Annotated in this window: 58 protein-coding genes, 2 tRNA genes and 1 pseudogene (1 of these 61 running past the window's edge); 32 read left to right on the top strand and 29 right to left on the bottom strand. The window is 58.0% G+C overall.

Annotation, left to right across the window (positions count from 1 at the left end; genetic code table 11):
* The first annotated feature begins 239 nt into the window (after window positions 1–239).
* Window positions 240–485, top strand: coding sequence for a hypothetical protein (locus BLT54_RS04590; RefSeq protein ID WP_074641721.1), 246 nt, complete (start codon window positions 240–242; stop codon window positions 483–485).
* Window positions 472–1,557 carry a tyrosine-type recombinase/integrase gene (locus BLT54_RS04595; protein WP_245707948.1) on the top strand — a complete coding sequence of 362 codons (1,086 nt, stop codon included), beginning with the start codon at window positions 472–474 and terminating at the stop codon, window positions 1,555–1,557. The genes BLT54_RS04590 and BLT54_RS04595 overlap by 14 nt, the downstream gene beginning before the upstream one ends.
* Window positions 1,558–1,619: 62 nt before the next feature.
* On the opposite strand, the gene BLT54_RS04600 is transcribed toward BLT54_RS04595, so the two are convergent.
* Window positions 1,620–1,693: transfer RNA gene (locus BLT54_RS04600), tRNA-Cys, on the bottom strand.
* A gap of 174 nt (window positions 1,694–1,867) precedes the next feature.
* Between BLT54_RS04600 and BLT54_RS04605 the strand changes: the two genes are divergently transcribed.
* From BLT54_RS04605 to BLT54_RS04615, 3 genes are all read left to right on the top strand, one after another.
* Window positions 1,868–2,521, top strand: coding sequence for a protein-L-isoaspartate O-methyltransferase family protein (locus BLT54_RS04605; protein ID WP_074641724.1), 654 nt, complete (start codon window positions 1,868–1,870; stop codon window positions 2,519–2,521).
* 64 nt (window positions 2,522–2,585) lie between these two features.
* A complete protein-coding gene (locus BLT54_RS04610) occupies window positions 2,586–3,980 on the top strand; it encodes a TolC family outer membrane protein (protein WP_074641726.1) in 1,395 nt (464 codons plus the stop codon).
* A gap of 146 nt (window positions 3,981–4,126) precedes the next feature.
* Window positions 4,127–5,203, top strand: coding sequence for a hypothetical protein (locus BLT54_RS04615; protein ID WP_074641729.1), 1,077 nt, complete (start codon window positions 4,127–4,129; stop codon window positions 5,201–5,203).
* Here the strand turns inward: BLT54_RS04615 and BLT54_RS04620 are convergent, their stop codons facing one another.
* From BLT54_RS04620 to BLT54_RS04630, 3 genes are all read right to left on the bottom strand, one after another.
* Complete coding sequence (locus BLT54_RS04620) at window positions 5,204–6,667, bottom strand: cobyric acid synthase (protein WP_074641731.1); 1,464 nt, start codon at window positions 6,665–6,667, stop codon at window positions 5,204–5,206. It abuts the gene before it with no gap.
* A gap of 76 nt (window positions 6,668–6,743) precedes the next feature.
* Complete coding sequence (locus tag BLT54_RS04625) at window positions 6,744–7,238, bottom strand: cupin domain-containing protein (RefSeq protein WP_074641733.1); 495 nt, start codon at window positions 7,236–7,238, stop codon at window positions 6,744–6,746.
* Window positions 7,239–7,361: 123 nt separating this feature from the next.
* Complete coding sequence (locus BLT54_RS04630; RefSeq protein WP_009571018.1) at window positions 7,362–7,676, bottom strand: DUF6280 family protein; 315 nt, start codon at window positions 7,674–7,676, stop codon at window positions 7,362–7,364.
* A 245-nt stretch (window positions 7,677–7,921) separates the two neighbouring features.
* Here BLT54_RS04630 and efp point away from each other — a divergent pair, with 245 nt between their 5' ends.
* Together efp and BLT54_RS04640 are read left to right on the top strand one after the other, a co-directional pair.
* The gene (gene efp / locus BLT54_RS04635) at window positions 7,922–8,485 is read left to right on the top strand and encodes an elongation factor P (protein WP_009571017.1); all 564 of its coding nucleotides are present in this window, start codon (window positions 7,922–7,924) and stop codon (window positions 8,483–8,485) included.
* A gap of 139 nt (window positions 8,486–8,624) precedes the next feature.
* On the top strand, window positions 8,625–8,936 hold the full coding sequence (locus tag BLT54_RS04640) for a hypothetical protein (RefSeq protein ID WP_074641735.1): 312 nt from the start codon (window positions 8,625–8,627) through the stop codon (window positions 8,934–8,936).
* 37 nt (window positions 8,937–8,973) lie between these two features.
* On the opposite strand, the gene BLT54_RS04645 is transcribed toward BLT54_RS04640, so the two are convergent.
* Together BLT54_RS04645 and ygfZ are read right to left on the bottom strand one after the other, a co-directional pair.
* Window positions 8,974–9,807: a 3-oxoadipate:acetyl-CoA acetyltransferase gene (locus tag BLT54_RS04645; protein ID WP_074642409.1), complete on the bottom strand. Its 834-nt coding sequence runs from the start codon at window positions 9,805–9,807 to the stop codon at window positions 8,974–8,976.
* A 112-nt stretch (window positions 9,808–9,919) separates the two neighbouring features.
* Window positions 9,920–10,657, bottom strand: a complete 738-nt coding sequence (gene ygfZ / locus BLT54_RS04650; protein ID WP_074641737.1) for a CAF17-like 4Fe-4S cluster assembly/insertion protein YgfZ — start codon at window positions 10,655–10,657, stop codon at window positions 9,920–9,922.
* Between the two features lie 63 nt (window positions 10,658–10,720).
* Between ygfZ and BLT54_RS04655 the strand changes: the two are divergent.
* Window positions 10,721–11,338: pseudogene (locus tag BLT54_RS04655) on the top strand (glycosyltransferase); the annotation flags it as partial.
* On the opposite strand, the gene BLT54_RS04660 reads toward BLT54_RS04655, so the two are convergent.
* Together BLT54_RS04660 and BLT54_RS04665 are read right to left on the bottom strand one after the other, a co-directional pair.
* On the bottom strand, window positions 11,265–13,178 hold the full coding sequence (locus tag BLT54_RS04660) for an ABC transporter ATP-binding protein (protein ID WP_074641741.1): 1,914 nt from the start codon (window positions 13,176–13,178) through the stop codon (window positions 11,265–11,267). The pseudogene BLT54_RS04655 and the gene BLT54_RS04660 overlap by 74 nt on opposite strands.
* A 12-nt stretch (window positions 13,179–13,190) precedes the next feature.
* The gene (locus BLT54_RS04665; protein ID WP_074641743.1) at window positions 13,191–13,880 is read right to left on the bottom strand and encodes a phosphatase domain-containing protein; all 690 of its coding nucleotides are present in this window, start codon (window positions 13,878–13,880) and stop codon (window positions 13,191–13,193) included.
* 191 nt (window positions 13,881–14,071) lie between these two features.
* On the opposite strand from BLT54_RS04665, the gene BLT54_RS04670 reads away from it, so the two are divergent.
* On the top strand, window positions 14,072–15,265 hold the full coding sequence (locus tag BLT54_RS04670; RefSeq protein WP_074641745.1) for a pyridoxal-phosphate-dependent aminotransferase family protein: 1,194 nt from the start codon (window positions 14,072–14,074) through the stop codon (window positions 15,263–15,265).
* Between the two features lie 5 nt (window positions 15,266–15,270).
* Here BLT54_RS04670 and BLT54_RS04675 read toward each other — a convergent pair whose 3' ends face one another.
* Window positions 15,271–16,386, bottom strand: a complete 1,116-nt coding sequence (locus tag BLT54_RS04675) for a pyridoxal phosphate-dependent aminotransferase (protein ID WP_074642413.1) — start codon at window positions 16,384–16,386, stop codon at window positions 15,271–15,273.
* Between the two features lie 113 nt (window positions 16,387–16,499).
* On the opposite strand from BLT54_RS04675, the gene BLT54_RS04680 reads away from it, so the two are divergent.
* Window positions 16,500–17,297, top strand: coding sequence for a crotonase/enoyl-CoA hydratase family protein (locus tag BLT54_RS04680; RefSeq protein ID WP_074641747.1), 798 nt, complete (start codon window positions 16,500–16,502; stop codon window positions 17,295–17,297).
* A 90-nt stretch (window positions 17,298–17,387) separates the two neighbouring features.
* On the opposite strand, the gene BLT54_RS04685 is transcribed toward BLT54_RS04680, so the two are convergent.
* Window positions 17,388–20,513 carry a valine--tRNA ligase gene (locus tag BLT54_RS04685; RefSeq protein WP_074641749.1) on the bottom strand — a complete coding sequence of 1,042 codons (3,126 nt, stop codon included), beginning with the start codon at window positions 20,511–20,513 and terminating at the stop codon, window positions 17,388–17,390.
* A 180-nt stretch (window positions 20,514–20,693) separates the two neighbouring features.
* Between BLT54_RS04685 and BLT54_RS04690 the strand changes: the two genes are divergently transcribed.
* Complete coding sequence (locus BLT54_RS04690; RefSeq protein ID WP_074641751.1) at window positions 20,694–21,839, top strand: serine hydrolase domain-containing protein; 1,146 nt, start codon at window positions 20,694–20,696, stop codon at window positions 21,837–21,839.
* A gap of 16 nt (window positions 21,840–21,855) precedes the next feature.
* On the opposite strand, the gene BLT54_RS04695 is transcribed toward BLT54_RS04690, so the two are convergent.
* The gene (locus BLT54_RS04695; RefSeq protein ID WP_245707949.1) at window positions 21,856–22,398 is read right to left on the bottom strand and encodes an Lrp/AsnC family transcriptional regulator; all 543 of its coding nucleotides are present in this window, start codon (window positions 22,396–22,398) and stop codon (window positions 21,856–21,858) included.
* A 192-nt stretch (window positions 22,399–22,590) separates the two neighbouring features.
* Between BLT54_RS04695 and BLT54_RS04700 the strand changes: the two genes are divergently transcribed.
* Together BLT54_RS04700 and BLT54_RS04705 are read left to right on the top strand one after the other, a co-directional pair.
* Window positions 22,591–23,733, top strand: coding sequence for a type III PLP-dependent enzyme (locus BLT54_RS04700; protein ID WP_074641753.1), 1,143 nt, complete (start codon window positions 22,591–22,593; stop codon window positions 23,731–23,733).
* Window positions 23,734–23,818: 85 nt separating this feature from the next.
* Window positions 23,819–24,853, top strand: coding sequence for a DUF2235 domain-containing protein (locus BLT54_RS04705; RefSeq protein WP_074641755.1), 1,035 nt, complete (start codon window positions 23,819–23,821; stop codon window positions 24,851–24,853).
* Here BLT54_RS04705 and metF read toward each other — a convergent pair.
* Entirely contained in the window at window positions 24,850–25,686 is an 837-nt protein-coding gene (gene metF / locus BLT54_RS04710; protein ID WP_074641756.1) for a methylenetetrahydrofolate reductase [NAD(P)H], read from the bottom strand. The genes BLT54_RS04705 and metF overlap by 4 nt on opposite strands.
* A 93-nt stretch (window positions 25,687–25,779) precedes the next feature.
* On the opposite strand from metF, the gene BLT54_RS04715 reads away from it, so the two are divergent.
* Window positions 25,780–26,685 (top strand): LysR family transcriptional regulator, encoded by a 906-nt coding sequence (locus BLT54_RS04715; protein ID WP_074641757.1) that lies wholly within the window; start codon window positions 25,780–25,782, stop codon window positions 26,683–26,685.
* On the opposite strand, the gene BLT54_RS04720 is transcribed toward BLT54_RS04715, so the two are convergent.
* Window positions 26,686–27,036, bottom strand: coding sequence for a DUF1428 domain-containing protein (locus BLT54_RS04720; RefSeq protein ID WP_009571000.1), 351 nt, complete (start codon window positions 27,034–27,036; stop codon window positions 26,686–26,688).
* Window positions 27,037–27,199: 163 nt separating this feature from the next.
* Between BLT54_RS04720 and BLT54_RS04725 the strand changes: the two genes are divergently transcribed.
* Window positions 27,200–27,988 (top strand): inositol monophosphatase family protein, encoded by a 789-nt coding sequence (locus BLT54_RS04725; RefSeq protein WP_074641759.1) that lies wholly within the window; start codon window positions 27,200–27,202, stop codon window positions 27,986–27,988.
* 194 nt (window positions 27,989–28,182) lie between these two features.
* Window positions 28,183–28,380: a hypothetical protein gene (locus BLT54_RS22120; protein WP_009570998.1), complete on the top strand. Its 198-nt coding sequence runs from the start codon at window positions 28,183–28,185 to the stop codon at window positions 28,378–28,380.
* Between the two features lie 44 nt (window positions 28,381–28,424).
* On the opposite strand, the gene BLT54_RS04735 is transcribed toward BLT54_RS22120, so the two are convergent.
* Entirely contained in the window at window positions 28,425–28,802 is a 378-nt protein-coding gene (locus tag BLT54_RS04735; RefSeq protein ID WP_074641761.1) for a GFA family protein, read from the bottom strand.
* On the bottom strand, window positions 28,799–29,542 hold the full coding sequence (locus tag BLT54_RS04740) for a rhomboid family intramembrane serine protease (RefSeq protein WP_074642418.1): 744 nt from the start codon (window positions 29,540–29,542) through the stop codon (window positions 28,799–28,801). The genes BLT54_RS04735 and BLT54_RS04740 overlap by 4 nt, the downstream gene beginning before the upstream one ends.
* Window positions 29,543–29,748: 206 nt before the next feature.
* Here BLT54_RS04740 and BLT54_RS04745 point away from each other — a divergent pair.
* A tRNA-Leu gene (locus tag BLT54_RS04745) sits at window positions 29,749–29,834 on the top strand.
* A 52-nt stretch (window positions 29,835–29,886) separates the two neighbouring features.
* Complete coding sequence (locus tag BLT54_RS04750; RefSeq protein WP_074641763.1) at window positions 29,887–30,699, top strand: hypothetical protein; 813 nt, start codon at window positions 29,887–29,889, stop codon at window positions 30,697–30,699.
* On the opposite strand, the gene BLT54_RS04755 is transcribed toward BLT54_RS04750, so the two are convergent.
* Both BLT54_RS04755 and metG read right to left on the bottom strand, forming a co-directional pair.
* Entirely contained in the window at window positions 30,696–31,634 is a 939-nt protein-coding gene (locus BLT54_RS04755; RefSeq protein ID WP_074641765.1) for a glycosyltransferase family protein, read from the bottom strand. The genes BLT54_RS04750 and BLT54_RS04755 overlap by 4 nt on opposite strands.
* Window positions 31,635–31,789: 155 nt before the next feature.
* Complete coding sequence (metG, locus tag BLT54_RS04760) at window positions 31,790–33,508, bottom strand: methionine--tRNA ligase (protein WP_074641767.1); 1,719 nt, start codon at window positions 33,506–33,508, stop codon at window positions 31,790–31,792.
* 281 nt (window positions 33,509–33,789) lie between these two features.
* Between metG and BLT54_RS04765 the strand changes: the two genes are divergently transcribed.
* The 5 genes from BLT54_RS04765 (at window position 33,790) to BLT54_RS04785 (ending at window position 38,112) form a co-directional block, all read left to right on the top strand.
* Window positions 33,790–34,830 (top strand): aldo/keto reductase, encoded by a 1,041-nt coding sequence (locus BLT54_RS04765; RefSeq protein ID WP_074641769.1) that lies wholly within the window; start codon window positions 33,790–33,792, stop codon window positions 34,828–34,830.
* Between the two features lie 25 nt (window positions 34,831–34,855).
* Window positions 34,856–35,206 carry a hypothetical protein gene (locus BLT54_RS04770; protein ID WP_074641771.1) on the top strand — a complete coding sequence of 117 codons (351 nt, stop codon included), beginning with the start codon at window positions 34,856–34,858 and terminating at the stop codon, window positions 35,204–35,206.
* Window positions 35,194–35,754, top strand: coding sequence for a lipocalin family protein (locus tag BLT54_RS04775; protein ID WP_074641773.1), 561 nt, complete (start codon window positions 35,194–35,196; stop codon window positions 35,752–35,754). Before BLT54_RS04770 ends, BLT54_RS04775 begins: the two co-directional genes overlap by 13 nt.
* A gap of 33 nt (window positions 35,755–35,787) precedes the next feature.
* Window positions 35,788–36,678 (top strand): NAD-dependent epimerase/dehydratase family protein, encoded by an 891-nt coding sequence (locus BLT54_RS04780; RefSeq protein ID WP_074641775.1) that lies wholly within the window; start codon window positions 35,788–35,790, stop codon window positions 36,676–36,678.
* 75 nt (window positions 36,679–36,753) lie between these two features.
* Window positions 36,754–38,112 (top strand): MATE family efflux transporter, encoded by a 1,359-nt coding sequence (locus tag BLT54_RS04785; RefSeq protein WP_074642421.1) that lies wholly within the window; start codon window positions 36,754–36,756, stop codon window positions 38,110–38,112.
* Between the two features lie 15 nt (window positions 38,113–38,127).
* On the opposite strand, the gene BLT54_RS04790 is transcribed toward BLT54_RS04785, so the two are convergent.
* Together BLT54_RS04790 and BLT54_RS04795 are read right to left on the bottom strand one after the other, a co-directional pair.
* Window positions 38,128–38,541, bottom strand: a complete 414-nt coding sequence (locus BLT54_RS04790) for a hypothetical protein (protein WP_074641777.1) — start codon at window positions 38,539–38,541, stop codon at window positions 38,128–38,130.
* The gene (locus BLT54_RS04795) at window positions 38,538–39,740 is read right to left on the bottom strand and encodes a pyridoxal phosphate-dependent aminotransferase (RefSeq protein WP_074641779.1); all 1,203 of its coding nucleotides are present in this window, start codon (window positions 39,738–39,740) and stop codon (window positions 38,538–38,540) included. The genes BLT54_RS04790 and BLT54_RS04795 overlap by 4 nt, the downstream gene beginning before the upstream one ends.
* Window positions 39,741–39,883: 143 nt before the next feature.
* Between BLT54_RS04795 and BLT54_RS04800 the strand changes: the two genes are divergently transcribed.
* The gene (locus BLT54_RS04800) at window positions 39,884–40,198 is read left to right on the top strand and encodes an FAD assembly factor SdhE (protein WP_074642424.1); all 315 of its coding nucleotides are present in this window, start codon (window positions 39,884–39,886) and stop codon (window positions 40,196–40,198) included.
* 148 nt (window positions 40,199–40,346) lie between these two features.
* Window positions 40,347–40,844 carry a MarR family winged helix-turn-helix transcriptional regulator gene (locus BLT54_RS04805; protein ID WP_074641781.1) on the top strand — a complete coding sequence of 166 codons (498 nt, stop codon included), beginning with the start codon at window positions 40,347–40,349 and terminating at the stop codon, window positions 40,842–40,844.
* 65 nt (window positions 40,845–40,909) lie between these two features.
* Here the strand turns inward: BLT54_RS04805 and BLT54_RS04810 are convergent, their stop codons facing one another.
* The gene (locus BLT54_RS04810) at window positions 40,910–41,662 is read right to left on the bottom strand and encodes a DUF1194 domain-containing protein (RefSeq protein WP_245707950.1); all 753 of its coding nucleotides are present in this window, start codon (window positions 41,660–41,662) and stop codon (window positions 40,910–40,912) included.
* Window positions 41,656–42,078, bottom strand: a complete 423-nt coding sequence (locus BLT54_RS04815) for a VOC family protein (RefSeq protein WP_074641783.1) — start codon at window positions 42,076–42,078, stop codon at window positions 41,656–41,658. Before BLT54_RS04815 ends, BLT54_RS04810 begins: the two co-directional genes overlap by 7 nt.
* 147 nt (window positions 42,079–42,225) lie before the next feature.
* Here BLT54_RS04815 and BLT54_RS04820 point away from each other — a divergent pair, with 147 nt between their 5' ends.
* The 3 genes from BLT54_RS04820 to BLT54_RS04830 all read left to right on the top strand — a co-directional run bounded on the left by BLT54_RS04820 (window position 42,226) and on the right by BLT54_RS04830 (window position 43,972).
* Entirely contained in the window at window positions 42,226–43,020 is a 795-nt protein-coding gene (locus BLT54_RS04820; protein WP_074641785.1) for a thymidylate synthase, read from the top strand.
* 11 nt (window positions 43,021–43,031) lie between these two features.
* Entirely contained in the window at window positions 43,032–43,505 is a 474-nt protein-coding gene (locus tag BLT54_RS04825) for a dihydrofolate reductase (RefSeq protein WP_074641787.1), read from the top strand.
* A 155-nt stretch (window positions 43,506–43,660) separates the two neighbouring features.
* A complete protein-coding gene (locus BLT54_RS04830) occupies window positions 43,661–43,972 on the top strand; it encodes a hypothetical protein (protein WP_074641789.1) in 312 nt (103 codons plus the stop codon).
* 57 nt (window positions 43,973–44,029) lie between these two features.
* Here the strand turns inward: BLT54_RS04830 and BLT54_RS04835 are convergent, their stop codons facing one another.
* A complete protein-coding gene (locus BLT54_RS04835; protein WP_083351718.1) occupies window positions 44,030–44,677 on the bottom strand; it encodes a GDSL-type esterase/lipase family protein in 648 nt (215 codons plus the stop codon).
* Between the two features lie 75 nt (window positions 44,678–44,752).
* Complete coding sequence (locus BLT54_RS04840; RefSeq protein ID WP_009570975.1) at window positions 44,753–44,959, bottom strand: cold-shock protein; 207 nt, start codon at window positions 44,957–44,959, stop codon at window positions 44,753–44,755.
* A 241-nt stretch (window positions 44,960–45,200) separates the two neighbouring features.
* Here BLT54_RS04840 and BLT54_RS04845 point away from each other — a divergent pair, with 241 nt between their 5' ends.
* Window positions 45,201–45,515: an arsenate reductase family protein gene (locus BLT54_RS04845; protein WP_074641793.1), complete on the top strand. Its 315-nt coding sequence runs from the start codon at window positions 45,201–45,203 to the stop codon at window positions 45,513–45,515.
* Here the strand turns inward: BLT54_RS04845 and BLT54_RS04850 are convergent.
* From BLT54_RS04850 to thrS, 5 genes are all read right to left on the bottom strand, one after another.
* A complete protein-coding gene (locus BLT54_RS04850; protein ID WP_074641795.1) occupies window positions 45,494–46,033 on the bottom strand; it encodes a DoxX family protein in 540 nt (179 codons plus the stop codon). The genes BLT54_RS04845 and BLT54_RS04850 overlap by 22 nt on opposite strands.
* A complete protein-coding gene (locus tag BLT54_RS04855; RefSeq protein ID WP_074641797.1) occupies window positions 46,026–46,757 on the bottom strand; it encodes an HvfC/BufC N-terminal domain-containing protein in 732 nt (243 codons plus the stop codon). The genes BLT54_RS04850 and BLT54_RS04855 overlap by 8 nt, the downstream gene beginning before the upstream one ends.
* Window positions 46,754–47,638 (bottom strand): MNIO family bufferin maturase, encoded by an 885-nt coding sequence (bufB, locus tag BLT54_RS04860; protein WP_074641799.1) that lies wholly within the window; start codon window positions 47,636–47,638, stop codon window positions 46,754–46,756. The genes BLT54_RS04855 and bufB overlap by 4 nt, the downstream gene beginning before the upstream one ends.
* A gap of 68 nt (window positions 47,639–47,706) precedes the next feature.
* The gene (locus tag BLT54_RS04865; RefSeq protein ID WP_074641801.1) at window positions 47,707–48,018 is read right to left on the bottom strand and encodes a BufA1 family periplasmic bufferin-type metallophore; all 312 of its coding nucleotides are present in this window, start codon (window positions 48,016–48,018) and stop codon (window positions 47,707–47,709) included.
* 325 nt (window positions 48,019–48,343) lie between these two features.
* Window positions 48,344–50,293 (bottom strand): threonine--tRNA ligase, encoded by a 1,950-nt coding sequence (gene thrS / locus BLT54_RS04870; RefSeq protein ID WP_074641803.1) that lies wholly within the window; start codon window positions 50,291–50,293, stop codon window positions 48,344–48,346.
* 343 nt (window positions 50,294–50,636) lie between these two features.
* Here thrS and BLT54_RS04875 point away from each other — a divergent pair, with 343 nt between their 5' ends.
* Both BLT54_RS04875 and BLT54_RS04880 read left to right on the top strand, forming a co-directional pair.
* Window positions 50,637–51,380: an alpha/beta hydrolase gene (locus BLT54_RS04875; RefSeq protein ID WP_074641805.1), complete on the top strand. Its 744-nt coding sequence runs from the start codon at window positions 50,637–50,639 to the stop codon at window positions 51,378–51,380.
* Window positions 51,381–51,431: 51 nt separating this feature from the next.
* The gene (locus BLT54_RS04880; protein ID WP_074642428.1) at window positions 51,432–52,145 is read left to right on the top strand and encodes an alpha/beta fold hydrolase; all 714 of its coding nucleotides are present in this window, start codon (window positions 51,432–51,434) and stop codon (window positions 52,143–52,145) included.
* Between the two features lie 86 nt (window positions 52,146–52,231).
* Here BLT54_RS04880 and phaZ read toward each other — a convergent pair whose 3' ends face one another.
* On the bottom strand, window positions 52,232–53,536 hold the full coding sequence (gene phaZ / locus BLT54_RS04885; protein WP_074641808.1) for a polyhydroxyalkanoate depolymerase: 1,305 nt from the start codon (window positions 53,534–53,536) through the stop codon (window positions 52,232–52,234).
* Between the two features lie 146 nt (window positions 53,537–53,682).
* Between phaZ and phaC the strand changes: the two genes are divergently transcribed.
* On the top strand, window positions 53,683–54,523 hold the 5' end (the start) of the coding sequence (phaC, locus tag BLT54_RS04890) for a class I poly(R)-hydroxyalkanoic acid synthase (RefSeq protein WP_074641811.1). It continues 965 nt past the right edge of the window; only the first 841 of its 1,806 coding nucleotides appear in the window; it begins with the start codon at window positions 53,683–53,685; its stop codon lies off the right edge, out of view.

The following is a 54,523-nucleotide window of genomic DNA, read 5'->3' on the forward strand; positions in this document are numbered from 1 at the left end:
AGTCAGCGTTCCCCGCCCACGCGGGGATCAACCGATGTCTGACATCACGCCACAATCCCTGACCCAGCGTTCCCCGCCCACGCGGGGATCAACCGCATTGCTCATGGGCAATATTTCTCGATCGGGAACGCGATGATCATTACACCTGATCAGATGGATGAAATCCTGTTGCGGGAAGCATCGGGTCATCCAGCCCCCGTGGACTTTGACGGGCTGTCTGGCCGGAGAGGAACGGCGAAATGATCCGGCTCGTGAGTTCCAATGAACTGGCGCAATCGCTTGGATATTCGGCGGCGAATGATGCGTTTCGCTCATGGTGTGCCAAGTTGCGTATCACGCCAGTTCCGGGGCGTCGAGGTTACTACGATGAGGTGTTGGTCCGCCGCCGTCTGGATGAAGCGCAGGGGTTGTTAACGAAAGGGGCTGGTGAGGATAATGCTACGTCCTTTGTCGAAATGAGAAGGGCGCGCCGTGGAAAGAATTGAGTTGACAGGGGTTCATCGGGTTAAACGTAAGCTGGCGAACGGGCGCTATCGGGAGCGGCATTATGCACGGCGTGGCGGGCCTTGTTTTTGGTCCGATGACACGGCTTTCCCGAAATATAGCCCCGAATATTTTGCAGCTTTCGCGGCTTGTTCAACCCGACCGGTTGAGCAGAGTATCCTGACGAAGACGGTCGCAGACCAGTTTCTGGATTCAGCCGAATTCTTGAAGACGAAGCCCCGCACACAAAGCGACTACAAGAAATGGATCCTGCGGTTTCAGAAAGAATTCGCGGGAGACCCGTTTGCCATGTTCGCCGAGCCAGAATCACGCGGCGAAGTGTCTGAGTGGCGGCAACAGTGGGCATACTCGCCCAAGCAGTTCGACTATTGCGGTACGGTTGTCACGCGTTTCCTGAACTGGGCCGAGGACAACGGCAAGATCAGCCGCCATTTCTGCCACAAGTTGCCAAAGGTCTACGAGGCGGATCGGGCCGAGATCGTCTGGACACCAGCCGACGTTGATCTCTTTTGCCAAGCCGCCCCGGAATACGCTCGACGCATATTGATTTGCGCCTGTGAAACGGGGTTGCGCCCCGGCGATCTGGCGGGCCTCAACCGTGGACACATTCAGGCAACGAGGCATGGCCGTAGGCTGCGGGTGTGCACAAACAAGCGTAGCACGATCGCGACAATTCCGGTGTCCCGGAAGTTTGGGGCGTTGCTAGATGCGACGCCACGTGACCGGATGCTGATCCTCGTGGGCGACAAGGGGCAAAAGCTCGATGCAGAGAGCGCCTCGAAGGCGGTGAGCCGATGGCGCAATCGCATTCCAGAGCTGACCCCGGAGACCAAAGGCTTTGATCTTCGGCTCTACGACGCGCGCGGCACGGCGGCAACGCGGCTGCTGGGGGCTGGGTTGGGGCTGAACAACATTGCTTCGTACATGGGGTGGAGCATTCGCTACGCCAGCCAAGTGATCGAGCATTATGCGGTGATTTCCGAAGACGAAACCGACCGTGTGAAACGGGCGCAGGAAGCCGCCCAGAAGACCAAAAGTGGAACGAAACTGTAAACCGGCCTGTAAACGGTCGCACTCTCAAGGAGGCTATGATGACGCAAGTGCTTGAAAGGATATGGAGGCGAGTACCAGAATCGAACTGGTGTACACGGATTTGCAATCCGCTGCGTAACCACTCCGCCAACTCGCCGAAATGGTGAGGCGCTGTCTACAGCAAGGATAATTTCTGTGCAAGACGCCATTTGACAGGATTTTGCACAGGGGTGTGTGCGGTTGCATCCGTTTGGATGTGCATTGACGTGTTGCTCAGGCGGGCGGCTTGTGGCAAAACACGGTCAAAGACAATGAACGAAAGAGTTCAGCCATGCCAGACTTTGCCCAACTCCGTACAACGATGGTCGACACACAGGTGCGTCCGTCTGATGTGACCAAATTCCCGATCATCGAAGCGATGCTCACCACGCCGCGCGAAAATTTCGTGCCTGCGTCCAAACGTGATGGCGCCTATGTTGGCGAGCATGTGGATCTCGGGGGCGGGCGCGTTGTGTTGGATCCGCGGGTTTTGGCCAAGATGCTTGATGCGCTTAACATTCAAAACGATGAGCTGGTGCTCGATCTGGGCTGTGGCTTGGGCTATTCCTCGGCCGTGATGGCGCGGATGGCACAGGCGGTCGTGGCCGTTGAAGAAGACGAAGACATGGCCAAAGAGGCGGCCAGCGCGCTGTCCGACAATGGATCGGACAATGTGATCGTCGAAACCGGCCCGATCAGCGCGGGTGCGCCGCAGCACGGACCCTATGATGTGATAATCTTGCAAGGCGGTGTTGAAGAATTGCCGAGTGGCATTTTGGCCCAGTTGAAGGAAAAAGGGCGTATCTGCGCGATTTTTCTCGACGGAGCTCTTGGTATCGTTCGTATCGGATACAAATTAGAGGGTGAGATAACATGGCGCATGGTGTTCAACGCCACGGCACCTGTACTGTCCGGATTTGAAAAACACGCAGAGTTCGCGCTTTGACGCAGAACGTTCGATAGGCCGGGTCGGCCCCGGCGTTCGTAAGATAACAAAGGGGCTGAGGCCAATGAGCAAAACCACGGGATTCAAAAAGGTACTTTTTTCTGGCGCGGCGGTGCTGAGTCTGATGTCGGTGCCTTTTGCGGCGGCTGCTGAGACGCTTGGCGATGCTTTGGCGTCTGCCTATAAAAACTCCGGTCTTCTGGAGCAAAATCGCGCCACTTTGCGCGCCGCGGACGAGGGGGTGGCCGGTGCGTTGTCCAATCTGCGTCCGACCATCGCTTACAACTATTCGGGTTCAAAATCGTTTGGGTCCGATGGCAATGTCCTAAAAGATTGGTCTGAGACGCTCAGCTTTATCGCGTCGATGGAAATCTACACGTTTGGCCGCAACAAACTTTCTGTCGATCTGCAAAAAGAGGTGGTTTTGGCGACGCGCGCGGGCCTCGTGAATGTGGAACAACAGGTTTTGGCCAATGCGGTTTCCGCCTACCAAGATGTGCGCGAAGCTCAGGCGTTGGTGAACCTGCGCCAAAGTGCGGTGCGGTTGAACCAGCAAAACCTCAAAGCCTCGCAAGATCGGTTTGAGGTGGGTGAAATTACCCGTACACAAGTGTCGCAATATGAGGCGCAACTGGCCTCCGCCCGTGCAAGCCTTGCCGCCTCTCAGGGCAGCCTGTCTGCCGCGCGCGAGACCTATAAGGTCGCGATCGGCCATTATCCGAGCAACCTGTCAAATCCGCCCAGCATCCCGCTTCCGGCGAAAACGCTTGAGACGGCTGTGACGGTTGCCAAGCAAACCCACCCAGGGATCATTGCGTTGCAACACCAAGCGGCGGCGCAGGATATTGCGGTGGACATCGCGGAACGCAATCTGTTTCCCACAGTCGAGGGGCAGATCGCCCACTCCTACACCGACAGCTTGGATGCCAATGATGGCGTCACGAGTTTGAGCCTTGGTGTCTCTGGGCCGATCTATTCCGGCGGGGCCGTGTCTTCGGCGATCCGTGAAAGCATCGCCAACCGTGACGCCTCTCGGGCCGAGCTGTTACAAACCGCACGCGAAGTGGAACAGGGTGTGCGCACCAATTGGGCAATGTTGTCGGTTTATGCCGCCTCTGAGGAAGCCTCCAACGCTTATGTTCGTGCTCAACGCGTGGCCTATGATGGCGTCAAAGAAGAGGCCGATCTTGGCGCTTCGACCACTTTGGATGTGTTGAGCGCGGAACAAGACTTGCTCGATGCGCAGGTCTCCGCCATTCAGGCGCGCATTGCCCGCGAATCGCAATCCTATGCGGTGCTGCAATCGCTTGGCATGCTCACTGTGGATCAGTTGAAACTCAACGTCCCGGTCTATGATCCCGCCGCCTATTACAATGCGGTGAAAAACGCACCGACCCGTTATGTCAGCCCGCAAGGCGATAAATTGGATCGTGTGCTCGAAGGTTTGATGCGCAAATAAACGCAGCTTTTGCGGTGGCCCCCGTCTGACGGTTTTGCGGCGTCTTGCCCAGATCACCGTTTGGCGGGGGTTTTCTGCTTTCTGCGATCTCTTGTGTGTAACGCCGAAGCTGGCTACCATAAGCTGTAGTGAGTGAGGGAGTCGGGATGTCTGATCCGATGACGAATATGGATGCGGAGGACGTGCTTGCGTCGATCCGGCGTTTGGTGGCTGAGACCCATAGTCATCATGGTGGTCCCTCTGGTGGCTCCCAATCTGCAGCGCAGGTTGAGGCGCCTGTTCGCTCTCAGGGACCGGCCGCTTTGATCCTGACGCCAGATTTTCGCGTTGCCCAAGACCCCGTTCAGCCGCAGGATATAGGGCCCTCCGAGGGCGAGGTCGCCGCAGAGGCCGTGGCGCAGCCCAAGACAGACACGCAGCCGTTGATCCTTTCGATGGATCAGGCGGTTTCGCTGCCCGGAGATGCGCAAAAGACCCCCGAGGAAAATTTGACAGAGGCGCAAGCGCCGCATCTTTTGACAGAGGCGCAAGCGCCGAACTTGGAGCTTGAAACTCTGGTCGCACAAGAGATCGCTGACGAGATCGAAGATGCAGCGCAGGAGGCGGATTGGGCCGCCCGGTTCGACGACACCCCAGATGTCGAGGCCGCGGCCCATGTGTCGCGGCTGACTTTGGAACAGCGGATTGCCGAACTTGAAACGGCTGTGGGGGCGCAGTCCTATGAGTGGGAGCCGGATGGGTCTGAGGATCTTGAGGCGGAAATTCCGCGGTCCATGCCGCGTGCCTTTGCCGAACCCGGAGCCCGCGTGCTTCATTTCCGTGTCCCGCAGGAGGATGACCCCGCGATGAGCCCGTCTGACCAAGGCCACGATCACCACGATCACCACGATCACATTGACGATGCCGAAGTGATCGAGGAAACCCCCGCCGCGCCCACGGCCGCCGCGATTGATGATTTTCCACCGACGCAAGAGGCGGAGATCGAAGACATGGCTGCGGCTGAAGAGGTGGCAGCCGATCCCGATCCGAGCCTTGAGGAAGAGCTGGCTTTGGCCGGTTATGCCGACGAAGACATGATGGATGAGGAGGCCCTGCGCGAATTGGTGGCGCAGGTGATCCGCGAGGAATTGCAAGGTGCGATGGGCGAACGCATCACGCGCAACGTCCGCCGTCTGGTGCGCCGCGAGGTGCAGCGTGCGCTGACCCTGCGTGAATTCGAATAATTATATCTCTGAACTGAGGGCGTAGAGCGTATCGAGGTCCAAATGGGCCTCGATGTGATCTGCGAGCGCCTCAAGGGTCGCGTCGACGCCGCCGTCGAAATCTGACATTCCATCGCTCAGGCCAAACCGCGCCAGATAGCCGTTGCGGAACCTGTCGCTGGCAAACAGCCCGTGCAAATAACAGCCCATGATCCGCCCATCCGCCGACATCGCGCCCTCGGACCGCGCGCCGTCTTGGTCGTGCAACAACAGCCACGCCCGCGCGCAATCGGCCCCCTCCGTGCGACCGATGTGGATTTCATAGGCGGTCACGCGCGCGCCGGTGGCACGCTCGGTTGCGGTGACCTCAGCCAGGCGTTTGTTGCCTGACATCACCGTCTCCACCTGCAATAGCCCAAGTCCGGGATGTCGCCCGGCGTGGCCTTCGATCCCGTCCGGGTCGTCAATCCATTGGCCAAGCATCTGATACCCGCCGCAAATTCCCATCACATGGCCGCCACGACGGACATGAGCCAATAGGTCGATGTCCCAGCCTTGGGCGCGGAAAAATGCCAAATCGCCGATGGTTGATTTTGATCCGGGGATCAGAACAAGATCGGCATCCCCCGGCAGGGCGTGGCCGGGTTCGATGATCTGAACAGTCACATTCGGCTCAGCGGCCAGCGGGTCGAGGTCGTCGAAATTGGCGATGCGCGACAGTTTTGGCACGGCGATTTTGATCACGCCAGAACCGCGTGAGGTGATGTCCATCACGTCCTCTGCGGGCAGGCGATGGGCCTGATCGAACCATGGCAAGGTGCCCAGATCGGCCCATCCTGTGGCCTCGATAATGGCGCGCGTCCCGCCCGCAAACAGGCTGACATCGCCGCGAAACTTGTTGATGGCAAAGGCTTTGATCCGGTCACGGTCGGCCTTTGGCAGGACCGTGTAGGTGCCGACGAGCTGCGCAATGACACCACCGCGATCAATATCGCCGATCAGTACCACGGGCACATTCGCCGCCTCGGCAAACCCCATATTGGCAATGTCGCCGGCGCGCAGGTTGATCTCCGCCGGGCTGCCCGCGCCTTCGATCACGACGAGATCGACGCCTTTGGCAAGGCGGTGAAAACTCTCCATGACTGCGGGCATCAATGTGGCTTTCATTGAGCCGTAATCGCGGGCTTTGAGGGTGTCGATCCGTTGCCCCTGAACCACGATCTGCGCGCCGACATCGGTTTCGGGTTTGAGTAAAACGGGGTTCATGTCGGAGTGCGGTCGCAGACCACAGGCGCGGGCCTGAAGCGCCTGCGCCCGGCCAATTTCGCCGCCATCTTCGGTGACAGCGGCGTTGTTGGACATGTTTTGCGGCTTGAACGGCGCGACTTTAAGCCCTCTGCGGGTCATGGCGCGCGCGATGCCCGCGACCAACATGGATTTGCCCACATTCGAGCCCGCGCCTTGGATCATGATCGCTTTGGTCACGCCGCTGTCCCTCTTCTTTTGGTTTTAAGAGGAGTATTTGAACTGCGTTGAAGACGAAAGCCAAATGCGCAAAGCCTCAGTCGTCATCGGGGCCGCGGCGTTTGAGATCGGGGTAGGGGGTGCCGTCGAGGTGGTGGTAGAACGTGTCTGAGGCGGTGTCCGCCATCAGGTCCAGCCCCGGATAAAAGGCGCGTTCGCCGGCGATGCGTGACCCGACCTCTAACACGATCACGTCGCTATCGCTGCGGTTTTGCAGGCAATGGCCGATCTCTTCACCCGCCTTGAAACCGGCGCAATCGCCGGGGGAGAGTTGTTCTTCGGTGTCGCCATAGACCAGGGTCGGATGGCCAGAGATGATATAGATGAACTCGTCTTCTTTTTCATGCCAATGGGGCAGGGCGGACCATGTGCCGGGGGGCAGGGTCGTCATGTTGACGCCAAATTGCGTCAGCCCGGCCGTGTCACCCAGCGCGCGTTTGACACGGGCACGGGTGTTGGTGTGGTGGGGTGGGGGATAAAGCGTACCGGTTTTGGCGGCGATTGAGGGGATGTCGATTTTCTTGTGAGACATGCGCGAACTCCATCAGGTTTAACCATGGGTGCGGGCAGTATGACGGCATGACGGCAAAAGAAAAGACGCGCCAGCGAGCAGCATGGCGCGTCTTCTTCAGAAATAGCAGCGGGATCGGAGCGCTTAGGCAGCTTCCGCCTGTGCGTTGCGGCGTTCGCTTTCTTCGCGTGACAGCGCGACAGAGGTACGAATGCCTTTCGACACAAATTCCATCAGGCCGGAGACCACGCGTTCACACGGGTCGATCCCGGCACAGGACAAAACTTCGCGCCCATCACGGGAGCGTGCCCAACGGGCGATTTGTTCCGGGCCGTTGCCGTATTTCTTATCATCGGCGATCGCATCATCGAGTGCAGCCAACACAACAGCCGCAAAAAGTTTGCGGGCGCGTTGTCCTTGCTCATAGTTGAATGCGGTGCCATCAACGAACTCAGCCATGGTTTTTCCTTGTTTTATTGCTCTTGTCTTTCTGGCGTGCGGGCCCTTATGACAGGTTTGTGTCGATTCGGATACGACGCATTTGCATGGCGCCTATGCGTTTTATGCATAAGTTCAGGCGCTAACATTTTCGCAAACGGATCGAATCTTGCGCAGGTGCCGCCAGAGGACTGCCTTGTCAGCCTGCCCTTGGACGGATATAGGGTGCGAAACTCATTCTTCAACCAACGGCCACGGTTAGACATATGCCCAAAATCAACGGTAACGAAATCCGCCCCGGCAACGTGCTGGAACATGACGGGGGCCTGTGGGCCGCTGTAAAAGTCGATCACGTCAAACCCGGCAAGGGCGGCGCCTTTGCTCAGGTCGAGATGAAGAACCTGCGGGACGGGCGCAAGCTCAACGAACGGTTCCGCTCCGCCGATAAGGTCGAGCGCGTGCGTTTGGAGCAAAAGGACATGCAATTCCTCTATGAGAGCGACGGCATGTTGACGATCATGGACATGGAAACCTACGATCAGGTTGAAATGCCCGCCGATATTCTGGGCGATCGCCGTCCGTTTTTGCAAGATGGCATGACCATCGTGGTGGAATTCCATGACTCTGAGGCGCTGAACGCGACGCTGCCGCAAAAGGTGATCTGCAAGATTGTGGAAACCGAGCCGGTGGTCAAAGGACAGACCGCTGCGAATTCGTTTAAGCCTGCGATCTTGGACAATGGTGTGCGTGTGATGGTGCCGCCGTTCGTTGGCCAAGACGAGGACATTGTGGTCAACACCGAGACGATGGAATATTCTGAACGCGCCTAAGCGATCCAGCAAAGGCAGACAGACAAAAGGCGGCTCCCGGCGGGCCGCTTTTTTATGTGCGATTCTTTGCACAGGCTCAGATCAATGCAGCCATGTTGCAACGGGGGGAAACTTTGCTCAGTTGCCACAGGAGGATGTTATGACAGAAGCCAGTCTCGCGAAAAGCCGTCTTATCTACACTCTGACCGCCATCAACCCGGACACGGGGCAGGGGTTGCGCGCGCGCATCGACAACCCAACGGAGATCACCATCCTGTTTGCCGATGATGACGAAGAGGTCGCGCGGGTTACGATGGGGCCGGAGGGTGTGCCTGATTTGACGATTTTGGACCCGAAATTGCGCACGCCCGAACATGCGGCCAACTGCCTTAAGGAATGTGCGCGCGGCTGCAATGGCGATATGTTGTGCGTGGCAGGGTGCGCCTTGGAATGTGCGACGATCATCATCTGAGCGTCGCGGTGTTTTAACGCGCTGACGGAGTAAACGATTAGCCCTTTCGCAATCCAAGGATGGCGCGCGCTTGCGCAGGCGTCGCGATGGGGCGTTTGTGACGCTGGGCGGCAAGGACAGCCAGTTCGACCAAGGCGGCATTGGACGGGGCCAATGTGTCGCGATCAAGACGGATGTTGTCCTCAAGCCCGGTGCGCAGGTGGCCCCCGGCGGCGGCGGCCCATTCGTTGAGCTCAAGTTGATGACGCCCGACACCGGCGGCACACCACGGGGTGTTTTCGCCAAACAGGTGTTTCACCGTCTCGACGTAGAAATCAAACACGCGCTTGTCGGCGGGCATGGCGTTTTTGACGCCCATGACGAATTGCACATAGGGCGTGCCTTTGATCTGGCCGCGATCTGCCATCAGTTTGGCCTGATAGATGTGTGAAAGATCAAAGGCTTCAATTTCAGGTTTGACACCGTAGGTGATCATTTCAGAGGCCAGCCAATCGACAAGGTCGGGCGGATTTTCATAGACGCGAGTCGGGAAATTGTTCGAGCCAACGGAGAGGGAGGCCATCGGTGGGCGCAGGGACAACATGCCGCCACGGGTTTTGCCCGCCCCGGATCGACCGCCGGTCGACAGTTGCACAATCATGCCGGGACAATGGGTTTGAATGCCCTCTTTGAGCCGCGCGAACCGGTCCGGGTCCGAGGTCGGTTTGCCGTCGTCATCGCGGACATGGCAATGGGCGATGCTGGCCCCGGCCTCATAGGCCTCATGGGTGGATTCGATTTGCTCCGCCACGGTGATTGGCACCGCCGGATTGTCGGCCTTGGTCGGCAAAGAGCCGGTGATCGCAACGCAAATGATACAGGGCGTGGTCATCGGCTGCCCCACCGTTTGAAAAAAATGGCCCGCACGTTTGTCCTCCCTGACATCATATATGATGATCATGCCTGAGCAGGGTAGATTTGAAAAGTTAAGACTTTGCTGTCGCTTAAGCGGAAATTTCCGCATCCCCGGCGCGCAGCGGGCCCGTTGCACGATCAAAGCGCAGATAGGCGATGGCGTGGCCACCGGATTGGGTGAACAAAACGCCCGCAGATTTTCCATCCACAGTGGTGATCTCGGTGCCGACGGGGGCGGAGCCGGTGATCGTCACACGCGCAAGGCCTTTGCGCAGGTCGGTTTTGTGTTTCATCCGGGCGGTGATCTCTTGGCCGACATAACAGCCCTTTTTGAAATCGACACCGTTCAGGCGCTCAAATCCGGCCTCTAAAATAAAGGTGTTGGGGGTCAGTTCGATCCCGGTCTCGGGCACGCAATGTGCCACCCGCACCGCGTCCCAATCGACCTCTTGCGAGGGTCGGCCATCATAGGCGCGCCATCCCATGTCAGGGGTGCGCGGGTCGGTGACAGCGCCTTCGGGCGTGTCCCCGAGGCCCCGAGACACCTTGCGCCCGGTCAATGTCAAAGTCACTTTGGAGCGCAGTTTGTACATGGTCAGGCGTTTCAAAAGCGCCTCGGCCTCGGATTGCACCACATCCAAAAGCACGGTCTCGCCTTCGGGGATCAAAAAGAAATCGACGATGAATTTGCCCTGTGGTGACAAAAGCGCGGCATAGACTGGCCCATGGTCCAGATGGCGCAGATCGTTGGACACAAGCCCTTGCAGAAAATGGATGCGGTCCTCGCCGGTGATCTCAATGACGCTGCGTGCGGATGTGTCTGTCATGCTCATTCCCCTTTTTCTTCTCTTCATATAGGAAGGAAAAGAGCCACGAAAAGCGGGAAACACATGCGCGCGCCGATCTCTGTCATTATCCCGACCCTGAATGCCACACCAAAGCTGCGCGACACCATGCTCTCTTTGATGGAGGGTTTGGATGCGGGCTTGGTCCGGGAATTGATCCTGACTGATGGTGGCTCGACCGATGGGGTTGAGAAAATGGCCGATTTTGTTGGCGCCGAGTTGATCATCGGCGCTCCGTCGCGCGGTGGGCAACTCAAACGCGGGGCACAGGCGGCTCAGGGCGATTGGTTGTTGTTCCTGCATGCCGACACATGGTTGTCCGAAGGTTGGGCCGAGGCGACGGTGGTCCATCTGGCGCATGGCTATGACAAGGCTATGGTGTATTCTCTGGGGTTTCGCGAGGCCAAGGGGATAGGGGCGAAATGGACCGCAGGCTGGGCCAATCTGCGGACCAGATGGTTTGATCTGCCTTATGGCGATCAGGCGCTTTTGATCTCGCGCGACATGTATGATGAGATCGGTGGCTTTGACGACATTCCACTGATGGAAGACGTGGCCATGGCGCGCAAACTCAAGGGCCGGATCGCGCTTAGTCCTTTGCGCGTCCAAACAGACCCAGTACGTTACCAAACACACGGCTGGTTGCGGCAAGGAGGCCGGAACCTTGTCCGTCTTCTGCGCTACCGGCTGGGCGCGACCCCTTCAAAGCTCGCCCAGTCCTACCGTCGCTGACGGTGCGGCCATCGGCATATTGCAGGCGATAGAGATCGGCATAAAGCCCGCCACGCGCCAAGAGTTCGTCATGGGTGCCCTCGTCCACGACCTGGCCCTTGTCCATCACCACAATCTTATGCGCATTGCGAATGGTCGAGAGCCGGTGGGCGATGACCAAAGTGGTGCGGTCCTTGGACAGGGTCTCAAGCGCGGTTTGAACCACCTTTTCCGATTGCGCATCAAGGGCAGAGGTCGCTTCATCGAGCAACAACACCGGACGGTTGCGCAGCACGGCACGGGCAATCGCCACCCGTTGCCGTTGTCCACCCGAAAGCCCCGATCCGCGCGGGCCGACCTGGGTGTCGAGGCCATCGTCGAGTTTGGGGATGAAATCATCAACATGGGCGGCTTTGAGGGCGGCGTTGAGTTTGGTCTCATCCGCTTTCGCCCCCATCAAGACATTGTCGCGCAGGCTTTCGTCAAACAACAGCGCGTCTTGCGAGACCACCGAATAGAGGCCGCGCAGATCGGGCAGGGACAGATCCGTTGTGGCGACCCCGCCGATGGAAATGGTGCCGGCCTGTGGGTCCGCGAGCCGTGTCATCAGGTTGAACACGGTGGATTTCCCGGCCCCGGAGGCCCCGACCAAAGCGGTGGTTTTCCCGGCCTCTGCGGTGAAGGTCGTGCCGTTCAACACGGGGGCGTCAGCATAGGCAAAACGCACGTTTTCAAACCGGATGTCGGCGTCTTTGGCGGCGATGGGCAGGGCTTTGGGCGTTGGTGGTGACGTGATTTCGGGCCGCTCGGCAAAGATCGCATGAATGCGCTCCAACGACGCCCGCGCCGCCTGCCAGACGCCCGAGACATTGCCCAAACGCCGCAACGGTTCAAACACCAAGGCCATGGCGGTGAAAAACGACATGAATTCGCCGACGGTTTTGGTGCCGTCGATGATCTGATGGCCGCCGTAAAGCAACACGCCGAAAAAGCCAAAGCCCGCGACGATGTCCATCAGCGCCGGAATGCCCGCTTGTCCCGCTTCGGATTTGATTTGCGAGGCGACGAAGTGATTGATTTCGTCGTGAAAGCGATCTGCCTCGCGGGTTTCCGTGCCCGAGAGTTTGATCGTGGTCGCGCCGTGGAAAATCTCGTCCAACCGGGTCGACACGCGGGCCGAGGCCTGACGCGCGCTGCGCGTGGTGCGGCGCACGAGGTTTTGCAAAACCGTCACCGGAACGGCCAACAGGGGTGCCCCCGCCACAGCGATCAACGTCCAGCGCCAATCGACCAAAACCGCCACGGTCAGCAGCGACAAGAGCGAAATGAGATCCCGGCCCAAGGCCGCAAGCACTGTGCCCCAGACGCCTGAGACGGCGGCGCTGTCGCCGCGGGTGCGTTCGATCAGGGTGCCGGGAGGGTGGTCCTGGAAAAAGCGACCATCGAGGGTCAGCATATGCGCGACAAGCCGGGCCTGTAGGGTCGCGGACACTTTTTGGCCGACCACGGCCATGATGACCCGGTGACTGAAGGACGCGATCGCACGGGCGGTGAAGACGCCAAAAACGGCAAGCGCCACCCAAATAATGGCATCGCCGTTTTGCGCCACCAAGACCCGGTCGAACATCGGTTTGATCAGATAGGACAGCGCCCCCAACATCGCGCCTTCGAGGGCCATAAACACCAAAGCCACCGCCACCAACACCACATAACGGCGCAAATAATCGCGCCAAAGCCACACGATCAAGATGCGTGAACTGGTGTCCGGGATGATGGGGGCGGGCGTGCTCATCGGGGCGCTTTCTTAGGGGAAGGACCGCATGGTTTTGAAGGTGCGAGCCTTTTCAATGTCATAACGGGTCTCAAACCAGTCCCGGATCGGGATCGGGCCATGGGCTTTGAGATCGGCCTCATAGAGATCAAGGATATGATCCAAAATGCCGGTTTTCGTGCTTTTGAGATGCATGAACCGCAGGCTCAACATCTTTTTGGCCTCTTTGATCGAGGCGCCCTCACAGTGCAACAGATAGAGCGCCGAGGCCAGCCCCGCCCGGTCTGCGCCGGATTTGCAATGGATCAAGAACGGTTTCGGGATCGAGGCCAAAAGGTCGATCAATGCGACGTAGTCTTTGCCCGACAGGGCTCCGCGCGCGGCGGCTTTGTTGGTGGTGATCAATGTGATCCCATGTTCGGCACAGGCTTGTTTTTCCAGCAACATGAACGACAGGTCCTTGTCGCCGCGCAGGCTCAGGATGGTTTTGATCCCCATCTGGGCATAGCGTTTGATCCGCGCAGGCGAGGGCTGATTGGATCGCCACACGCCGGGCGCGATCTCGTACAGGTTGGTCCAGATCCCGCGCAGAAACGCATGGTCAAACAGGTGAAAATGCCACATCGCAAGCCTGCGGGTGCGTGGTGTGGACACGTCATTGCCAAACTGGCCGACCTCACCGCGCTCGAGCCTTTTGAACCCTCTTTTTAGCGTCTTGAACATCAGGGCTCCGATTGAAAAATCATCGCGCCTCTTTATCGTCCTTTGCCCGCCGGGGCAAGCAAGGCGGGCGCATGGGTCATCAAGGGTGGGGTTCCTCAAATCCTGCGCACCCCTCTGTGACATGAGCGACAATTGACGGGACCGCTTTGGGGCGATACCGCTTGGGCCTGATATGAGTTTGAGGACAGCCCATGACACTTGCCAACGGTCGCCATTACCTTGCCATTCCCGGCCCTTCTGTGATCCCCGATCCGGTGCTTCAGGCCATGCATCGCCCGGCGCCGAATATTTATACTGGCGAGTTGGTCGATCTGACCCATAGTCTCGTGCCCGATCTCAACAAGATCGCGGGCACAGCACACAACATGGCGTTTTATATCTCCAACGGCCATGGGCTTTGGGAAGCCTCGCTCACCAATATGATCTCGCGCGGGGACAAGGTTTTGGTCTGTGCGACGGGCAATTTTGGTCATGGCTGGGCCGATGTTGCGGCCCGTTTGGGGGCCAAGGTTGAAGTGATCGAATTTGGCAAACAGGCCCCGATTGATCCCGCCCGTTTGGAAGCCGCCCTGCGGGCCGACACGGCGCATGAGATCAAAGCGGTTTTGGTCACCCATGTCGACACCGCCACCTCGGTGCGCAATGATATCGGTCTGGCACGCCAAGCGATTGATGCCGCCGGCCACCCGGCGATTTATGCCGTTGATGCGATTGCCTCGCTGGGCTGTGAGCGGTTTGAGATGGACGCCTGGGGCGTCGATGTGATGATCGCCGCCTCGCAAAAGGGGCTGATGACCCCTCCGGGTCTGGGCTTTGTCTGGTTCTCAGATAAGGCGCTTGAGGCGGGGCGCAATGTCGATCTGCGCACGCCATATTGGGCTTGGGAAACCCGCGCCAATCCGGTGCATCTCTATGAATATTTCGACGGCACACCGCCGACCCATCATCTCTATGGTCTGCGCCAAGCCGTTGATATGATTTTGGAAGAGGGCTTGGACAACGTATATGCCCGCCATGAAATCCTGGCGCGCGCCTATTGGGCGGCGGTGGATCATTGGGGCGCACCGTTGCATTTCAACATCGCGGACCCTGCGGCGCGCTCCCATGCGGTCACGACCTTGGGCCTCGCAGCCCCCGCGGCCACGCAATTGCGCACTTGGCTGACCGAACATCTCGGCATCACGCTGGGGATTTCCTTGGGCTTTGGCGACATTGGCTCGGCCGAATCTGATGGCTATTTCCGCATTGGCCACATGGGCCACATCAACGCCCATATGGTGCTTGGCATCATCGGCGCGATCGAAACCGCCTTTGTCGCGCTCAACATCCCGCATCACGACGGCGGGTCGGTGGCTGCGGCTAAACTTTTGGCTTCGCGGGTATAACCCGCTTAGGCCACAGCCGCGCGCGCGTCCGCCAAAGCCAACGGCAGGCGTGCGGCCAGCACCTCAAGCTCCTCTGGACGGCCCGTTGAGATGCGGATGCAGCGGTCCAGCGGGGCGATCCCCGGCATCCGCACAAACACGCCGCGCGCCGCCAAAGCGGTCAAAACCGCGCGGGCAAAGGCCCCGTCTTGGCCGCAATCGACGGCGACAAAATTGGTGGCGGAGGGCAGGGGCGTCAAATCGTTGTCTTGCGCGATTTGTGTAATTTTAACGCGGCCCTGCGCGACCTTTTCAAGGGTTTCAGACAGGTAATCCCGATCCTCAAACGCCGCCAAAGCCCCGGCCTGTGCCATGCGATTGACGCCAAAATGATTGCGGATTTTGTCAAAGGCGGTGGCCACAACCGGATGCGCAATGCCATAGCCAATTCGCGCACCTGCCATGCCATAGGCCTTTGAAAAGGTACGGAATCGAATGACGCGCTTATCAGTGACATCAATCGCGGGTCGGGTGCTTTCGGGGGCAAATTCGCTATAGGCTTCGTCCAGGATCATCAAACATCCCTCGGGCACGGCCTTGATCATATCCTGCACGGTTTGCGCCGCATGCACCGATCCCATCGGATTGTTTGGATTGGACAAGTATATGAGCTTCGCCCCCACCTCGCGTGCCTTGGAAATCAACGCCTCCGGGTCTTCATGATCATTCTTATAGGGCACAGTATGTAGCGCGCCACCAAACCCCGCGACATGGTAATTGAACGTCGGATATGAGCCCGCCGAGGTCACAACCGTCTCGCCGGGGCCGACATAAAGCCGCACGAGATTGCCCAGAAGCCCGTCGATGCCTTCGCCAACGGTGACGCTTTCTGGCACAATGCCGTGACGCGCGGCAATCGCCAGACGCAGATCGCGGTTCTCCGGCTCGCCGTATTTCCACACGCCGCTCAGGCTTTGCGCCATGGCGTCCAGTGCTTTCGGCGAAGGACCAAAGGACAATTCATTTGCGCCCAACCGGGCATCAAACGGCGCTCCGCGCAGTTCCTCCATCCGTTCCGGGGCCACAAAGGGCACGGTGGCGGGCAGGGTTTGGGCGCGCGCTGTTTGGCGTGGATCTGTCATATCTGTCATGGCGCTTTTCCTGCCTCAACTTGATGCCTTGCGCAAGCGTCGCAACGTCAGACCTGACCTGATGCCATCTCCTTGATAGCGTTGTGGCAACAGGAGGAGCCAACATGTCCGCAACCCCCAAGACTGTGACGCTTGAGATCAAAGATCACATTGCCCATCTGACGCTCAATCGCCCGGATAAAATGAACGCAGTGTCCGAGGCTTTGGTCACTGACCTTTTGTGTGCCGTGGCCGAGATCAAAGCCTCTGAGGCGCGTGTGGTACTGCTTTCGGGGGCGGGCAAGGCGTTTTGTGCCGGGCTTGATACCTCGAATTTCCAACGCTTCATGTCAGAGGATTTGGACGATCTGGTGATGCGGCGCACCCATGGCGATGGCAACGCGTTTCAGGCCTTTTCTCTGGCGCTTTATGATCTGCCGATTCCGGTGATTGCCGCCATCCACGGCCCGTGTTTTGGCGCGGGTCTGCAATTGGCCATTGCCGCAGATATTCGCATTGCCGCCTTTGACGCGCAGCTGTCGATCATGGAGATGAAATGGGGGCTTGTGCCCGATATGGGCGGGATGGTGCTGTTTCCGCGCCTGTTGCGATCGGATGTGGTGCGGCTTTTGACCTACACTCATGAGGTGGTCCCGGCAGATCGCGCCTTGGCTTACGGGCTTGTGACCGAAATCGCCGAGGAGGCCCACGCCCGCGCGCTTGACATTGCTACGGTGATTGCGGGCAAAAGCCCCTCTGCTATTCAGGCGGCCAAGCGGTTGATTGATATTGCCGAAAGCCCAAATGAGCGGGCGCATGTCCTGATGGAAGAGAGCCGCGCACAGCGCGCCTTGATCGGCACCAAGGATCAAATGGAAAGTGTCATGGCGCAGATGCAAAAACGCGCCGCTCAGTACGATTAAAGTCGGTACGACTAACCCTTCATTGCAGCCCAAATACTCAAAACAAAAGGCCCGCCAAAGAGCGGGCCTTTTTTAAACTGTATCAGAGGTTTATCCGATCTCGGACAGGCGGGCGAGGGCGGCTTTGATCTTGCCCTCTTCCTCTTCGCGTGCGGCCAGGTTTTCTTGTGCCTCGGCCACGACCTCTTCGGGGGCGGAGGCCACGAAATTCGGGTTTTTCAACCGTCCGCGCAGACCGCCAAGCTCCTTGGACAATTTCCCCAGAACCTTTTCAAGCCGGGCTTTTTCTTCGGCAATGTCGATCACCCCTTCGAGTGGCAGGGCAAATGTACCGCCGCCAACCGTGATGGTGATCGCGCCTTTCGGCATCGGGCCGGGGGTCAGGCTGTCGAGGCGCGCGAGTTTCATGATCAGCGCTTCGTTGTTGGCCCAAGCGGTTTTGCCCGCCTCGTCCAACTCGACCTGAACCATCGGGATTTTCAGCCCCGCAGGCACATGCACTTCGGCGCGCGAGGAGCGGATCGATTCAATCAGATCAATCACCCAGTTCATTTCGCGGTCGGCGTCCGCGTCGACCAGATCAAGCGACAATTCCGGCCAATCTGAGATCGCCAACAATCTGCGGCCCGGTTTGACCGTGCCCCAAAGTTCTTCGGTGATGAACGGCATGATCGGGTGCAACAGGGTCAATGCCTGATCCAAGACCCAGCCCATGGTTTGACGGGTTTCGGCCAAGGTGGCGGCATCGCCATCGTAAAACAGCGGTTTTGAGAGCTCGACATACCAGTCGCAGAATTTGCCCCAGACAAAGCCATAAAGCGCATTGGCCCCGTCGTTGAACCGATACTCGGCAAAGGCGGTGTCGACCTCGGCCAGCACTTTCGCGGTCTCGCCGATGATCCATTTGTTGACCGTAGCATTCGGCGTCGGGATCACGGCAGGATCGTAATTTTCAAACACCTCATTCATCTCGGCAAAGCGTGCGGCGTTCCAGATTTTGGTGCCAAAGTTGCGGTAGCCTTTGATCCGGTCCACAGAGAGTTTCAACACGCCGCCGATAGAGGCCATCGAGGCATTGGTGAACCGCAACGCATCCGCGCCGTATTCATCAATGATTTCAAGTGGGTCGATGACGTTGCCGGTGGTTTTCGACATCTTTTTGCCCTTCTCGTCGCGGACGAGTTGGTGCAGATAGATGGTGTGGAACGGAACCTCGTCGACCACGGCGAGTTGCATCATCATCATCCGAGCGACCCAGAAGAACAGGATGTCTTGGCCGGTGACCAAAACATCGGTCGGGAAATATTTCGACGTGCTCTCATCCCACTCGGGCCAGCCCAGCGTCCCAATCGGCCAAAGGCCCGACGAGAACCATGTGTCGAGCACATCCGGGTCGCGCCAAACCGGGTAGACCAATTTGGTCGGGTCTTGGCTAACATTATAGGCGGCAAGGCTTTCGGCGAAGCGTTCAATCGCGGCTTGGCGGTTGTCGACTTCGACGATACGCGCATGGTTGATCGGCGTGGGCACATCCGCCAACTCGCCCTCAAACGCCGCGATCACACCGTCAAATTCGGCGGCGCAATGGTGGACATCGCCAAGGTGCAACATGCCGCCCTGGGTCAACAGGCGGAACAGTTCCACCTCATCCAGGGCTCCGTCGCCCTCGTCGTCCTTGAAATTCGGTGCGGAGAGGTCCAGCCCGTACCAGACCGGGATCTGATGTCCCCACCAAAGCTGACGCGAGATGCACCAAGGTTCGATGTTTTCAAGCCAGTGGAAATACACTTTCTCACCGGATTCGGGCATGATTTTGGTCCGCCCCTCGCGCACCGCATTCAGCGCCGGGCCAACGATTTTTTCGGCGTCCACATACCATTGATCGGTCAGCATCGGCTCGATGACGACCTTGGAGCGGTCGCCAAAGGGCTGCATGATCGGTTTGTCTTCGACGTAAGGCACGGTCTCGGTGATTTCGGACTCGACGCCTTCGTCGTCTTTGACTTTGCGCGTGACACGGGTCATCACGGCGAGGCCTTCGGCGTTGATCTCGTCGACCACGGCTTTGCGCGCCTCGAACCGGTCCAATCCGCGCAGGTGATCGGGCACAAGGTTGACCGCATCCACTTCGGTCTCGGTGAACGGTTTGCCGGCCAAAATCTCAGCCGCCAAAAGCGCGCTGTCCGCATAGGACAGGCCATCGTCGCGCATCGCGCCACGGGTGTCCATCAGGCGGTACATCGGCAAGCCGCCGCGTTTGGCGACTTGGTAGTCGTTGAAATCATGCGCGCCGGTGATTTTCACCGCCCCCGATCCGAAATTCATGTCCGGGTAGTCGTCGGTGATGATCGGGATCAGGCGGCGGTGTTCTTTGGGGCCCACCGGAATTTCGCAAAGCTTGCCCACGATGGGGGCGTACCGCGCGTCATCCGGGTGCACCGCAACCGCGCCATCGCCCAACATGGTCTCAGGTCGGGTGGTGGCGATCGAAATGTAATCGCGTTCCTCGGTAAAGGTGACGGTGCCGTCCTCGTCTTTCTCGACATAGGTGTAGGTTTCGCCGCCTGCCAGTGGGTATTTGAAATGCCACATATGGCCCGCGACTTCGACATTCTCGACTTCGAGATCGGAAATCGCGGTTTCAAAATGCGGGTCCCAGTTGACCAAGCGTTTGCCGCGATAGATCAGGCCCTTATCATACATATCGACAAAGACTTTGATCACGGCGTCGTGGAAATTGCCCTCTTCACCTGCGGGGGCGCCGGGCGCGCCGGACATGGTGAAGGCGTTGCGCGACCAGTCACAGGTCGAGCCCAGGCGTTTGAGTTGGTTGATGATGGTTGCGCCATATTGGCCCTTCCATTCCCAAACCTTTTCCAAAAACTCGGGGCGGGTGAAATCCGTGCGCTTTTTGCCGGATTTCGCCAGTTCCTTTTCCACCATCAACTGGGTCGCAATGCCCGCATGGTCTTGTCCGGGCTGCCACAGCGTGTCAAAGCCCCGCATCCGGTGCCAGCGGATCAAAATGTCCTGAATGGTGTTGTTAAAGGCATGGCCCACATGCAACGCGCCCGTCACGTTGGGCGGCGGGATCATGATGGTGAAGGTCTCGTCACGGGACTTATTGGCCCCGGCTTTGAATGCCCCGGCCTTGTCCCAGGCCTCGTAAATCCGCGCCTCTGCGTCACGCGCGTCAAATGTCTTTTCCATTGCCATGTTTTCTTCGCCCAGTCCCTTTTCGCGCAGTCCCTGACTACGCTTTGGCGTTGTTTACCGCGCGGGGGCCGCGAGGAAAAGGGAGAAACCCCGATCATCTTTATCCGAAACCGTGCTTATTGACCTGCTGTTAAGGCTTCTTGTGCATTCAGTAGGGCGGAACCCGAAAGGAGAAGGACCATGGGGCGAGCCCCGAAGCGTCTTCAAAACATTGTAGATCGGCTGACGCGGACGTCGTGGCACAATGGTGTTGCGATGTCTCTTTATGATCGGACCACCGGGCGGGAATACCATGTGGGCTCAGGTGCGTTGGACAGTCGTACGCCCTATTTCGCGACCGGGACAAGCAAACTTTATACCACGGCCATTCTCCTCCAGTTGATCGAAGAGGGTAAAATCGGGCTTGATGATCCGTTTTTGACCTATCTGGGCCGCGATAAGCAATATGAGGAATTGTTGGTCAGAGAAGGGGTGGATTATACGGATCGGGTGACCATCCGTCATTTGATGTCGCACACCTCGGGGTTTGGCGATTTCTTCCTCTATAAATATCAGGCGCGTACGCTCAAACATGCCATTGGCACCGGGGTGGATACGGCATGGACTTTCGATGATGTGGTGCAGCGGAGCCGGTCGCACGGCGCTGTTGCTGTGCCCGGACAAAGCCGCAAGGCGCTGTACACTGACACGAATTTTCACATGCTCGGGCGGGTTATTGAGACCATTGAGGGCGAAAATTTTGGTGAGGTACTGCGGCGTCGGGTGATTGACCGTTTGGGCCTGACCTCCACCTATCTCTATTGCGATCCGTCTGATACGCGTCCGATCAATTTTATGTCAAAGGACCGCGAAGTGCGGGTGCCGCGCACCATGGCCTCGTTTCAGGCGGATGGTGGCATTGTCACCACCTCGCGTGAGGCGTTGATTTTCATCCGTGGTTTTTTCGAAGGCTATTTATTCGACAAACGTATTTTGCCGCGGCTCTATCATTGGCGACCGATGTATTTTCCCACGGAATACGGGGTCGGCCTGATGCAAATCAAAGTGCCGTGGTGGATGTCACTGCCGCATCGGTTGAATGCACCGCCATCGCGGTTTTTCAAATCGGCACCGCGCAGTTTGGGTCATATGGGGCTTGGCGGCACCATCTGTCTTTATGCACCTGAGGCGGGGGTCTATATTTCAGGCACGGTCAATCAACTTTTGGACCCCGCGCGATCTGTGGTTGCCTCAATCAAGATGATTGAAGAGGTCGCGTACGGCGGGTGCGAAGATGGTGCGCATCGGCGTGGTGCGGCCCTTGTGGGGCCCCCTCCAGCCCAATAATGCGATGCGCCCGAACTCAGATGGATCGGTCGAATTTGGTCGACAGATGGATCAGGCTCTCAATGTCTTGCACGCCGGTGATCGCGTTGATTTGATCCAGAGTTGCGTCAATGTCTTCGGTGCTGTCACAGGCGATTTGGGCAATCAAATCAATACGCCCGGTAGAGGTTGCGACCATTTCCACCTCTGGAATGGCCTTGAGTTTGATCACGATGCCGGCAGATGTGCGCGGCTCGACCTGAATCAGCACGGTGGCTTTGATCCGCCGTGAGAGCGCCACATCCCCCAGCTTGATCGTGTAGCCCGCGATCGTGCCGTTGGTTTCCATGCGCTCCAACCGCGCTTGCACGGTGGAGCGGGCGACTTTGAACCGCCGGGCCAATCGCGACACCGAGGTCGAGGAATCGGCGGCCAGCGCCATCAGTATCTTTTGATCCAGATCGTCCAAACCGACCTCCTTTGCGATGACGTGCGCCCTTTGCGCCATGCGGGGCGTTTCATGTGACTGCGCCGTATCAATTTGACCGATCATATCGTTAATTTGACCGGGGTTATGCACGTTTTTATCCTTTCTATCGAACAAATCAACATGCATACAGCGCCACTGAGGTTCAGGACCAAAAACAGAGATGGGCAGGCCAAACGCACCCGGATTCTGCACCTGAACTCATTTGGAAACCGCGTAAGTGCGATCCCAACCGGACATCCCGGGCAAGAGAGTGGCTGCGCTCTATTGGTAAAGGACAGACCAATGGGGCTCTCAAAAACCATCTGGGCCACGCCCACCGAATATCTGCGTCATCACAGCCCGGACCATCCGGTGTTGTTTTTCTCCCCTGCCATCCTGCAAGCGACCGCGCGCCGGTTTATCAAAGGATTTCCGGGGCTTGTAACCTATGCGGTCAAATCCAACCCGGATGAAACCGTGTTGGCCAATTTGGTCGCCGCAGGCGTCAAAGGCTTTGATGTGGCCTCGCCCGTCGAAATGGATACCATCGCGCGCATCGCGCCGGGGGCGCATTTGCATTACAACAACCCGGTGCGCTCGCGCTCTGAGATCCGTCATGCGGTGGCGATGGGCGTGGCGTCCTATTCCGTCGACAGCCATTCCGAACTGGTCAAACTGGGCGAGCTTGTGCCCGCCAATGGCGTTGAAATTTCGGTGCGCTTCACCTTGCCGGTCGAAGGGGCGGCCTATAATTTTGGGGCAAAATTCGGCGCCAGCGTTGAGACCGCGGTCGACTTGCTCACCTTGGCGGAGCAGCTTGGCTTTACCCCCTCGCTGACGTTCCATCCGGGCACACAATGCACCGACCCGCGCGCCTGGGACAGCTACATCCGCGCGGCGGCTGATATTGCCAATGCCGCAGGGGTGAAAATCGCCCGTTTGAACGTTGGCGGCGGCTTCCCGTCGCATCGCTTGAATGAGGTGACGCCACAGTTGGATGCCACCTTTGATCTCATCGCGCGCGTGACCAAAGAGGCCTTTGGCCCCGACGCCCCCAAACTTGTGTGCGAACCGGGCCGGGGGCTTGTGGCCGAAAGCTACAGCTTGGCGACCCGCGTGAAAGCGATCCGCGATGACGCGCATGTGTTTCTCAACGATGGCGTCTACGGTGCGCTGTCCGAGTTGCATTTGGTTGGCGTGATTGACCGCATCGGCGTGTTTGGCCCTTTTGCCACCCCGCGCATTGGCACGCCTGTGTTGCGCACGGTGTTTGGCCCGACCTGTGACAGCCTCGACAAATTGCCGTCTGACTTGGCCTTTCCTTCGGATATGGAAGAAGAGGACCATGTGATGTTTTACGGCATGGGGGCCTATTCGGTGGCGACTGCGACCAAATTCAATGGCTTTGGTCAGATCACTTTGGAAACCGTCCAAACCCACCGCTGAACCGGGGGCATCCCTCTCAAACGGTCCTTTACACACCGCGCCCCGTCGCTATCTATTAGGGGCGGGGTGATTTTGTGAGGACCAAGTGTCAGAGCGCAAAGGGATTTTTGGCAACATAGGCCTATTGTTCAAGTTTCGCCAAAAGGTGCGAACTTCGGGCGGGGTGCATGGCCGTGGCCCGATCACCCATGTGATTATTATGGATGGGACGCTCTCCTCTTTGGAGCCGGGATTTGAGACCAATGCCGGGCTGACTTACCGCTTGTGTTCGGAGGCGGCGCAGGGCGCGAATATGTTGGTGCGCTATGAGGCGGGCATCCAGTGGCGCAATTGGCGCGACACGATGAGCGTGATCGAAGGGCGCGGCATCAACCAACAGATCCGGCGGGTTTACGGTGCTTTGGCGTCGCGCTATCGCCCCGGAGATCGGATTTTCCTGTTTGGCTATTCGCGTGGGGCCTATGCGGTGCGCTCGCTGTCCGGGTTGATTGATATGCTTGGATTGCTGCGTGCGGATCAGGCCACAGAGCGCAACATTCGCACCGCTTATCGCCATTATCAAACCGCGCCGCACACGCGCGCGGCGCAGGAGTTTACCAAGGCGCATTGCCACGAGCCGATCGAGATCGCCTTTCTTGGGGTCTGGGATACGGTGGCGGCGGTGGGGCTGCATATGCCGCTTGTTTGGCGCTATTCCTCGGTGTTTCACGAATTTCACACTCTGAAGCCTGCGGGCTGCGTCAAACATGTCTATCACGCCTTAGCCTATCACGAACGCCGCCGCGCCTATGCGCCTGTGTTGTTTGAAACCAATCCGGAGGCCAAGGGGCAGGAGTTGCGACAGATGTGGTTTCGCGGCACGCATGGTGACATCGGCGGGCAGCTTTCCGGTAACAACCCGGAGCGCAGATTGTCGAACTCCACGCTGGTTTGGATGTTGGACAAGGCCGAGGCGGCGGGGTTGGAGTTGCCGAAAGGGTGGCGGATGCGCTATCTGGCGGACCCGCATGGGCCGTCGGTTGGCATGAACCGGGGCTGGGGCAAATTCTTTTGGCTCAGGCGAACACGCAAGGTGAAACAGGACCCGTCAGAGGTCCTGCATCCTTCCATTCGCGCTTAAGCGTTCACGCCCAAATTGGCGCAAACGGCCTTGGTCAGGGTCGGGCGATTGAGCGTGTAGAAATGCAAATCCTCGACGCCGCCTTGGATCAGCGTTTCGCACAGCTTGGTGCACAGCTCGATTGAGACCGCCTGTTGATCTTCCGCCGTTTCAAACGCATTGGCGTATTGCGCGGGCAGGGGGGTGCCACAGGCGGCGGCGAATTTTTGCACCCCGGTCCAGCTTGTGATTGGCAGGATGCCGGGGATGATTTTGCCGGTGATACCCTCCTTGGCACAACGATCACGAAAGCGGAAAAACGTATCGGCGTCGAAAAAGAACTGGGTGATGGCCGAATCTGCCCCGGCTTTGAATTTTTCCTTGAGCCAAACGATGTCGGCGCTGTCATCGGCGGCATCGGGGTGCGGGTCGGGGTAGGCGCCGACGCGGATTTTAAAATTGCCGGTCGCAGCCAAGGCTTCGATCAGCTCAACAGAGTTGGCAAAGCCACCCGGAGCGGGGGTGAATTGCCCGGCCCCTTTCGGCGGATCGCCTCGCAGAGCGACAATTTCATTGACCCCCACGGATTTGTAACTGTTTGCAATTTCAAGCGTTTCTTCGCGTGTTGCATTCACACAGGTCAAATGCGCGGCGACGTTCCAGCCGTATTTGCGGTTCAATAAAGCCACGGCGTCATGGGTCAATTCGCGCGTGGTGCCGCCCGCGCCATAGGTCACGGAGACAAAGCCCGGCTTCATGTTTTCAAGCGCCTGCACGGTTTCAAACAGGCTGAAACAGGCTTCGATGTTCTTCGGCGGGAAGAATTCAAAAGAGATGTTGGGCGCTTGGGTCATCGTTGTGTCCTTATCAATCGGAGGCCCTTGTCTCACAGCCGTTGATGTGAGACAAATTCATAATTCTCAAGATCAACATGAGTGTCATTCACAATGCATCTCGAATTTCGCCATCTGCGTACGATCAAAGCGATTTATGAAGAAGGCGGTTTGGCGCGCGCCGCAGACCGGCTTCACATCACCCAATCGGCCCTGTCGCATCAGGTCAAAGGGCTTGAGGATCAGGCCGGGGTTGAGCTGTTTGTGCGCCGTTCAAAGCCGCTGAAACTGTCTGCGGCCGGGATGCGGCTTTTGGCGCTGGCCGAAGAGGTCTTGCCCCGCGTTGAGGCGCTTGAGGCCGAATTTCGCGGTATTGAGGACGGCACATCCGGGCGGCTGCATATCGCGATGGAATGCCACGCCTGTTTCGATTGGCTGTTTCCGGTGCTCAATCAGTTCCGCAAGGCCTGGCCGGAGATTGACGTCGATATTCGCCAACGTCTGGCCTTTGGTGCATTGCCCGCTTTGGAGCGCGAAGAGGTCGATCTGGTGATTTCCTCCGACCCGGACACGATCGCGGGCGTGACCTTTGTGCCGCTGTTTGATTATGCGCCGATGTGCGTGATGGCGGCAAAACATCCGCTTGCGGCCAAGCCCTATGTCGAGGCCGAGGATTTTCGGGATCAAACCCTGATCACCTATCCGATGGACCGGGCGCGGTTGGATGTGTTCAAAGAGTTGCTGACGCCCGCAGGCATTGAACCCGCCACGGTGCGTCAGGTCGAATTGACCGATGTGATCCTGATGCTGGTCGCGGCGGGGCGGGGGATTTCGGTGCTGCCCGATTGGGTGATGCGTGACATACGCAGTCACCCGGACTATGCCGTGCGCCCGCTGACCGCCACGGGCGTGACGCGGCGGATGTACGCCGCCGTGCGCGCCGATGACGCGACCAAACCCTATATGGCCCATGTCCTGCGCATTGCCAAAACCGAAGCGGTGAAATTGCAACGGGGATGATCAGGCTTTGAGCAGGGTCTCAAACGTGCCGAAAATCATGCGTTTGCCGTCAAAGGGCATGTCACCCAAGGCGGCGATCCGTTCATCTGTTTCCATCGCCGTCATACAGGCCTCAGCCGATGCCATGTCGGGCCATTCGATAAAGGATGTCACGACTGTCTCATCCGGGCCAAGTTGAACCGCCATGGGCAGGGATGTGACCTCGCCCGGCGGGACAAATGCGCCCCATCCCTCAAACACCTGCAATGCGCCGAATTCTTTGAAAAAAGGTGCCATGCCGGTGGAAACGCGCAGATAGGCCTCTTTCTGTGCTGTTGGTACGGGAATGATCGCGATCTGGAAGTAGGACATTCAAAACCTCATTTATGCGGAATGGGAGAAAATGCGGGTATGTTACCATGTAAAAGCTGAAAGGAGACCAATTCTTTGCCCACAAACCCTTGGCAGCGCGGGTTTCGCGGCGTATACGCCCGGTTTGAACATCTCTCGACATCTCTGACCCGGAGCCCGGACCATGCAAGGCAGTGCCAATCTCAACGTTATGATCAAAGCCGCACGTAGCGCGGGGCGCTCTCTTGTGAAAGACTTCCGCGAAGTCGAAAACCTTCAGGTCTCGTCCAAAGGTGCGGGCGATTTTGTGTCCAAGGCGGATATCAGCGCCGAGGCGATCATCCGCGAAATGTTGATGGAGGCACGTCCGACCTATGGTTGGGTGGGCGAAGAAAGCAAACCCGTTGAGGGCAAGGACCCGACCCGGCGTTGGATTGTCGATCCGCTTGACGGCACCACGAATTTTCTGCACGGACTGCCGCATTGGGCGGTGTCGATTGCGCTTGAGCATAAGGGTGAGATTGTATCCGCTGTGGTGTTTGACCCGGCCAAGGGCGAATTGTTCTGGGCCGAAAAGGGCAATGGCGCGTGGATGAATGACATGCGGTTGCGCGTGTCTGGCCGCTCCAAAATGATTGAGGCGATTTTTGCCACCGGTCTGCCCTTTGGTGGCCGTGCCGATTTGCCCGAAACCCTGCGTGATCTGGCACGGGTGTTGCCGGCCTGTGCCGGTGTGCGCCGGTGGGGCGCGGCCGCGCTTGATCTCGCCTATGTGGCGGCGGGGCGCTATGACGGGTTCTGGGAGCGTCGTTTGAATTCCTGGGACATGGCGGCGGGGCTTTTGTTGGTGAAAGAGGCCGGTGGCATCGTCGAGCCGCTGCACCCCGAAGGCAATGCGCTTGAGGATGGTGAAGTGATTTGCGCCAATGAGGCGCTGTTCAACCGCTTTGCCGACGTGATCCGGGCCGCCTGAGCCAGAGGCGGGTCGCGCGTGTTTACGACCTTTCTGTACAATTTACATTTAATTAGGCTTTTACCAGTCTTGGCGTGAACAATGCCTTGGGTAAGGTCTGTTTTTCGTCGGATAGGCTGTGAATTGCCCGGTATCCGCCCAATTTTCGTCGTTTTTTCATGGGAAATCGAACGGATCATTGGAGGGATATAACCGTGACACGTCGAATTCTTAAGTCTATCCGGCACTATGTGGCCGACGAAAACGGTGCGGTGACCGTTGATTGGGTTGTTTTGGTATCGGCGATCATCGGGTTGGCGATCCCGATTATTGCACTTATTTACAAGGGTATGGATGTGTCAGCGGCGAATATCGACACGACGTTGTCGGCCATTTCAATTGTGACGAACTGATCCATTGTGACGGGCTGATCCACAGGCATCCCTTGCGTTGTGAATTACCGATCCGCAGGGTGATGCACGCCATCCATCCACGGCACGTCTGAGAGATCGGACGGGTTCACCCCCACAATTGCCCCGGCGTTGACCCCGTATTGCTGCGGGTTCGAGCGGCGTTGATGATGGGTGTAGATCCCACATGTGCTGCAAAAATAATGTTTCGCCGTCATTGTTCCGAATTGGTAGAGGCTGAGACTCTCGCCTCTTACGACCTCGATTCCCCCCAAGGCCGCCGTCACCATAATTGCCCCGCGTCGCCGACAGAGCGAACAATCGCACCGTCGTGCGGTGTTTAACCCGTCCAAAAGCTGAACGTTGAGTTCGACCCCGCCGCAATGGCAGGTCACGGTCACGGGGGTACTGAAATCTTGGGTCATTTGCGCCTCCTGACCTTGGGAACGGATGTGGTTTGGAGCCGATAGCGGGCTTTGGCATGGGGCGGTGCGCCGTCTGTGCGATCCCAAAATGCCCGCCCGCCGCGCCGCAGCCAAAGCGGGTAGGTGGCAAGGACGCCGGCGATAAACCCGCCGATATGGGCCAAATAGGCCACGCCCCCGTCACCACTTGCGCCGATTTCGCCGATAATTTGAAAGGCAAACCACAGCCCAAGCATCAACCATGCAGGCAGGGGCACGACTTTGAAAAAGATGATGAAAAAGAGAAAGACATCGACACGCGCCTTTGGGAACAAAAGCATATAGCCGCCCAAAACCCCGGCAATCGCGCCAGAGGCCCCAACCATCGGCACACGCGCATCCGGGGCGGCCATATATTGTGCTAGTCCGGCGGCCAGACCGCAGAATAGGTAAAATCCAAGATAGCGCAGATGCCCCATCTCATCCTCAAGATTGTCGCCAAAGATCCACAAAAACAGCATGTTACCGGCGATGTGCAGGATGCCGCCGTGCATGAACATGGAGGTGAGCATCGTATAATACCCATCCCCCATGGAAATCCGCGCGGGCACCATCGCCCAATTGGAATAGAGGACCAGCAAAGCCCGATCATCGCCATAAGAGGGCAGTATGGCCATGAACACCGCCGCGTTGAGCGCGATCAACGCATAGGTGACAAGCGCGGGGCGGCGGGAGGGGTTGTGGTCGCGAATTGGAAACATGTCGCCACTTTGATCGAGAATGAAAGCCTTTTGCAATTCATTTGCGGTAGGGATGACGTGTTAAAAGCCAACATCGTAATGTTGCACAGCGTTTTGCCAAAACCTGTGTGAAAGACTTTTCGCACATGCTTTCGTTGCTCTCAAGCGCCGCTTCCCTCTTTACACCGCCCGTGCCAACAGTATGGTCTGCCATCACAGCCTCGCGTGCCCGCGTGGTGGAATGGTAGACACATGAGACTTAAAATCTCCCGGCCGAATGGCCGTGCCGGTTCGAGTCCGGCCGCGGGCACCACGTTTTATTTCGCTCTTGGGGGAGAGCATCACCACAAGGTTAAGAAGACAGAATGTTGATCCTCACCTCGAGTTCTATCCCGCCCCGTTTTAAGTATCTGCCAAAATTTTACGCCCATCTCGCCAAACAGAGAACGCGACCAGATAAGGTCGAGCTTTGGGTGGCGCGCAATTATCGCCGTTTTCCCGGCGATATGCCGCAGTTGCCGGAGTTGCCTGATTGGGTCGAGGTGAATTGGGTTGAGGATGATCTTGGGCCCGCGACAAAAGTGCTTCCAGCCGCGCGTAAATGGCGTGGACAGGATGTCGATATTGTATATTGCGATGATGATCGACTGTATGATCTCAACTGGCTTGCACGTTTTGCCGACAGTAAATCGAAATTTCCGGGGATGGCGTTGACGGAATCCGGGCTGACGCTTGAACAAATTGGCTTGGATCGTGAGGTGCCGCTACCCGGACCCGAAGCCATATCGACATCGCGGGCCGAAAACCGCATGTATCGCTGGAAACGCCGCGCCACTTTGGGCCTGCACCGTCCCGCCCGCTCTCGGTATTCAACGGCGGGCTATATTGATATTGCCGAAGGTTTTGCGGGGGTGATGGTACGCCCTGACTGGTTCAAGGACGAAGACTTCAATATCCCGCCAATTCTTTGGACTGTGGATGATGTTTGGCTTTCGGGTTGTCTTTTGCGGCGCGGGATTCACATTCACAGCACGGATGGGGCCATGCGCCCCGTGTCGTACAAGCCATCACATCATTCCAGCCCTCTGGCGAAACACGTCGAAAATGGGGCCGGTCGTATGGAGGCCAACCGCGCCTGTGTTCAGTATTTCCGCGACACCTATGGGGTGTGGCTTTAACGTCCGCGCAGTTTGAATTCGAGCTTGCTGAGCAACGCCAACCACCAGTGCCGCTTCACGTCTTTATAGACAAAGGGGCGGCGCACTTTTGGGTTCTCACAGGTTAAGAAATCCTCCGCCATGGGCCAATGCGAGAGATCGCGGGTTTTCAGCGCCGTCACCTCAGTCGTTGTCATCGGGATGAACCGTTTCGGATCGGTGCCAACAATACGGCGCGCCAGACGGGCCGCGAGGGTTTGGGTGCGGTGGCGATAGATTGGGACTTCTGGGAGATGAAACACAAAAGGCGCGGCCAGTTGCGGCATGGTGGAAAACATCTTGCGGGCTTGCAGGACATTGTCATGCTCTGAGTTCTGGATCTTCCATTGGGTTGTGCGTAGACGTTCGACATGCCAAAGTGAAATGTCGAAATACGCGATCCGATTGGCATAATCTGGCTGATCTGGACGGCTGGGCGTGTCGTAGACACCACGCGCGGGATCAGGCGCGAGCAGCCGGTGATAGCGTTTCGCCCGCGCGCCACGTAAAAAGGTCACAGCCAAAAAGGCGCAGTTGGGATCGCCCGCAAACACCGCATCGATCGCGCCAAAATCGCTGTGATCCATAGCGCGCACCACTTGGGTGTCATCTTGCAGCATCAAAAGATAGCGCGACGTGGCCGTATCAAAGGCGCGCTGCATATTCGGATACAACCCGCCATGACGGGTGGTGCCGCTGTGTTGGTCGGGCTGTATGACCATGCCGTCGGGCAGGGTTGCGAGGTAGGCGATCAGGTTGGGGTCATCGGAATTGTCATCGAAAATGCGCAGCCGCGCTTTTGGAATGTGGCGTTGCACCGACACGACACAGTTTTTCAGATAAGCGGGGCGATTGTAGGAAAAAATCGCGACCTCTAATTCATTGCCCAAATCAGCGCCCAAATCTGTGATGTCCATCGCCGCGTGCCCTTTTTTCGAATATGGCCACTATGCCCGCAAAGCCTATGTGCCCGCAAGGCGGGCGAGAGGCGGTGACAGGGATATAAAACGTAGAAAGCGCAGCATGGCGGGCTGCGCTTTCTTATACAAATCGAACATTTGGGTCGTTTGGCTCAGCTCCGCGTTCCGGCGAATTTTTCTTGCCAGTCTTCGCGGTCTTCGTCGGAGATTTTGGCAAACAAATTGTCGGGGACAACGAATGTGTGGCCGGGTGTCAGGGACGACAGGCAGGCCGCGACATCTTCTGGCCAATCGAGCGTGTCAAGCGCCAGAGCCGTGTGCAATTTGCCTGATGTGTCCGGGATGAAAGGCGAGGAGAGGCGCGCGTAAAGCCCGATCAGGTTAAGCCCCATGCGCACCTGCATCGCGGCCAATTCCGGGTCTTCTTTGAAGGTGGACCAAGGGGCGGCGGATTGCAGATATTCGTTGCCCGCCACCCAGATGGCGCGCAGCGCATTCGCGCCTTTACGCACATCAATGGCGTCCATATGGGATTGATAGTCCGCGACTTTTTCGGTCAAATCGGCAATCAGCGCGCGCTCTTGGTCACCGTAGTCTCCGCCCGCAGGCACCTCTTCGCCAAATTTGGAGCGACAGAATTTGGTGATGCGCGACACGAAATTGCCCAGCACATCGGCCAAGTCTTTGTTCACACTGGATTGGAAATTTTCCCAAGTGAATTCGGAATCAGAGCTTTCGGGGGCATGGGACAACAGCCACCAGCGCCAGTAATCCGGCGGCAGGATGGACAGCGCCTGATCCATGAACACACCGCGCCCGCGCGAGGTGGAGAATTGCCCGCCGTCATAGTTCAGATAGTTGAACGATTTGATGTAATCGACCATCTTCCACGGCTCATTCGAACCGAGCATGGTGACGGGGAAAGACAGGGTGTGAAACGGCACGTTGTCCTTGCCCATGAATTGCACATATCGCACATCGTCCGCGCCCTTGTCGGTGCGCCACCAGCGCTCCCACGCCGCATCGTCAAACCCCTGTTTCGCCGCCCATTCCGCACCGCAGGCGATGTATTCGATCGGCGCGTCAAACCAGACGTAGAACACTTTGCCGTCCATCCCGGTCCAAGGTGCGCCGTCATATTGCACCGGCACCCCCCAGCTCAGATCGCGGGTGATGCCTCGGTCTTGCAGCCCGTCGCCATCATTGAGCCATTTCTTGGCAATCGAGGTGGTGAGCACGGGCCAATCGGTTTTGCTCTCAATCCACTCGCTCAATGCGCCGCGCATGTTCGATTGTTTGAGATAGAGGTGCTTGGTCGCACGAGTCTCAAGATCGGTCGCGCCCGAAATGGTTGAATGCGGGTTGATCAGATCGGTCGGGTCCAACTGTTTGGTGCAATTGTCGCATTGATCGCCCCGCGCAGAGTCGTAGCCGCAGTTGGGGCAGGTGCCTTCAATGTAGCGATCCGGCAAAAACCGCCCGTCGGTGACGGAATAGACCTGGGTTTCTTCGATCACCTCGATCAACCCGCTTTCGGCCAGTTTGGTGGCCAGATGTTGGGTCAGGATTTTGTTTTGCTCGCTCGACGAACGGCCAAAATGGTCAAAGGACAGACGGAACCCCGCGGCGATCTCGGCCTGAACCTCATGCAATTCGGCGCAATACTCGGCCACGGGTTTGCCCGCTTTTTGGGCGGCAATCTCGGCCGGGGTGCCGTGTTCGTCGGTGGCGCAGAGGAACAACACCTCGTCGCCCCGCGCGCGCCGATAGCGGGCGTAAAGGTCGGCGGGCAATTGCGAGCCAACAAGGTTGCCGAGGTGCTTGATCCCATTGATATAGGGCAAGGCTGAGGTGATGAGCGTGCGTGCCATGTGCGTCGTCCGGTCTGTCCGTTGCAAAGTCTTTAGCCTCTCTAGCGTGGCTGCGGCGAAAGGGCCAGAGGGCAGCGCCTGTTCGCGGGTTTTCGCGCCATTACATACGGATATGTCGCAAAACCGACGTGATAAAAGAGATGCAAAGCGCCTTGGCGAAATCTCTCATGCAAAGAGTGCGATGATTGATTGCCCTCAGGCGCGAGCACGTTAGGTTGAGCGCAAACAGGATTGGCGGCCTGCGTGAGCACAGGCCAGACAGAGATAAGGGACGTGATGCGATGAAACTGCGCAAAATTGGTAAAAGCGATCTGATGGTGTCTGAGATTTGTCTCGGGACAATGACTTGGGGCACACAGAATACGATGGACGAGGGCCACGCCCAGATTGACCGCGCCAAAGAGGTCGGTGTCAATTTCATCGACACGGCAGAAATGTACCCGGTCAACCCGGTGCGGGTTGAGACGGCAGGCGACACCGAAGTGATCATCGGCGAATATCTTGCGGCGCGCGGTGGGCGCGAGGATTGGATCATCGCGACTAAAATTGCCGGCACTGGCAGTGTCAATAAAGAGGGCATCACCGCCGAAAACCTTGAAGCGCGCCTTGATGCCTCGCTCAAGCGGCTCAAAACCGATTACGTCGATCTCTACCAATTCCATTGGCCCAATCGCGGCTCCTATCATTTCCGCCAGAACTGGACATTTGATCCGTCCTCGCAGCCGCCGAAAGATCAGGTTCTGGACAATATGCGGGCGGTTCTTGCAAAGATGGCGGAGCTGCAGAAGGCTGGCAAAGTGCGCGAATTTGGCACCTCGAACGAGAGTGCATGGGGCATGGCGCAGTGGTTGCGTTTGGCCGAGGAGATGGGCGCGCCGCGGATGCAGTCGATCCAGAACGAATATTCGCTGATGTGCCGCCATTATGACCTCGATCTGGGCGAATTGGCGGTGCATGAAGAGGTCACGCTTTTGGCCTATTCGCCGCTGGCCGCCGGGCTTTTGACCGATAAGTACAAGGGCGGCTCTGTGGTGCCGAAAGGCTCGCGTCTTGATCTGAATGGCGATCTGGGCGGTCGGGTCAGCCCGCGCGCCTGGCCTGCGGTTGACGCCTATGTCGAGATCGCGAAAAAACACGGGATCGACCCGGCGACGATGGCTGTGGCCTGGACACTGACCCGTCCATTTGACACGATGCCGATCATCGGCGCGACCTCTGTGGAACAGTTGGAAAAATCTTTGGACGCACGGGATGTGACGCTGTCAAAAGAGCTGCTCAAAGACATTGCAGCGGCGTATAAAGCCCATCCAATGCCTTACTAAGTGAGGCATATCAGGAGATCATATCATGCGGGCTGCCCTTTGGATTGCGCTTGCCACATTTGCCCTTACGGCTTGCCAAGCGGACGCGCCGGAGACGGGCGGGGGCTATGGTCTTGCGGGCTATGATCCGGGTGCGACATCGCAAAGGGTGGCCTGTGAGGCGCGGGGTGGGTCGTTTAAGCCGGGCGGGGCGTCCGGGGCTTTGGCTTGTTTCATGACGCCGAAAGATGCGGGGAAGTCCTGTTCCAAATCCTCGGAATGCAGCAGTGGGAATTGTCTGGCACGTTCGCAAAGCTGTAGCCCGATAGAGCCGCTGTTTGGCTGTAACGAGTTGTTGGATGCTTCAGGGCGGCGGGTGACATTATGCGTGGAGTGATCCAAAAACGCGAATTGCGCGATTTGTGCAATTTTAATGTGCAAAACCTCTTGTTTGGTGCGGTTGCTCTGACCCTGCTTGCAGGATGTGTGACTCCCGGATCGGCCTCCAAACCCACCGGCACACGCAATCCAGAGGTGGCGATGGCCTCTTTGGCCGCGTTGGACACGCTGAAATTTTCCGGTCGCTGGTATGAGGTTGAGGCGTTTGTGCCCGAAGGCAAATCCTGCGTTATCGGTGCGGTGACGTTTACCCGACAAACATCCGGCGATCTGATGGTGACCGAAGGCCCCTGTGCCGATGGTGCGCCGCGTCAGGGGCTGGCCAAGCGGATCGGGCCGGGGCGGTTTGCCTTTAAGGGCGACGAGATTTGGGTGTTTTGGGTTGATGCCGAATATCATGTCGCGGTCATGGGGACACCTTCGGGGGCGGCACATGTGTTGTCGCGCGAAATGAACCTGCCGCCGGATCGGCAGCGTGCGGTGCATGAGATTTTGGCGTGGAACGGCTATGACGTGACCCGGCTGCGCCCGGCGCGGCGCAAATAGACGTCATATAGACGTCAAAAGGGAGGAGCAGTGATGCGAATTTTGTTTACAGGTGGCTCAGGCAAGGCCGGGCGGCATGTTGTGCCCTATCTGGTGGCGCGCGGTCATCGGGTTTTGAACGCCGATCTTGTGCCCTTGGATGCGCCGGGGGTGGACAATCTGACGGTCGATGTGACCGACAGCGGTCAGGTGTTTAACGCTCTGACATCCTACGCAAATTTCGATGAATTGGAACCCGGAACAGGGGTGCCAAAATTTGACGCGGTGGTGCATTTTGCCGCCGTGCCGCGCATCCTTTTGAAGCCTGACAATGAAACCTACCGCGTCAATGTGATGAGCACCTATAATGTGCTTGAGGCGGCGGTGAAGCTTGGCATCAAAAAGGTGATTTTTGCCTCATCCGAGACCACATACGGCGTCTGTTTTGCCGATGGGACGCGGGTCCCCGAATATCTTCCGGTGGATGAGGATCACCCGGTCGTTCCCGAGGACAGCTATGCCATGTCCAAGGTCGCCAATGAGGTGACGGCGCGTTCGTTTCAGCGCCGCTCCGGCATCGACATCTACGGCATCCGCATCAACAATGTGATCGAACCGGATGAATATGAGCGCAATTTCCCGACCTATTTCGAACACCCGGCCATGCGGGAGCGCAACATCTTTGCCTATATCGACGCGCGCGATTTGGGGCAGATGGTCGATCTGATGTTGGCGAAAGACGGGTTGGGGTTTGAAATATTCAACGCCGCCAATGACGATCATTCGGTGAACCTGCGCACGCGTGAGATTGCCGAACGGTTTTATCCGAATGTGCGGTTTCTGCGCGAGATGGGCGATGATGAGAGCTTTTATTCCAACGAGAAGGCCAAGCGGCTGTTGGGATTTGCGCCCAAGCACGGTTGGCGGCAGGTCTTGAAATCCTGACCCTTCGCATTTGCTGATGGGGGTCCGCAGGATTTTTGACTAGGCGGTTTGAAAAATCCCGCTTATAGCCCCGGCATGATTATTGAACGGACATATATGGAGCACGCGCGCCGGATTTTGGTGCTGGGTCTGCCATTGGCGGGCAGTCAGCTTGCGCAATTTGCCGTGCATATGACCGATGTGATCATGATGGGTTGGTACGGTTTGGACGAACTGGCCGCGCTGGTCTTGGCCTCGGGCTTTTGGTTCGTGCTGTTTATCCTCTTGGCAGGGTTCGCCTTTGCCGTGATGCCTTTGGTCGCGACCGCGGCGGGGCGCGGGGATGTGACCATGGTGCGCCGGGCCACGCGGATGGCGATTTGGCTGTCCATCATCGCCGCCGTGGTGATCTATCCGGTGTTTGGGTTTTCCGACGAGGTTCTGGTCGCACTCGGGCAACAGCCGCATATCGCCGCCATGGCCAAACCCTATCTGGCGGTCGCGGGGTTTGAAATGATCCCGGCCTTGGTGGTCGCGGTGTTCCGTTCCTATTTCTCGGCGCTGGAGCGCACCCGCGTGGTGTTGATCGCGGTGATCTGTGCGGTCGGTCTGAACGCGCTGCTCAATTATATGCTGATCTTTGGCGGGTTTGGGATGCCGGAACTCGGCGTGTTGGGATCGGCCATTGCCTCGCTCATCGTCTCGACGTTGATGATGGTGGCGCTGGCGGTGTATGCCAAAATGGCAACGCCCGAAAATGACCTGTTCCGCAACCCGTTCAAACCCGATTGGCCGATGTTTCGCACTGTGTTTCGCATGGGGGTGCCCATCGGACTGACCTCGCTGGCGGAGGTCGGGTTGTTCAATGCCGCCGCCTTGATGATGGGCTGGATTGGTACGGCGACTTTGGCAGCGCATGGGATCGTGCTGCAACTCACGGCCATCGCCTTTATGACCCAAATCGGCCTGTCGCAGGCCGGCACCATCCGCGCCGGCAACGCCATGGGGCGCGGCGATGAGGCGGATCTGCGCAAAGGGGCGCGGGTGGTTGTGGTGATGTCACTGATCATGGCCGCGATTTCGTCGTCTTTGTTCTTATTGTTCCCGGATTTTCTCATCGGCTTGTTCATCGCCCCCGATGAACCGGCGCGCGCGGATGTTTTGGCCATTGGTGGCGTTCTGATCGTCTTAGCTGCGATGGTGCAGTTCTCGGATGGGGGGCAGGTTGTGGCGCTTTCCTTGCTGCGCGGGGTGCATGACACAGCCGTGCCAATGTGGTTGGCCAGTCTCAGCTATTGGGGCATTGGATTGCCCGTGTCCTACCTGTTCGGCTTTGTCATCGGCTGGGGCGCAGAGGGCGTTTGGATGGGCTTTGTCTTTGGTCTGACCTCGGCCTGCCTGTTGATGAGCTACCGCTTTTGGGTGCAAAAGTCGCGGATTTCGCGTCATGCCTAATCATGCCTAAAGCGTTTAGCCCTCGCCGCGGTCTTGCAACAGCCGATCCGACTTTTTGCGCACCAAGACCGTGCGAAGATCATGCATCGCCAGCAAAAGCGCATCCGTGACATTTTCCAACTGATCGTCCGTTGCCCGCGTTTGCGCCCAATGGGCGGTCAGGTTCAGATAATCAATCGCCCGGTGAATGTCGTCGATGTCGCGCTTTGCCAAAAGCTCAAGCCGCTCGGCCATCCACTCTTCGATGACTTGCATGTCCTCGGGAGACAGCTCCCGCCCGCCTTGTGGTTTGATTTCGCCATTCTTGATGTTGACCGCCGCAATTTGATCCATCTCGATCCGGCGCTGACGGTTTTCCGTATCCACGCGAAAGACAAAGGCGCCGTTTTCGCGGATACGGAAATAATATTCGGGAAGAGCGACGCTCATGAAAGCCCCGCGCAGAAATTCTGAATCCGGGTGCAGGCCTCTTTGAGGGCGGCGTCCGAGGTGGCGTAAGAGACGCGGAAGTTGGGCGACAGGCCAAAGGCCGCGCCAAACACCACGGCCACGCCGGTTTCTTCCAACAACGCTGTGGCGAAGTCTTCGTCATTGGTGATTTTGACCCCGCCTGCGGAGGTTTTGTTCAGGCATCCGGCGATGTCCGGGTAGACGTAGAACGCGCCTTCCGGGGTCGGGCAGGTGATGCCGGAGGCTTCGTTGAGCATCTTGACCACCATATTGCGGCGGCGCACAAAGGCTTCGTTGTGGACTGCGATGAAATCATGCGGGCCGTTCAGGGCCTCGACGGCGGCATATTGCGAGATCGAACAGGGGTTCGAGGTCGATTGCGATTGCACCTTGCGCATCGCATTGATCAATTCCACCGGCCCCGCCGCATAGCCGATCCGCCAGCCGGTCATGCAATAGGCTTTGGACACGCCATTGACCGTCAAAGTGCGCGCGTAAAGGCCGGGTTCGATCTCTGCCGGGGTGCAAAATTCAAAGCCGTCAAAGGCCAGATGTTCGTACATATCATCCGACATCACCCAGACATGCGGGTGGCGCATCAACACATCGGTCAGCTCTTTGAGTTCGGCTTTGGAATAGCCCGCGCCGGTGGGATTGGACGGTGAGTTGAAGATCAGCCACTTGGTTTTGGGCGTGATCGCGGACTCAAGCTGCGCTGCGGTGATTTTGAAATCATGATCCAACTTGCCTTCGATCGCCACGGGTACGCCGCCGGCCAAAAGCACCATATCCGGGTAGGACACCCAGTAAGGCGCGGGGATGATCACCTCGTCACCGGGGTTCAAGGTCGCCACCAGCGCGTTATAGAGCACCTGTTTGCCGCCGCCCGACACAGAGACCTGCGCGGGGGTATAGTCCAGCCCGTTGTCGCGTTTGAACTTGGCGCAAATCGCCTCTTTGAGTTCCGGGATGCCATCCACGGCGGTGTATTTGGTTTTGCCCTCTTCGATGGCGCGGATGCCCGCCGCTTTGATGTGTTCGGGCGTGTCAAAATCCGGCTCGCCTGCGCCAAGGCCGATCACGTCCTTGCCCGCGGCTTTCAATTCACGCGCCTTGTTGGTCACGGCGATGGTGGGAGACGGTTTGACACGCGACAGAGTCTCGGAGAGGAAAGGCATAGGAAAGCGTCCATTGGCTAAGGGTTTGGCGTAGTGATAGCGCCAAAAAGGACCGCTCGCCAAGCGCCGCTTGACGATAATCTTGGTATGGGCGCGATAATCTTGATATGGGTGCAAAAAACGTCACAGAGTTGGAGATCGCCATGCCTCAGTTCAGCCCTAAAAACGCAGTCAAGCCGGTGGGTGAGAGCATTGAAATCCGTCGCAAGCGGCTCAAAATCCGGGCGTGGCGGCGCGGGATCAAGGAAATGGATCTTTTGATCGGCGGCTATGCGGATGCGCATTTGGCCCAGATGGATACGGCGGCTTTGGATGAGTTTGAAACGCTGATGGATGAGCATGATCAGGATTTGTTGTCCTATGCGACCGGGCTGAAACCCGTGCCGGACCATCTCAAATCCATGTTGGAGCGGGTGATTGCGGATGCGGATCATCCATCTTGGGGCCTTATGGGCTAAAAGGTTACCAAATCCTTTCCTAAACCCACGCCCTGTCTACGCTATTTTTCCGCCAATTTGTCGAGATTGGAAAAATATGTGATGTTTAACTGAATTTTGGGAAATTCCGGTCAATCTGTCCTTCAAATAGCCTTTGGCGGAGTCACAGATGAGCATGCATTCAGCATTCGTAAAACCAATCGAAACCCCCTTTATGTCACAGTACCTTGAGGCATTGTCACTGGTGGAGCGGCTGCATCGCCTGCTTCTCGATGTGATCAAGGATGAATTCGAACGGGTTGGTATTTTGGAAATCAACGCGGTTCAGGCGCTTTTGCTGTTCAACGTCGGTGAAAACGAAGTGACCGCCGGGGAATTGAAAACGCGCGGGTATTATCAGGGCTCAAACGTGTCCTATAACCTCAAAAAACTGGTGGATATGGGCTATATGCACCATCAGCGCTGCGAAATTGACCGCCGCTCGGTGCGGGTGAAACTGACCGCCAAGGGCGACCATGTGCGCGTGACTGTGGCGGAGTTGTTTTCGCGTCATGCCGAGGGGTTGCAGGGCAAAGGGGTGATTTCCTCTGTGGGAATCGAGGACATCAATACGTCTTTGCGCCGTGTCGAACGCTATTGGGCCGATCAGATTCGCTATATCTATTGATCGGGCGTCGCGCGATCTGCGCGTGTTGTGCTGCCCGTTCATTTTGCACGGTTCATTTTGCACAGTTAATTTTGCACGGTCTGACTGGGCAGAATGTCCAGCCTCCCAATCGCAAGTGTTTGTAATTCTTTCAAAAGTTTGCGCGTCATAGTGCGTTCATAATCCTGATAGGACCCGGCACGTTCGACAAAAGCGCCATAGCCTTTGATCACCGCCCCTCTGAAATAACGTTCCAAGCCATCAAGTTCGCGGGTGATCGCGTCGGCACCGGCGGTGTCCGAGCCGGTGGAGACAATCAACCCGTTGATGGTCACATTGCTGAGGTTCGGTTCAAACCGTACCCGCTCAGGCCGCGGCCCCATGTTGGAGCGGCCATCGGCGGAAATATCCAACGTATAGCGCCAACAGCCGGGACGTTCGCTCAGCAGCGCCCCGCCAAACCGAATGGCTTCGCCCATGGCCGTACCCGGCCCATGCGGCACCCGTGTGAGGCTGCGCAATTTGGTTTGCACCTGATGCAAATCCTCTTGGCTGCGCACCGCAATCCAAGGCACCAAATCGCGCGGCGAGGCGTCGCCCGCCCATTCATAGACGGTGATCCAAACCGGCGCGCCCTCGACGGCCAAAAACGCCCGCGTCACCTCCGGGGCGGCCAAGGCGCGCGCCAGACCTTCGATCTGCAATTGCCACTCACGGGCATCGACCGAGCCGGAGACATCCAGCCCCAGCGCCAAAGCCTGTCGACAGGCCTCGGCTTGTGTGGGTTCAGTCGTCATAAACGCGGCGAAAATCGCGCTGAGAAGGGCGGTTTTTACCAATGCCCAACACTTTCCATCGACGCCCACGGCTCTGCCGGTGCCAGGGCTTCGCCTTTTTGCAACAGCTCGATCGAAATATTGTCCGGTGAGCGCACAAAGGCCATGTGCCCGTCGCGCGGCGGTCGGTTGATCACCACGCCATTGTCCATAAGTGTCTGACAAAGCGTATAAATATCTTCGACCTCATAGGCCAGATGGCCAAAATGGCGACTGTCTGAGGGCAGGCCCTCGTCGCCATCCCAATTGTAGGTCAGTTCCACCGGACACTCTTCTTGTCCCTCGGGGGCCATGAAAATCAACGAAAACCGTCCCGCTTCGCTGTCCATGCGACGAATCTGTCGCAGTCCCAATAGCGTGAAAAACGCCATGGTTTTTTCCAAATCCTTCACTCGAACCATCGTGTGCAAATAGCGCATTTTGCATCCTCCTTGTTTGTTTGGAGCAACTCTAGCCCTTTGTGGGCGCTTTTCCATCCCCTTGGCACAGGTTCCGCCTTGGCTTGCCCCTCTGCGTCAGTAATACTGAGGCCAAACTCGCGCCTACTACATCTTGGGGATAATGCCGTGCAACAATACCATGACCAGTTGAAAACCATCCTTGCCCATGGCGTTGACACCACCGATCGCACTGGCACGGGCACCCGATCCTATTTCGGGCTTCAGGCCCGCTACCCGCTCAGCGATGGGTTTCCCTTGGTGACCACCAAAAAACTCTACCTGCGCGCCATCATCCATGAGCTTTTGTGGTTCCTTTCCGGCGACACCAATATCAAATATCTGCGCGACAATAAGGTGACGATTTGGGACGAATGGGCCGATGAAAATGGCGATCTGGGTCCGGTCTACGGCGCGCAATGGCGCAACTGGCCGGGCGGGGAGCGCGGCACATTTGACCAGATCACCAATCTCGTTGAGGCAATCAAGAACACCCCCGATTCGCGCCGCCTCATCGTTTCCGCCTGGAATCCCGCCGAGGTCGACAATATGGCGCTGCCGCCCTGTCATACCCTGTGGCAGGTCAAAATCCTGGGCGGGAAACTGCACCTTCAACTCTACCAACGCTCCGCCGACATGTTCCTTGGCGTGCCGTTCAACATCGCCTCCTACGCGCTTTTGCTGCAAATGCTGGCGCAGGTGACGGGCTATGAGCCGGGTGATTTTGTCCATTCGATCGGCGACGCGCATATCTATTCCAACCATATGGAACAGGTCGCATTGCAACTCACGCGCAGCCCCAAACCGCTGCCGCGCATCCGGATCAACCCGGAGATCAAAAGCCTGTTCGATTTCACGTTTGATGATTTCGAGGTGCTGGATTACGACCCCGATCCCGCCATCAAAGCCCCGGTTGCAGTCTAAGGAGCCTCGTCATGATCACGCTTATCGCTGCCCGCGACCGCAACGGCGCCATTGGCAGGGGCAACACCATCCCATGGGAGGCCCCGGAGGATTTGCGGTTTTTCATGCGTGAAACCATGGGGGGCGCGGTCATCATGGGGCGCAACACCTGGGACAGCCTTCCATTTAAGCCATTGAAAAATCGTTTGAATATCGTGGTGTCCTCTCGGGCTGTCGATCACGACCATGTTTTTTCCAGCGTTGAGGCGGCGATCCGGTTTGCCCGCTCCGAACATCGCGCCCGCATCTACGGCATGGGTGGATTTGGCATCTACAATGCGATGTTGCCGCTGGCCGACCGTTTGGTGATCACCGAGGTCGACACAGAGGTCGAGGGCGCGGACACATGGTTCCCGACATTCGACCCAAGTGATTGGCGCGAAGTCTCGCGAATGGTGCTGCGCGCGGAGGGGCCGAAGTGTGAGGTGGTGGAATGGGTGCGGTGAGCTTGGTCAATGGTTGAAAAATGACGCCACTGTTGTACATTTGGAAACAATCGCTCCCCAAACCATCAAATCCTTGCCGCAGTCGCGCAAGCTGCGTTATCCTTTAACCATAGAGATTTGCGCCCAAATTGGGCCCGTGTTCCGGAGTGTGTAGAATGATGAAAACCGCGTTGACTGCCGCTGTGTTGACCTTTGGGGCGAGCCCGATGTTTGCCGCTGACACCCAGCCCTATGACCCCGTTGTCAAACATTTCGCCTATGAGAAAAACGTCGAAAACTTTTGTCCGGCGGGCACGCAGCCGATCCGGTATAACGGCGTGGTGTGTTGCGGCGTGCCGAATGCGACGGGCTATGGCGACGCTCCCGTGAGCCAGCGGCGCTATGTCCCCGCGATGGCGACGAACACCACCGATCCGAAATCTCCGAGTTACGTGCCGGAGCGGATTTCGATGGGGGCGGGCAGCTAAGTCACAGAACCCGTTGTGGAATTCAAAAGCCCGCCCTGTGTATGGGACGGGCTTTTGTCATTCGGCACCATCCTCAACACGTTCCGAGAGGATGAAATCGGCCACAGCCGCGCCCAGCGTCTCATGCGATTGCGCCTCAAGATGGACGCCATCGACCTGAGAGACCGACACCACGGAATTGGCATCAAACACCGCCACATCGCGAGCTTCGGCCACGGCACGTAATGCCTCACGGCTGGCCATGGCTTTGGCCTCCGCCCCCTGATAATGCGCGGTCAAAACGCCCAAAGCGCGCGGGGCGGGGGGCAGGATGAGAAAGGGTTCAAACCCGCCATGACGCGCCTGCATCTCGTCGGAGAGCGCAACATCAAGGTGAAAGGCGGCGGCCTCGGCGATGTCTTCCGGCGTGGCGTCAAACTGCGCCTTGAGGTCATTGGTGCCCAGCATGATGGTCAGCGCATCAATCGGCCCGTGGCTTTCGAGCGCAATGAAAAGGCCCAAACGCCCATCCATATGCGGCCCCATTTCGGGGTCGGGAAAGGCAAAGGTGCGCCCCGGCAAGCCCTCTTCAATCAGATCCCATCCCAGCCGTTCCGCCATGACCACAGGCCAGCGGCGCAAGAGACGCGGCAGCTCGGATGGGCGCGTGTGCATCGGTTGAGTGCCATGGGTGTTGCTGTCGCCAAAGGTCAGGATCGTGGGCACGGGGGCCTCCAAAATGAGCATAGAAAACGGCCCCGGAGTGGCCCCGGGACCGTCAAAGATCAACCGAAAAATCGTTCAGATCGCTTCGAGTTCGGATGCAGAGGCGCGGCCATCACGACCATCGCGCAGCTCATAGCGGATTTTCATATTGTCGGCGAGGCCGGTCATGCCCGCGCGCTCGACGGCAGAAATATGAACAAAAACGTCCTTGCCGCCATCATCGGGGGCAATAAAGCCGAAACCTTTGGTGGTGTTGAACCATTTTACAGTGCCGGTGGGCATTGTCATCACTCCTATCATGTCATCCGCCACAACGTGCGACGGGCCGGTGCAGCCTGGTCTTCCAAGTCTTCCAGCTGCCCCGTAAGAAGGAGCGGTCGTTCTAGAAAGTCAGCAGTCACGAGATAAGTTTGCCTCAAGTTGAAAATAAGGCAAGCAACAAGTTTATAACACCGCGCACAGGCGGTTTTTTGAGCGGCTGGGGCTGTGGATTGGGCGCTTGGTGAATCGAAAAGAGGTTAAAATGACGGTTATTTACGGGATTAAGACATGTGACACCTGTCGCAAAGCGGTCAAAGCGCTCTCGGCGGAGTTGCGCGACATTCGTGCCGAACCATTGTCCGCGCAGGACTTGGAGCGGTTTCATGCGGAGTTTGGCGATGCGATTTTAAACACGCGCTCGACCACATGGCGGGGCTTGTCAGAGGCGGAGCGGACCCGCGCGCCCCTCGCACTATTGGCCGATCACCCGACGCTGATGAAGCGCCCGGTGATCGAAAAGGACGGTGTTTTGTACCTTGGCTGGGGCAAGGATGTTCAGGCCGCTGTTTTGGCCTGAACCCGGTTCCAGATCAGCCGATCGAGTGAGGCCCAGCCACCGCCCAAGCCGATGAGCACGGCAAATCCGAGCATCCAAAAGCTGCGTTGGTCCAGGATCAGCGCGTCAGATGCCCGGTCAAACCACGCCCCCACGGTGGCGGGATCGACACCATGGCCGATGACATCGGTGAGCGATTGCACGAGGACAAAGCCGACCATGCCGAGGGCTGCGAGGCGGGTGAACAAGCCGACAATCAGCAGCACGGGCAGAAGGATTTCGGCATAGCTTCCCGCCATCACCACCGCCCATTCAAACAGGCCAAAGCCCGAAATGTCATAGCCTGCCGCCTCCATCTTGCGTGGGAAGACTTGGGCGTAGGCATTGAAGGTTGGGGTGAACGGACCGGATAATTTGGTCGCCGCCGAGGCCCAGAAATAGCGGGTCAACACCCCGGCAAAGGTGAGGCGCGCGAGCAGGGGGAGGGCAGAGAGGGCGAGGCTGTTGATGCGATCGAACGTGTTTTTAAGGTCAAACATGGGCTGTGTCCTGCGGTAAGGTGAGTGCTCCGCCGGTCAGCAGTGCGCAAAGAAAGGCCGAGAGGTCGAGTGCTCCGGGAGCGAAATTGAGCGCCTCGCTTAGAGGCGTCCCCGCGTTCAAAGCCGTCAAAACGGCACTGGTGCCGGGAGGAAAGCCCGTCGCCACCGGATCAAAACCGGCGCGGGTGATCAGGGCATCTTCGGCCCCGCCTGTGGGGTTTGACCCGCCAAGAGCGGCGGCATGAATTTGGGTCACCGGAGAGGCGCTTTCGATCCAAAACACCGAAGGGGCCAAACGCAGCGGGCGTGTGAACGCCTCTGGGTGTTGCAAGGCCTCGGCGGTGAGTACCGTGGCATCGGCGGCGTGATAGCTTTGGCGCAGGGCGTATTCGAGCCGCGCGACATCGGGCAAATAGGGCAGGTGGCGCACGGGCTCAAACCCGGCCAGAAACTCGGGGAACGTCTCGCCGTAGAGCGCCAGTCGCGGCGATTTTGGTGGATGTGCGCGCAGGTAAACCCCTGTCATTGCGTCAAAAAATGCCGCGCCGAGCAAAGATTTGATCGCGGGAAAGCCCGACGAAAGCGCCTCTTTCAAACTCACCGCGACATTGTTGCGATAGACATTAAAGCGCGCAGCTACGGGGCGGTCAGACGCATCGGTGAGGCCCATCGGAATGGGGGCGTCTGGGTCAAGCACGGCGGCGATGAAGGCGGATTGGGTCATGCAGGCACCCGGTGCAACAGGGCAGCGGCACGGTCGGCCTCAGCGGCCAAAACCTTCCATTCGGGCACATCGGTGTCCCATTCGATCAGGGTCGGTTTGGCACCGCCGACGGACAAACTATGGGCATAAAGTGCCCAAACCGGGTCGGCCACTTCGCGCCCGTGGCTGTCGATCAACAAGGGCGCGCCCGTCTCATCTGCGTCCTCATCATGGCCGCCAAGGTGGATTTCCCCCACGGCCTCATGGGCGAAAGCGTCAATATAGGAGATGGGGTCAAAGGCCAGATTGGTGGCGGAGACGAAGACATTGTTCACGTCCAGCAACAGCCCGCAACCGGTGCGTTTGGCGATCTCACGCAGGAAATCGACCTCCGCATAGGTGCTCTCAGAAAAGGCCAAATAAGCGGAGGGGTTTTCAAGCAACATCTGCCGCCCGATCCGATCTTGCAGCTCGTTAATATGGGCGCAGACACGGGTCAATGTGGCCTCGGTGTAGGGCAGGGGCAGCAGGTCATTGAAAAACGCACCGCCATGGGTGGACCAAGCCAGATGTTCGGAAAATCGCGCCGGTTGGAGCCAGTCGAGCAGGTGTTTGAGCCGGGCCAGATGGTCGGGGTCAAGCCGGCCTTCGCCGCCGATTGAAAGGCCAACACCATGCACGGAGATCGGGAACAGATCGGAGAGCGCACGCAGTTGTGCCAAGGGCCGTCCCCCCGCGCCCATGTAGTTTTCCGCATGGATTTCAAGCCATTCAACCGGGGATTTGTCGGCCACAAGGTTTGAAAAATGTTGTGGTTTGTAGCCGACGCCCGCGCCATTGGGCAGGGTGTCACGCCAAGTGTCATGCCGGGTGTCGCGCCAGTTGTTACGGTGGTCCAACATCTCATCTCCCCCCGAAGGTCTGTGTTTGACAAGAGGGTCCGGCACAGATGCGCCGAACCCAACGCGGTTTAGCTGTCCATCGGCAGGTCGCGGTCCAGCGCCTCAAGCGACCCCATACGCGCCGCGCCGTCCATCATCGCGGGCAGTTCCAGTGTCAGGCAGGTGCCTTCGGGAACGAGGGTCCAGGCGTTGCCTTGGTAATCGACTTTCGAAGTGCCGGCGCAGGTCGTGCCCGGACCAGCCTGACAACCGTTTTCACCGGCAAGGGCGACGCCGAAACATTTTTCCTGTGCCCCTTCGGCAGAGGCCATGGTGGCAGTTGCGGACAATGCGGTGGCAAGAGCACCGATGAGGGCGAGGGTGTTTGTTTGAGTGGTCATTGGGTGTGTCTCCCTAAAGATCATGCGTTTCCGCCGTCAGTGGCGGTGAGCAAGATATGGCCGATGGGGCGGCTCACAGGCCAGTCACGGGGCTGTGTCATGACGCGCCTGTCAGGCAATGAAACAAACGGAAACGTGTGTTGAAAAGAAATAGAACAGGGCCAGTTCGCGCGGATTTGCGGTGTCGGGATGGCCTGAGCTGAGTAAAATCAGGGGGATAAAGGCACGCAAGGGGTGAAACATTGCTCACGCTGACGTTGGGGAAGGTGAGCACCCAAAAAAGGCCCCACTTGCGCGGGGCCTTATTGTTTCAGGTTTTTGCGACTTATTTCAAGTCGGGCGGGCAGGCGGCCAGCTTTAGCTCAGCCACGATGTCGTCCAGACTCATCACAGCGGTCTGTTTTTCACCCAAACGACGCACAGAGACGGTCTTTTCGTCAATCTCGCGCGCGCCAACGGCCAGAATCACCGGCACTTTGCCAAGGCTGTGTTCGCGGACCTTGTAGTTGATCTTCTCGTTGCGGGTGTCGGCCTCGGCGCGCACACCGGCGGCTTTGAGGGCGGCGACGACCTCTTTGGCATAGTCATCGGCCTCAGAGACGATCGTGGTGACCACAACCTGACGCGGTGCGAGCCAGAACGGCAATTTGCCCGCATGAGATTCAATCAAGATGCCGATAAAGCGCTCAAACGAGCCCAAGACAGCGCGGTGCAACATCACCGGACGGTGTTTGGCCCCATCCTGACCGATGTAATTGGCATCCAGACGTTCGGGCAGGTTCGGGTCGATCTGCAAGGTGCCACATTGCCAATCGCGGCCAATGGCATCGGTCAACACGAACTCCAGTTTCGGCCCGTAAAAAGCGCCTTCGCCCTCTTGGATTTCATAATCGTACCCCGCAGCTTTGATCCCGTTAGCCAAATCCGCCTCGGCCTTGTCCCAGCTTTCCTCGGTGCCGACGCGCTTTTCGGGACGGGTCGACAGTTTGACCTTCCACTGATCAAAGCCCAGATCAGCATAGATTTTGGCCAGGAAGGTGACGAATTTCTTGGTCTCTTCCTCGACCTGCTCATCGGTGCAGAAAATATGCGCGTCATCTTGGGTAAAGCCGCGCACCCGCATGATGCCGTGCAGCGCGCCCGAGGGTTCATAGCGGTTGCACGAGCCAAATTCGGCCATGCGCAGAGGCAGGTCGCGGTAGGATTTCAAACCTTGGTTGAACACCTGAACGTGGCAGGGGCAATTCATCGGTTTGAGCGCATTCAGCGTCTTTTCGCGGGCGTGATCCTCGTCCACTTCGACGATGAACATATTGTCTTGGTAGTTGTCCCAGTGACCGGACGCTTCCCAAAGCTTGCGGTTCACCACCTGCGGCGTGTTGACCTCGACATAGCCATCTTCTTCTTGCTGACGGCGCATGTAATCTTGCAACGTGGTGTAGATTTTCCAACCGTTCGGATGCCAGAAAATCTGACCGGGGGCCTCTTCTTGCATGTGGAATAGGTCCATTTCGCGGCCCAGCTTGCGGTGGTCGCGTTTGGCGGCCTCTTCCAACATGGTCAGATGGGCCTTGAGCGCTTTCGGATCTTTGAACCCAACGCCGTAAATCCGCTGCAACATCGGACGGTCGCTGTCGCCGCGCCAATAGGCCCCGGCGACGGACATCAATTTAAAGCCATTGTTCGGCACTTGGCCGGTGTTTTGCAAATGCGGCCCACGACAGAGATCTTGCCAATCGCCATGCCAATACATGCGGATCGGTTGACCGTCATCGGGGATCATGCCGACCAATTCGACTTTGTACTCTTCGCCGCGCTCTTTGTAATAGGCGATGGCATCCGCGCGCGACCAGACTTCGGTGCGCACAGGGTCACGGGCGTTGATGATGTCTTTCATCTTCGCCTCAATCGCGCCCAAATCTTCGGGGGTAAATGGCTCTTTGCGGTCAAAGTCGTAATACCAGCCGTTTTCGATCACCGGGCCGATGGTGACTTTGACATCGGGCCAAAGCTCCTGCACCGCGCGCGCCATGATATGGGCCAGATCGTGACGGATCAGTTCCAGCGCCGGGGCCTCATCGGACATGGTGTTGATGGCAATCGTGGCATCGGCCTCGATCGGCCATTGCAGGTCCCAATGCGTGCCATTCACGGTCGCGGAGATCGCTTTTTTGGCGAGAGAGATCGCAATGCTTTCCGCGACCTCAGCAGGGGTGACGCCCTTTGCGAAGTCGCGTGCAGTGCCATCGGGGAAGGTGAGAGAAATCTGGGCCATGTCTGGCACTCCTCGTCAGTTTGGCGCCCACGGAGCGCCCGGTTGCGGGTTATGGTGTTCGCCCTATGTGAATTTATAGTGTGACCGAGTCAATGCGAAAGGGCGCTCATGACTGCCATAAATGCAATGTGTGTGCCTCTGTCGGGGCGCAGGCCGGGGAGGGCCCGCGTGAGCAAGGCGCAACAGCCCGGCAATGTCCTGTGGGTTTGGCGCCGTCAGGGGCGGAGCCTGTGACTGAGCGAACCCCTGCCACTCCCCTTTGTGAGCGGGGGCGCTTTGGGCCAGCGGATTGCAAAGTTTTCCCAGCCGCGATAGGCCTGAGGCAATGACGGAGGACAGTGCCATGCCAGAGTTTTTAGACACCCCAAGCGGTCGCCGCATCGCCTATCATCAGATTGCAGGCAAGGGCACTGGCGTGGTGTTCCTGGGCGGTTTCAAATCCGATATGGAAGGCAGCAAAGCCACGGCTTTGCACGCTTGGGCGCGCGCAGAGGGGCGACCGTTTTTGCGGTTTGATTATTCCGGCCATGGCGCAAGTGCGGGCCGCTTTGAAGACGGTGCCATCGGCGATTGGGCCGAAGATGCGCAGGCGGTGATTTCGGCGCTGACAACCGGTCCGCAGTTGCTTGTCGGCTCCTCCATGGGCGGTTGGATTTCGCTTTTGATGTGCAAACGGATGCCCGAACGGGTGGCGGGTCTCGTGACCATCGCCGCCGCACCCGATTTTACCGAGGACGGGTTTTGGGCCGGGTTTGACGCCGATCAGCGTACCGAACTGATGGACAAGGGTGTGGTGCATGTGCCCTCTGAATATGGCGATCCCTATCCGATCACCAAACGCCTGATCCGCGAGGGGCGGGATCATCTGGTGCTGCGCGCGCCGCTTGACCTGCCCTTCCCGGTGCGGTTTTTGCAAGGCACAGAAGACACGGCAGTCTCCACCGAAACGGCCCTGCGCCTGTTTGATCATGCGCAGGGCGATGATCTGCGGCTGACGATTGTCAAAGGGGCGGATCACCCGTTTTCAACCCCGGATTGCCTGAAAACCATTGAGGCGGCGATCACTGATGTGCTGGCGCGCATTTGATCCCCGGCCGAAACAAATTTGGGGCATGACCCCGGCAGGATGACCAAACCGATGACGGAAAGCTTAGTGTTTCTCCCTGGATTTCTTGCGGATGGCCGGGTGTTTGCCGATCAAATCAATGATTTGAGCCGCGATCACGCCGTGATGGTCGCGCCGCTCAAAGGGGTGAGCTTGGCGGAGATGGCGGATTATGTTCTGGCCGTCGCGCCGCCGAAATTCGCGCTGGCGGGGCATGATCTGGGCGCGTCGGTGGCAACAGAGATGTTGCGCCGTGCGCCCGGACGGGTGACGCGACTGGCGTTGATCTCCGCCTCCGCGCAGGCCGAACCGCCCAATGCCGCCGCGGCGCGCGAGCCTCGGATGATCAAGGCCAAAACCGGCCGCTTTGGCGAGGCGCTTTTGGAGGAATTGCCCAGCACGGCGCTGTTCGATTCGCCGCATCGTCATGCCATTCGCGACTATTGGCTTGATATGGCGATGGAGGCCGGGGCTGAGACCTATTTGACCCAATCGCGCATCCTGCAACGCCGCCCGGATTTGCAAAACGTGCTCCGGCGGGCACGGATTCCGGCGCTGGTGATTGGCGGTGTGGCAGATACGATTTGTCCGGCCCGGCGGCAGGATTTCATCGCCCAGTTGATGCCGCGCGCGCAATTGGTGTTGATTGAAAAGGCCGGACATCTGCCGATGTTGGAAGCGCCCAAAACCGTGTCGCGCGCGCTCAGAACATGGCTTGAGACCGAGGCACCTTTGGTGTTGCGCTAAGCGTCTTCGTCTTCATTGCTGCGCCAATACTCAAAAGCGGCACCATGCGGACAAAGGCCGCCGGTTTTGAGTATTGTCAGGTCAGATTACCCCGCCGCTTTGGTCTTAGCTTTGGCGGCAGTGTTTTGGCGCGTGGTGTCTTTGCCAGCAACCACACGCGGACCCGAGTTGGCGTCAATGAAATCAAGCACCAAGGGGCGGATGTTGTTGCGCCAGCTTTTGCCCGCGAAAATCCCGTAGTGACCCGCGCCCGGTTCCAAATGCCAGGCTTTTTTGCTGTCCGGCAGGCCAGTGCAAAGCCGCAGCGCCGCAACACATTGGCCCGGAGCGGAAATGTCGTCGTTCTCGCCTTCAACGGTTTTGACCGCCACATCGGTGATTTTTCCGATATCGACGCGTTTGCCCGCGACGACGAATTCGTTGTTGGCGATTTCCAGACCTTTGAAAATCCGCTCGACGGTCGAGAGGTAGAATTCGGCGGTCATGTCCATCACGGCGAGGTATTCGTCGTAGAATTTATTGTGCTTGTCGTGATCCGAGGCTTCGCCTTTGGCGACGCGGTTGATTTGGTCTTTGAAGGCTTTGGTGTGGCTCTCGGAATTCATCGCGATGAAAGAACTGAGCTGTAACAGGCCGGGATAAACCTTGCGGCCCACGCCTTTGTATTTGTAGCCGACGCGTTGGATCATGCTTTGTTCAAGCTGGCCCATGGTGATGCGATTGCCAAAGTCGGTGACTTCGGTGGGGGTTGCATCCGGGTCAATCGGTCCGCCGATCAAGGTCAGGCTGCGCGGTTGCGCCTTGGGGTCTTCTTCGGCCAGATAGGCGGTTGCGGCCAAGGTCAGCGGTGCCGGTTGGCAGACCGCGATGACGTGGATTTGCGGGCCCAGATGTTTCATGAAATCAACGAGGTAGAGGGTGTAGTCCTCAACGTCGAATTTGCCTTCGGAGACCGGGATGTCGCGGGCGTTGTGCCAATCGGTGATGTAGAGTTCGCAATCGGGCAAAAGGGACGCAACGGTCGAGCGCAGCAAAGTGGCGTAATGGCCGGACATGGGGGCCACGAGCAAGACTTTGCGGGCCATTTCTTTGCGGCCCTGAACCTTGAAATGAACCAGGTCGCCAAAGGCTTTGGACACTTCGACTTTGATGTCGACGATATGATCGCGGCCATCTTCGCCGACCACGGATTGAATGCCCCAGTCGGGTTTGACCGCCATGCGTGAGAAGGAGCGTTCGGTCACCTGACCCCAGGCCGCGAGCCATTGGATCGCCGGGTTGGGCACCATCGACATGGCCGGGTAGGAGCCAAGCGCCAAGGCCGAGGCCCCAAGCCATTGGTTGGTGTTGCGCATCGTCTCCATGAAATCATAGGTCGCCATAAATCGCATGCGTCACTCCTTGGTGTCTCGGTTGAGGCTTGTGAGATAAGGGCACATCAGCGCCTTCCCACCAGTCCTCTCTATCGCTATCGTAGTTTATATAGTCTTACAGCATTTTGTCATGCTGCAAGTGCAAAATGGAGGGAAGAGGCGAGATGACAGGGGATGGAGATGTCAAAACGCAAGACAAACCGCAAGAATTTGAGGTATTGAACGCGAATATCGCAAAGATAGAAGCTCTGTCACAACGGTTGATCACAGCGCTGGCCCAAAAGAAACCCGTGCCGCAGTCGTTGCAGGGGCCGAACCAAGAGTTGTTTATGAAAGCCGCGGCGGCCTATATGGCCGAAATGATGAACAACCCGGCGCGGATTATCGAACATCAGGTCGGGCATTGGGGCAAAACGCTAAAGCATTATGTCGATGCCCAACATCGGCTGGCGAAGGGGGATCTGAGTCCGCCGCCGGACGAGACCCCAAAGGATCGCCGGTTCGTCAACCCGGTTTGGGACAACAACCCGTATTTCAATTTTATCAAACAACAATACATGAGGAACGCCGAGGCGATTGAGACCGCCGTGAGCGACCTTGAGGTGATGGAAGACCGCGAACGCCGCCGCGTCGATTATTTCACCCGCCAGATCATTGATATGATGTCGCCGACCAATTTCCTGGCGACCAACCCGGATGCATTGCAGCAGGCGATCGACACCGATGGCGAAAGCCTGGTGCGCGGTTTGGAAAACCTTGTGCGCGACCTTGAGGAGCACCAAGGTGAGGCGATTGTGAACCTGGCCGACAAGGCCGCCTTTAAAGTTGGTAAAAACATCGGCACCTCTCAGGGCGAGGTGGTGTTTCGCAACCGGATGTTTGAGCTGATCCAATATGCGCCTTTGACCAATGAGGTTCATAAGACCCCGCTTTTGATTTTTCCGCCTTGGATCAACAAATTCTACATTCTCGATCTGCGCGAACAGAATTCTCTGATCAAATGGG

This window comes from Celeribacter baekdonensis, assembly GCF_900102315.1.
In the GTDB taxonomy this organism is placed as follows: Bacteria; Pseudomonadota; Alphaproteobacteria; order Rhodobacterales; family Rhodobacteraceae; genus Celeribacter; species Celeribacter baekdonensis.

What these genes read in the sequence shown, in the direction of transcription:
- BLT54_RS04590 (WP_074641721.1), top strand. Translation starts at nt 240, where the DNA reads ATGATCCGGCTCGTGAGTTCCAATGAACTGGCGCAATCGCTTGGATAT.
- BLT54_RS04605 (WP_074641724.1), top strand. Translation starts at nt 1,868, where the DNA reads ATGCCAGACTTTGCCCAACTCCGTACAACGATGGTCGACACACAGGTG.
- BLT54_RS04610 (WP_074641726.1), top strand. Translation starts at nt 2,586, where the DNA reads ATGAGCAAAACCACGGGATTCAAAAAGGTACTTTTTTCTGGCGCGGCG.
- BLT54_RS04615 (WP_074641729.1), top strand. Translation starts at nt 4,127, where the DNA reads ATGTCTGATCCGATGACGAATATGGATGCGGAGGACGTGCTTGCGTCG.
- BLT54_RS04625 (WP_074641733.1), bottom strand. Translation starts at nt 7,238, where the DNA reads ATGTCTCACAAGAAAATCGACATCCCCTCAATCGCCGCCAAAACCGGT.
- BLT54_RS04630 (WP_009571018.1), bottom strand. Translation starts at nt 7,676, where the DNA reads ATGGCTGAGTTCGTTGATGGCACCGCATTCAACTATGAGCAAGGACAA.
- efp (WP_009571017.1), top strand. Translation starts at nt 7,922, where the DNA reads ATGCCCAAAATCAACGGTAACGAAATCCGCCCCGGCAACGTGCTGGAA.
- BLT54_RS04640 (WP_074641735.1), top strand. Translation starts at nt 8,625, where the DNA reads ATGACAGAAGCCAGTCTCGCGAAAAGCCGTCTTATCTACACTCTGACC.
- BLT54_RS04645 (WP_074642409.1), bottom strand. Translation starts at nt 9,807, where the DNA reads ATGACCACGCCCTGTATCATTTGCGTTGCGATCACCGGCTCTTTGCCG.
- ygfZ (WP_074641737.1), bottom strand. Translation starts at nt 10,657, where the DNA reads ATGACAGACACATCCGCACGCAGCGTCATTGAGATCACCGGCGAGGAC.
- BLT54_RS04660 (WP_074641741.1), bottom strand. Translation starts at nt 13,178, where the DNA reads ATGAGCACGCCCGCCCCCATCATCCCGGACACCAGTTCACGCATCTTG.
- BLT54_RS04665 (WP_074641743.1), bottom strand. Translation starts at nt 13,880, where the DNA reads ATGTTCAAGACGCTAAAAAGAGGGTTCAAAAGGCTCGAGCGCGGTGAG.
- BLT54_RS04670 (WP_074641745.1), top strand. Translation starts at nt 14,072, where the DNA reads ATGACACTTGCCAACGGTCGCCATTACCTTGCCATTCCCGGCCCTTCT.
- BLT54_RS04675 (WP_074642413.1), bottom strand. Translation starts at nt 16,386, where the DNA reads ATGACAGATCCACGCCAAACAGCGCGCGCCCAAACCCTGCCCGCCACC.
- BLT54_RS04680 (WP_074641747.1), top strand. Translation starts at nt 16,500, where the DNA reads ATGTCCGCAACCCCCAAGACTGTGACGCTTGAGATCAAAGATCACATT.
- BLT54_RS04685 (WP_074641749.1), bottom strand. Translation starts at nt 20,513, where the DNA reads ATGGCAATGGAAAAGACATTTGACGCGCGTGACGCAGAGGCGCGGATT.
- BLT54_RS04690 (WP_074641751.1), top strand. Translation starts at nt 20,694, where the DNA reads ATGGGGCGAGCCCCGAAGCGTCTTCAAAACATTGTAGATCGGCTGACG.
- BLT54_RS04700 (WP_074641753.1), top strand. Translation starts at nt 22,591, where the DNA reads ATGGGGCTCTCAAAAACCATCTGGGCCACGCCCACCGAATATCTGCGT.
- metF (WP_074641756.1), bottom strand. Translation starts at nt 25,686, where the DNA reads ATGACCCAAGCGCCCAACATCTCTTTTGAATTCTTCCCGCCGAAGAAC.
- BLT54_RS04715 (WP_074641757.1), top strand. Translation starts at nt 25,780, where the DNA reads ATGCATCTCGAATTTCGCCATCTGCGTACGATCAAAGCGATTTATGAA.
- BLT54_RS04720 (WP_009571000.1), bottom strand. Translation starts at nt 27,036, where the DNA reads ATGTCCTACTTCCAGATCGCGATCATTCCCGTACCAACAGCACAGAAA.
- BLT54_RS04725 (WP_074641759.1), top strand. Translation starts at nt 27,200, where the DNA reads ATGCAAGGCAGTGCCAATCTCAACGTTATGATCAAAGCCGCACGTAGC.
- BLT54_RS04735 (WP_074641761.1), bottom strand. Translation starts at nt 28,802, where the DNA reads ATGACCCAAGATTTCAGTACCCCCGTGACCGTGACCTGCCATTGCGGC.
- BLT54_RS04740 (WP_074642418.1), bottom strand. Translation starts at nt 29,542, where the DNA reads ATGTTTCCAATTCGCGACCACAACCCCTCCCGCCGCCCCGCGCTTGTC.
- BLT54_RS04750 (WP_074641763.1), top strand. Translation starts at nt 29,887, where the DNA reads ATGTTGATCCTCACCTCGAGTTCTATCCCGCCCCGTTTTAAGTATCTG.
- BLT54_RS04755 (WP_074641765.1), bottom strand. Translation starts at nt 31,634, where the DNA reads ATGGACATCACAGATTTGGGCGCTGATTTGGGCAATGAATTAGAGGTC.
- metG (WP_074641767.1), bottom strand. Translation starts at nt 33,508, where the DNA reads ATGGCACGCACGCTCATCACCTCAGCCTTGCCCTATATCAATGGGATC.
- BLT54_RS04765 (WP_074641769.1), top strand. Translation starts at nt 33,790, where the DNA reads ATGAAACTGCGCAAAATTGGTAAAAGCGATCTGATGGTGTCTGAGATT.
- BLT54_RS04770 (WP_074641771.1), top strand. Translation starts at nt 34,856, where the DNA reads ATGCGGGCTGCCCTTTGGATTGCGCTTGCCACATTTGCCCTTACGGCT.
- BLT54_RS04775 (WP_074641773.1), top strand. Translation starts at nt 35,194, where the DNA reads ATGCGTGGAGTGATCCAAAAACGCGAATTGCGCGATTTGTGCAATTTT.
- BLT54_RS04780 (WP_074641775.1), top strand. Translation starts at nt 35,788, where the DNA reads ATGCGAATTTTGTTTACAGGTGGCTCAGGCAAGGCCGGGCGGCATGTT.
- BLT54_RS04785 (WP_074642421.1), top strand. Translation starts at nt 36,754, where the DNA reads ATGATTATTGAACGGACATATATGGAGCACGCGCGCCGGATTTTGGTG.
- BLT54_RS04790 (WP_074641777.1), bottom strand. Translation starts at nt 38,541, where the DNA reads ATGAGCGTCGCTCTTCCCGAATATTATTTCCGTATCCGCGAAAACGGC.
- BLT54_RS04795 (WP_074641779.1), bottom strand. Translation starts at nt 39,740, where the DNA reads ATGCCTTTCCTCTCCGAGACTCTGTCGCGTGTCAAACCGTCTCCCACC.
- BLT54_RS04800 (WP_074642424.1), top strand. Translation starts at nt 39,884, where the DNA reads ATGCCTCAGTTCAGCCCTAAAAACGCAGTCAAGCCGGTGGGTGAGAGC.
- BLT54_RS04805 (WP_074641781.1), top strand. Translation starts at nt 40,347, where the DNA reads ATGAGCATGCATTCAGCATTCGTAAAACCAATCGAAACCCCCTTTATG.
- BLT54_RS04815 (WP_074641783.1), bottom strand. Translation starts at nt 42,078, where the DNA reads ATGCGCTATTTGCACACGATGGTTCGAGTGAAGGATTTGGAAAAAACC.
- BLT54_RS04825 (WP_074641787.1), top strand. Translation starts at nt 43,032, where the DNA reads ATGATCACGCTTATCGCTGCCCGCGACCGCAACGGCGCCATTGGCAGG.
- BLT54_RS04830 (WP_074641789.1), top strand. Translation starts at nt 43,661, where the DNA reads ATGATGAAAACCGCGTTGACTGCCGCTGTGTTGACCTTTGGGGCGAGC.
- BLT54_RS04840 (WP_009570975.1), bottom strand. Translation starts at nt 44,959, where the DNA reads ATGCCCACCGGCACTGTAAAATGGTTCAACACCACCAAAGGTTTCGGC.
- BLT54_RS04845 (WP_074641793.1), top strand. Translation starts at nt 45,201, where the DNA reads ATGACGGTTATTTACGGGATTAAGACATGTGACACCTGTCGCAAAGCG.
- BLT54_RS04850 (WP_074641795.1), bottom strand. Translation starts at nt 46,033, where the DNA reads ATGTTTGACCTTAAAAACACGTTCGATCGCATCAACAGCCTCGCCCTC.
- BLT54_RS04855 (WP_074641797.1), bottom strand. Translation starts at nt 46,757, where the DNA reads ATGACCCAATCCGCCTTCATCGCCGCCGTGCTTGACCCAGACGCCCCC.
- bufB (WP_074641799.1), bottom strand. Translation starts at nt 47,638, where the DNA reads ATGTTGGACCACCGTAACAACTGGCGCGACACCCGGCATGACACTTGG.
- BLT54_RS04865 (WP_074641801.1), bottom strand. Translation starts at nt 48,018, where the DNA reads ATGACCACTCAAACAAACACCCTCGCCCTCATCGGTGCTCTTGCCACC.
- thrS (WP_074641803.1), bottom strand. Translation starts at nt 50,293, where the DNA reads ATGGCCCAGATTTCTCTCACCTTCCCCGATGGCACTGCACGCGACTTC.
- BLT54_RS04875 (WP_074641805.1), top strand. Translation starts at nt 50,637, where the DNA reads ATGCCAGAGTTTTTAGACACCCCAAGCGGTCGCCGCATCGCCTATCAT.
- BLT54_RS04880 (WP_074642428.1), top strand. Translation starts at nt 51,432, where the DNA reads ATGACGGAAAGCTTAGTGTTTCTCCCTGGATTTCTTGCGGATGGCCGG.
- phaZ (WP_074641808.1), bottom strand. Translation starts at nt 53,536, where the DNA reads ATGCGATTTATGGCGACCTATGATTTCATGGAGACGATGCGCAACACC.